The sequence below is a fragment of the Thermosynechococcus sp. PP555 genome (genome assembly GCF_031583225.1).
Lineage (GTDB): Bacteria > Cyanobacteriota > Cyanobacteriia > Thermosynechococcales > Thermosynechococcaceae > Thermosynechococcus.
Window position 1 is genome coordinate 2,301,728 of record NZ_CP134168.1, and the last position, 56,825, is coordinate 2,358,552.

The following is a 56,825-nucleotide window of genomic DNA, read 5'->3' on the forward strand; positions in this document are numbered from 1 at the left end:
CGCCCACCTGCAAGTCAGCTAGACCAATCAAATCCGTGCCGTTTGCCGTTGCTTGGGGAGACAAATAGCCTTGGAGCGCAAGGTGAAAGCGGCGATTAATGTAGTCCACGCCGCGAATTTCACAGCCGAGGGAGCGCAATTGTAAAGAGCCATCGCTATTAGCATGGACAGCCAGATCCACCGTGGGCTGCAAGCTGACCATGAGAAAGTTAAGGGGACGCATCTTGAGGCGAAAGCGATCGCTACCCAAAAATTCCACCCGTGTTGGGTCAGTCAGGGCATACACCAGCCGCTGGGGTTGGCGCAGGTAGTGCTGCAGAAGGGCCGTGGGCGTTGCAATACTGAGGCGCACAGATTGGCTGGCCTTAAATTCTAAGTACATAGCACACCTAGCGAACGTTGTTTCTAATGTAACGAATTATTAAGAAGATTGGTAAACGGTAAACCGAACTCCCTAATCTGCCCAGCGGGTTTGCCGTCCCAGCCAAATGACCGGAATGAGACCGACGACCACCAAGGCCAAAGCACTTAAGGCGGCTTCGGGAAGTCGCTCATCAGAGGCAAAGCGGTAAACCTGTATGGCTAGGGTATCAAAGTTAAAGGGGCGAATCACCAATGTGGCCGGCAATTCCTTCATCACATCGACAAAGACCATCAGGGCAGCGGTAAAAAGGCCGGGCACCATCAGCGGCAAGTGGACCGTGCGCAGAATATTCCAGGGCGATCGCCCCAATGTCCGCGCCACCTCATCCAAGGACGGACGAATCTTCACTAGGCTGGCCTCCACACTGCCCAAGGAAACCGCCAAAAAGCGTACCAAGTAGGCATAGATCAGTGCGGTGATGGTGCCACTGAGAATCAAGCCCACTTCCACCCCCCACAGGTGCTCAGTGACATCATTAATGACATTATCTAGCCACCCCAAGGGCATGAGAATCCCCACCGCAATCACCGTACCGGGAATGGCATAGCCCATCGCCGCAATCTGTGTTCCCCAACGCACCCAAACCGTTGGCAGCAAGCGATGCCCATAGGCCAAGAGCAGGGCAATGCCCACCGCCAAAACCGCAGAGAGGGTGGCCAAAATCAAGCTGTGGCTGGCGTGTTCTAAAAATTCACGGCTGAGGTGCAGTTGTTGGTAGCTGATGGCCAAGTAGAGGAGCAACCCGCCGGGGAGTAGAAGACCAAAGAACACCGGTAGGGCACAGGCCAGCCAAGCCAAAGCCGCTCGCCAGCCTTTGAGCACGTAGGGAATGGGGCGATCGCTCCCGCGATTGTAATAGCGTGCCTTGCCCCGAGACCATTTCTCCACGAGCAGCAGGGCAAAAACAATCACCACCAAAACAGCTGCCAACTGAGCTGAGGCCACGCGATTGCCCATGCCAAACCATGTGCGATAGATGCCTGTGGTAAAGGTATCCACGCCAAAGTACTGCACAGTACCAAAATCATTCAGGGTTTCCATGAGCGCTAGGCTGGTGCCGGCAGCAATGGCTGGCCGAGCAAGGGGCAACGCCACCGTCCAAAAACTGCGCCAAGGCCCACAGCCAAGGGAACGACTGGCCTCTAAGCTACAGGTGGCCTGCTCCAAAAAGGCTACCCGCGCCAAGAGAAAGACATAGGGATAGAGAACGAGGGTGAGCATGGCGATCGCCCCGCCAAGGGAGCGGATATTGGGAAACCAGTAGTCACCGTAGCCCCAGCCCGTTAGTTCCCGTAGCCATGCCTGAATCGAACCTTCAAAGGCAAAAAACTCCGTATAGGTATAGGCCAAAACATAGGCGGGTGCTGCCAAGGGGGTTAACAGTAGCCATTGCCACCAGCGCACCCCCCAAAACTGACAGTTGGTGACCAGCCAAGCAGTACTGACACCAATGACAATCACCCCTGCTCCCACCCCCAACATTAGCCAGAGGGAGTTGAGTAAATAGTCGGGTAAAACGGTTGTGGCCAAATGATGCCAAGTGTCACCCGTATTCACAAAGAGTTGACTGAGAATGACCAAAATCGGTATCGCAATGACCACTGCAATCAGTGACACCACTAACTCCCAAGGTTTGAGCTGCACCAACTGCGGCATTCTCATGGATTTCAACATCGGGCAACCTCCCAAAATAGGTACTAACGTTGTGGGCAAGAGGTAGAGAGGACTCAAAGAATGGTCAAACTAAAGTCTAGCCAAGGGGATCGCGTGATTATCGCACTCGTAGAAATGTAGTCCACCCCTGTCAAGGCCACTGCTCGCAAGGTTTCTAGGGTGATATTGCCAGAGGCCTCAATTTTAGTGTGGGGGGCTGCGGCGCGGATCATCGCCACGGCTTGGGTCATCTCTGGAATCGGCATATTGTCAAGCATGATCACCTCTACCCCCAAGGAGAGGGCTTCGCGCACCTGCTCTAGGCTCTCAGTTTCCACCTCAATGGCCAAGGGAAAGGGACTGGATTGGCGGACTTGTTCAACCGCAGCCGTGATGCCCCCCGCTGCCACAATGTGGTTATCCTTAATCATAATTGCATCGTCAAGGCCAAAGCGATGGTTGACACCGCCCCCCACCGCCACTGCATATTTTTCTAACAGGCGCAGTCCGGGCGTTGTTTTGCGGGTATCGACGAGTTGCGTTGGCAAGTCAGCAATTTGCTGGGCGTAGGTACGGGTGAGGGTGGCAATGCCACTGAGGCGCATCAGGCAATTGAGAGCCAGCCGTTCACCTAGGAGTAAGGTTTCTAGGGGAGCTTCAATGCGAGCAACAATTGTCGGCGCCTCACAAAGGGTGCCCTCGGCCTGCTCGTAGGTAAACACTACTGCTGCTGTCAGGCGTTGGAACACCCGCTCCACAATGGGCAGACCGGCAATCACTCCCTGACTTTTGAGACGAATGTGGGCTTTTCCTTGGCGATCTTGGAGATGCAGGGCTTGGGTGGTGCGATCGCCCCGCCCGATGTCCTCCTGTAACCATTGATCCAAGAGGGGATCTAGGACACACCACGGCGGCAAATAGGCAGACCCCCTAGGACTCATTGGAGAGCGTCACCAATGTCTGTAACTTGTCCCATGCGGCGCCACTGGCCAGAATCGCCTTTGCCCGATCCACCCCTTCCCACCAATCTTGAACGACTGCTGCCACGTAGAGAGCTAAGGCGGCATTGAGCGCCACCACATCCTGCTGAGCCGTTGTGCCTTTGCCCTGCAGAACTTGGGTAAGAATCTCGGCATTGGTCTGGACATCTCCTCCAGCCAGATCCCTCAGGGGGGCACTGGCGAGTCCCAAGGCTTGGGGATCAAGGACTTCTTGGCGCAGCGATTCCTCAGGGCTACTAAACATGACAAGATCGGTCATATTGCCGAGGGTGGCTTCATCCACTCCTTCGCGACCATAGAGGACAATCCCGCGTTGGCGTCCGAGACGTTGGAGGGCGCCGGCCATGGCTTCAAGATAGCGATCGCTAAAGACACCAATCACCTGCCCTGTGGGGTGGAGCGGATTCACCAAAGGACCGAGGAGATTAAAGACGGTGCGAATTTTCAGGGTACGGCGCAGGGGAGCCACGGCTTTCATGGCGGGATGCCAACCGGGGGCAAAGAGAAACGTAATCCCCACTTCCTTGAGCAAAAAGGCGGGATCGCTGTGAGCAAGATTGATCCCAAGGCACTCAAGGACATCCGCTGAACCGACGCGGCTAGAGACGGAACGATTGCCGTGCTTAGCCACTTTGACACCGGCTGCTGCGACAACAAAGGCAACCGCTGTGGAGATATTAAAGGTACCCGCGCGATCGCCCCCGGTGCCGCAGGTATCAATGAGGGGTTCGGCTAAATTCAGCGGTGCAGCGGCGGACTGCGCCAACAATACCTTGGCCATGCCCGTGAGTTCCTCAACCGTCAGCCCCTTGAACTGTAATGCCGTGAGAATGGCACCGGCGAGGGCATCGGGAATTTCTGCTGCCAGCCATCCTTGCATTAACTGGGTGGCCTGCTCTTGCGTCAGGGCTTGGCGATCGAGGAGTTGTTGGAGCAGGTCAGACCACATTGAACCTTAATTGAACCTTGGAGGAGACGAATCGAGGGTTAATTGAGTTGTTGCTGGCGCTGACGTGCCTGCCAATAGTGCATCGGTAAGCAAAGCAGCGAAGAGGTGGTGAGCAAAAAGGCCAAGAGTGCGGTGATTTTGCACATTTGACCTAAATCAGTGCCTTCTAATGGTACAGCGATTTGCAGACCCCGCGCACCACAATAGACGAGCCAATAGACAAAGATCATGCGCCAAAGGGTTTCACCATAGGCCTCTTGGGGGGAATACTCCCGCAGGGGACATTGTTTTTCCTCTTGATAAGCTGTGTACAAGAGCCAGCTTAAGCCACTCAGGGCGGCGATCGCTGAAACAATTAAGATTCCCACTGACCAAGAAGCAGCCACTGTCATTGTCCTTTTGCACTCCCTATCATCAGCACATCGTTCCTCAGTCTAGGGGAGTCATTTGCAAGGGATGACAATTGCTAACAATTTGAAATTTTTACATCAACATAATTTACAAATGCTCTCTAGGTTGAGGTGAGCCATCACGGCTGCTGTAAGTTGATCCAGGGCAACAGTCCGTTGCTCGGCATAGTGGGGAATGGCTGTGGGTAGGGGGGGCAGTTGACGGCGCGATCGCAACCCATTTAGCCAATGGCGACGCCAAGCACCATTTTCCAATAGCCCATGCAGGTAGGTGCCCCAAAGCGTGCCCGCCGTGTTAACAAGGCCGAGTTCTGAGGCAGAAAAAAGGGGCTGCCAACCGTTGAGATCGCCTGTGTATTCACTTTGGCCTTGGTGAATTTCATAGCCCACGATCGGCTCAGGACCGGGGAAATAAATGGATTGGGTTTGTTGTTGCTGGGTACATTTGCTTACCCCCAATTGCGTGTGCAGCGGCATGAGTCCCAGTCCTTTATAGGTGCCGGGGCAGCCCTCTAAGCCCAGAGGATCGCTGATGGTGGTACCCAAAATCTGCCACCCACCGCAAATACCGAGAATGGTTCCCCCTTGGGCAGCGTAGGCTTGTAGTTGCGCTGCCATCCCCGTTTGCTGTAGGACGTGGAGATCAGCAATCGTCGTTTTCGTCCCCGGCAGGATCACGGCATCGGGTTGCCCCAAGGGACGATGGGGGGGTAGAAACTCAAGGGAGACACTGGGTTCCGCCAGCAGGGGATCGACATCGGTGAAGTTGGCAATACGCGGTAGTCGAATGACTGTAATTTTCAAGTCTGCCCCTTGGCGTTGGGGACGCGGATCCCATAGATCAAGGGAATCTTCGGCAGCGTAGTGGCGCTCGAGCCAGGGAATCACCCCTAACACCGGTACTCCTGTGGTCTCCTCTAGCCATTGCACACCACTGTCAAGGAGCGATCGCTGGCCACGAAATTTATTAATGACAATCCCCTGAATGAGCGATCGCTCAGCAGGATCAAGAAGCATCAATGTCCCGACAATGTGGGCAAAGACGCCCCCCCGATCAATATCCGCCACAAGGATCGTCGGTGCCCCAAGATACGTCGCCACCCGCATATTGGTGAGATCGCGGTGCTTGAGATTAATTTCTGCGGGTGACCCTGCACCTTCACACACAATCCAGTCAAAGCGTTGTCGCAGATCCGCCAAGGCCTCGGTAATCGCCTGCCAACCCCGCTCAAAATAGTCCCGATAGTAGTCTGCTGCTTGGGTGACCCCCGCCACCTGCCCCTTGAGAATCACTTGGGAGGTCATGTTGCCTTGGGGCTTGAGGAGAATCGGGTTCATCGCCACTTCGGGTTCTATCCCTGCCGCCCAGGCCTGCATTGCTTGGGCATAGCCAATTTCACCTCCCTCACGGGTGACGTAAGCATTCAAGGCCATATTCTGTCCCTTAAAGGGAGTGACACGGTAGCCCTGCTGCGCCAGCCAACGACAAATCACCGCTGTGAGGAGAGATTTACCGGCATGGGAGCTGGTGCCCACCACCATCAGGGATTTAGCATTCATGGTCGAGTTGATCATTACTTCGCTGCCTGTGGGACCTTTTCCAACAGTTCCGGGGCTAGGGATTGAGTCAGGTTCAGGCCATGGGTGGGCGAACTCAAGGCCATTGCTGCGGCCGGTGTCAGCCATTGCCGTGCCTGTTCATCCCCTAGAAGGTGCAAGCGTAAAAAGGCTAAGCTTAATCCTCGCAGATAGGTGCGCGATCGCGGGGGCATGGCACCGACAAGGGACTGGGGCACAGGCAGCACCGGTTCATTTTGACCCGCCTCACCAATGGTTGAGAAATGGGTGGCATCGTCTATCAACACCAAGTAGCGATCGGGCGTCGTCAGCCATGTAAAGGGATAAATTTGCTCCTCGACCGCTGGGGCGATCGGATCGTCACTGGCAGCCACAAACATAACGGGAATTTTCAACTGCCTCAAGGATTCAGGACTAAAGACAGCACTGGTAATCGGGTTAACAGCAATCACCGCTTGCACACGGGGATCCTGTAGGGAATAGACCTTTGGTGGTAATGCTTGCGCTTGGCATTGGAGCAGCAGTGACACATTAAACGAGTCGAGAACACTTCTTGTGCAATGTCGCCGCAGTTGTTGAAAATCCAACGGTGCCCCCGCGAGGGCGAGAGCCGTGTAGCCGCCAAAGGACTGACCAATCATTGCCACCCGCTCCAAATCTAGCCGCCCTGCCCAAGGATAGAGTTGCTCAGGAAATGTCCCTAAACGATTGAGGACAAACGTGACATCGAGGGGGCGATCCAGAAATTCTTGAGCCGCCACCCTAGGAGTGACATGGCCTATGGCAAAGGACAGCAACTGACGGGTGGAGCTGCCCACATGCTCTAGGGCAATGACGGCAAACCCATGGGAGGCCAGATGTTGACACAAATAGCGATAACTGTAGCGATTGGCTCCCAATCCATGGGAAATGATGACCACTGAAACCCGCTGTCCCGCAGGAACGATGGGTAGATAGAGATCCGCTGCAATGGGGCGGGAATGTCCCGTCAACTGCAACCGCCGAGGCGATGCATCCACTGCTGTCCAAGGCATCTCGAGCCACCGCCAAGGCCCCGGTTGGGGCAGTGATTGCACACTGGCAGGAATAGATTCTGGCTGATTTGCGATCGCCTGTTGACGAACAACATCCAGAATTGTCTCTGTTTCGCGGATTGTATGCTGGAAGTTTTTGAGAATCGCGAGTCCTTCCTTGAGATCAAAGCGGATACTGGGGGAGGGGTAATGGCGCATCACACTCAACGCGGTCAGACCCTTGGGATCAGTGGCAGCGAGAATCAGGGCGGATCGCAGGGCACGGGCGTTTTCTTGGCGGCTTTGGGTTTCGAGAATTCGGCCCGCTTGCACCATCAATTCTTGACCAAGGGGGGAATACAGGAGTTGGGCAACAGCCACCGGCGAGAGGCGCAGCCGTTCTTGTAAGGCCAACCGCAATTGCTGCTGATGCACAGGCGGCAATAACCGTAAATAGCTGGCGAGTTCTGGGGAGGCTTGGCCAGTGGTAGCAAAGCGTTCTAAATCAGCAATGGGGAGCGATCGCTCGAAGGGGCCATAGCGAAAAATAATCCGTTCTGCTGCCGTTGCCGACAGCCCCCTTGATCCCACCAAAAAGATGCTGAGACCCGCCACAACGCTGAAGGGGGGCAAGAGAAACCACTTAAGGGAGAGAGTGTTCACAGCGAGGAGTCACGCAACACCACTAGATCAAGAAATTTAGAAAAGTAGTGGGAACAGCGCTCAGCGCAAAAATTCTATAGGTACTTTCCAGTATAGAGATAGCCCTTTGCTAATATGCCTGCTGCTGACATCATGCCCGCGCCACTTTGGAACTGCTAGGGTGCTGTCCTCGTCTTGAAAACTACTCAGGTTGTGAGCCAGCGCAATACCAGTACGTGATGGACATCATCACCATCTCGTTGGCGCTATCACCCCGCAGCCCACACCCAACTCCTATGGTAGTAGTGTGGCAGGTAGGGAAATGACCAAAGATTAACGATAAGCCCCCCTAACACTTCCCGCTACCGCTTTTCATTAAGGATCTTGACCTATGAAACGCCCTATTTTCACGTCACTGCGATATTTCGTTCCTTGGAGCTTGGCCGTACTCATCCTCAATGCGGGTCTGAGTTGGGCGGGATTTACGCCCCCCAAAAACCTATCCCGGCCGGGGAATCGGGAGGGGGCAGCCACCCGCGGCGTCTGTAGAGTGCAAACAGCGGCGAACGAACCGGATTTAATCGCCCTAGTACCAGCAAGTAATATTGGTTTAACGGCAGTTAATCGCCCCACGTTTTACTGGTATTTACCCGCCAATAATTACCAAGCTCTTGAGTTTGCCCTCTTTCAGAACCTTGCCGACGGGACGCAGGTGCAAATTTACAAGCAGCAGTTTCCGATGGCCAATCGCCCGCGCCTAGACAGTATTACGTTGGCGGGTGACGTACCGCCCCTACAGGAGGGGGTGGACTACCGCTGGACGGTGAGTCTCATTTGCAATCCCCGAGATCCTGATCCATCACAGATTCGCTTTGTGGAAGGCTGGGTACGGCGGGTAACACTACCAAGGATCCCGAACAAGCAACTGCCCCAGGTCAGTCCTGTAGAACGCTATAACCTGCTGGCTAGCCATGGCCTGTGGTACGATGCCCTCGAGACATTGGTCAAACTGCGGCAGCAACAGCCAACTGACCCCAAGGTGAATGCCCTGTGGACAGAGTTAATGACCGCTGAGGAGGTTGGCCTCGATCGCCTGAGCAATTTGGCGATCGCCCACCGCAGCCGGCGCAATTTACGGTAACTTAGACAGGGCGGTGGAGGGGGGCAACTGTACCTTGGAGGCAAGCCCCAGTCCTTGGAGTGTGCGAATCACCCACCAAGTGGGATCCACTTCCCACCAGTACCAGCCGGCCTTGGCCACGTGGGGATAGGCATGGTGGTTATTGTGCCAACCTTCGCCGTAGGTGAGGAGGGCTGCCCACCAAAGATTGCGAGAGTTATCATCGGTCTCAAAGCGACGATAGCCCCACTTGTGGGTGGCGGAGTTAATCAACCACGTGCTGTGCCAGAGGAAGACCGCCCGCATAAACATTCCCCACAGCAGCCATGACCAACCCCCAAGGCCATAGAGGAGCAAAGCAAGGGGCACTTGCAGCAGCAAAAAGTAGCGATCCAGCCAGCGGTAAAAGGGATGCCGCACCAAGTCTGGGGCAAAGCGGGCATACTCCTCAGCCTCAAAAAATTGGTGATGGGGATAGACCAGCCAGAGCATATGGCTCCACCAAAAGCCCCGCCGCGCTGAGTAAGGATCTTTGACTTCATCTTCGGTGTGGGCATGGTGCAAGCGGTGACCGGCCACCCAAAAAATGGGACCTCCCTGCATGGCCAAGGCACCCAAAACAGCAATGATGTATTCCAACCACTGGGGCACTTGAAAACTGCGGTGACTCAGGAGGCGATGGTATCCCAAGCAAATGCCGATGCTGCCAAAGAGCCAGTGGAGAAAGATGGTGACCACCAAGGCTGACCAAGAAAAAAAGAAGAGAGCAACCGCGGCCAAGACATGAACCGTCGTTAAAAAAAGCACAAAGGCCCAATTGAGGCGGGCAGTTTCAGGTTGGAGTTCTAGGGATGATGACATGGGCACTCCTCAACACCGTGTGCGGATTTAGACGCAAGTTGAAATCAAGTTGTAATCTAGAGAATCTGAGCCACCAAGACAATCCTCAGGGCAATCCTCGGCTGAGCCTAAATGGCCTTAGAAAATGTCTTACCAGATTTGTGTTGCAGGTAGGTATCAAAGACGGCAGCCACATTGCGGATGAGGAGTCGGCCTACGGGGGTGACCTCTAGGCGATCGCGCCCTAAATGAATCAGGCCATCGGCAGCCAAGTCTTGGAGTGCGGCCAACTCTGGAGCAAAGTAGGCATCAAAGTCCAGCTGGAACTGGCGAGCGATCGCCCCCTTGTCCAAGGTAAATTGGCACATCAGTGCCATGATGATGGTGCGGCGCAGCAGATCCTCAGGGCGCAGTTGAATCCCGCGTTCTGTAGCCAATTGCCCCGCCGCAATGTCACTAAAGTAGGTGGCTAGATGCTTCTGATTTTGGGCATAGGCCTCCTGCAACATGCTAATTGAGGTCAGACCAAAGCCAATCAAATCTGCAGGGGGCAGGATCGTATAGCCCTGAAAGTTGCGTTTGAGCGTTCCTGCTGCTTGGGCGATCGCCAGCTCATCCGTGGGCTTGGCAAAGTGATCCATGCCAATGTACTGATAACCTTGGCTAGTTAGCGTTTCAATGACCCGCTGCAAAATGGCCAGTTTGGTCGTGCCATCGGGTAGGGTAGCAGGGTCAATTCGCTTTTGGATGGGTTTCAAATTGGGAAGATAGGCAAAGTTAAAGACCGCAATGCGATCGGGGTCAAGGCGCACTGTTTTGGCAATTGTGGTTTCAAAAGATTGCACCGTTTGAAAAGGCAGGCCGTAGATCAGGTCAATGTTGACACTCTCAAACTCAGCAGCGCGGATCCACTCCATCACTTGAAAGAGCCACGCCTCCGGCTGCACCCGATTGACAGCCAGCTGAACTTGAGGATCAAAGTCTTGCACACCAAAGCTAATGCGGTTGAAGCCCAGATCGCGCAAGCGAAAGAGATACTCGCGGTCGATATAGCGGGGATTGACCTCAATGGAAATTTCGGCATCGTTGGCAAATTCAAAGTGGTGGGTGAGCGTCCGCCACAGGGATTCCACTTGGTCAATGGTGAGATAGTTGGGGGTACCGCCGCCCCAATGCATTTGAATCACTGGACGAGTGCGATCCAGCCGTGCCGCCACTTGGGCAATTTCCTCTGCTAAGGCATCCAAGTAGGTTTTGGCAATCGTTTGGCTTTGGGTGACGATGACATTGCAGCCGCAAAAATAGCAGGCGGTTTGGCAAAAGGGAATATGCACGTATAGGGACAGAGGCAGATGCCCTGCGTTACTCCGCAGCAGTTCCCGCTGGAAACAATGGCTATCAAAGTCAGCAGTAAACTCGGCAGCCGTGGGATAGCTGGTATAGCGGGGCAAGGGGCGATCGTATTTTTGCAGCAATGCCCCATCAAATTGAATTGGCTGAACCACACTCATGGATGTTTGCAAGCTCCTAACAAGATCAACAGTGGGCCTTAAACGGCAACAGCTTCAGGACGGGGTTGCTCCCGCCGACTCGGTTGGTTCTCAACAACGGACTGCCAGACCTGCTCGCCAACGGTGGCTTTTAGCTCCGACTCTAGGGCGTGCATGAGGTGGCAGTTGAGGGTAAAGGCAAAGTTGGCTTCCTTGACAATGCGGGCGATCGCGACCTCATCGAGGCTGAGGCTATCCAAGGTTTCCCGATACCGCTGCTTAAAGGCTTTCTTGTCTTCTGGGGTCGGCAGGGCTGGAAACTCGTAAAAGGCGGTGCCCTTGCCTGCGGGGAGCGCTAACTGGGAACGCACAATTTTACTCAGAGCTTGTCCCCCAGAGAGATCCCCCATATAGCGGGTGTAGGAATGGGCAATGAGCAACAGAGGATCAGTTTGGGCGAGGTCATGAATACGACTGAGGTAAACGCGAGTGGCTGTGAGGGGGGTAATCTGATCGCGCCAATTGTCGCCGTAGTAGAAGGCCAAGTCTTCGGCCAGTTGGCCACTGCGGTTGAGTTCGGGAAAATACATCGCCCGCAGGCGATCGCTCGTAGCACTGGCTAAGGCAGCTTCGAGGTCAGTGTACACAAAGTAGAGATTGGCCAAGAACTGGCGGAAGAGGCTCGGCGTAATCAACCCGCGGACAAAACATTTCATGAAGGCGGTGTGTTCGGCCAAGCTGTGAGCCTCAGCAGTTCCTTCCCGCAGCGCAAGGGAGAGCACGGTCATACCTGTAACTCCTGAAATCAGTTTTTAACAATCTTTTTTGAGATGAGTTCATCCTGCCAACGACGAATGGCCGTGGGCTGAACGGGGGCAGAAGGGCAAACTAAGGGTGAGTATTACTTTTTGACCATATGGCTGTCAAGCGAAACTTCAAAAAACATTACAAAACTGCCTACTTTTGCAAAATCGTCAAGACGGTTATTGACCGTCCTGAGGGATATAGTATAGTAAAACGGTATGACCTGCATAGGTTTAGTTCTATAGGAGTGAAAGGCTTATGGTGGCGATCGCCCCCAATCCCGATGCGAGTCAGAGCGTTAAAACTATTCGCGAAAACCTTTTAACCCCCCGCTTTTACACAACAGATTTTGAACAGGCAGCAAAACTTGACCTGAGTCGCCAGCAGGAACAACTCGAAGCAATGTTGGCGGAAATGCGGGCAGACTACAACCGCCATCACTTTGTCCGCGACGACGCCTTCAAAGGCACATGGGACACCTTGGATGCACAGACCCGCAAAGCCTTTATTGACTACCTCGAGCGCTCCTGTGTCTCTGAGTTTTCAGGGTTTTTGCTCTTTAAGGAACTCTCGCGCAAGCTGAAGAATCGCCACCCTCTCTTGGCGGAAATCTTTCACCTCATGGCACGGGATGAAGCGCGGCACGCAGGGTTTCTCAACAAGGCAATGATGGATTTTGGCCATGCCATGGACTTGGGCTATCTCTCCAAGGCGCGTACCTACACGTTTTTCCCCCTGCCATGGGTGCTCTACACCGTCTATCTATCGGAGAAAATTGGCTACTGGCGCTACATCATCATCTACCGTCACCTAGAAAAGCACCCCGAACATTCCTTCTATCCCCTGTTTAACTACTTTGAAAGTTGGTGCCAAGACGAAAACCGCCACGGCGATATTTTCAAGGCCTTGATCCACTCCCAACCCCAATTGATTCAAGGCTGGGGTGCCAAACTATGGATGCGCTTCTTCCTGCTGACGGTGTTTGCCACCCATACGCTGACGGTGCATGAGCGTGCCAAATTCTATGAAGCCCTTGGTCTTGATGCCACGGAATTCGATCGCGAGGTCATTGCCAAAACCAATGAAACGGCCGCTCGCACCTTCTCGGTGGTGCTCAATGTCGATCACCCTGACTTTTATCCGCGGCTGCAACGCTGTGTCGAAATCCATAAAAAACTCCAAGCCATTGAAGCCAGCAATCAACCCAAGTGGCTGAAGGCCTTGCGGAAGCTTCCTCACCAGTTGGCGATCGCCGGCCACCTGTTGCGCCTGTATCTCTTGCCCCCCGTCAATGCCCAACAGGAATGGGGCACCGTGCACTAGGGCTAAAGCTCCTCTTGGCGAAAACGGTTGAGCAGTTCTACCAGCAGCTCTTGGTTGGCCTTGGGAATCAGGCAATCGAGGGAAAGGGACTGCTGACCCCCGCCAAGGGGAACTGAAACCTCCTGCAAGACACTCGTGACCTGCGCCGAATTAACCTCCCCCTGCTCTAGGAGGGGCAAAAAGGCTTCGGCGAGGGGGGCTGCCAGCTTTGCATCAGCGAGATACAGATGCCATTTGGCCACATCCATATAGATATCACGGCCAATTTCAGCCGCAAGACGTTCAATTAAGGGGGTACGACTCATTTAGATCACCGCTTTTTCATTCACTCTATTTGTACCAGTCAAGGGGGGCGATCGCTAAAATAGACCGATCATGGGATAGTAATCGGGAAAACACCTGTGGACAAGGATCAGGCTCACCCATAGAAGGCTAATCATTAATTTTTGTTAAGAACTAAAACCCTAACGGTCTTTTCCCTAAGTCCTGAATGCGCTCAAAGCAGCCAAAATCAATGTTTACAGGGAGCGTGTCCTTTTTCTTTTAGGAAAGAGCTGTAGATTACAACAGTTTTTATTCTTTGTGCTACCATAGGCTTCAGTCCTCTTTTAATTGCTCTTAATTGCTGATTGTATGGCTACGGCTATCCCCCCCGGCATTCCCCAAGACATTCAGCCAAGTGAGACCCTACTAGAAAACTTGCGCCAGGATGTCATTCATTTGCTGAAACAGACCGTTGGCATTGTTGAATGCTACAACAGCCTCCATAAAACAGCAGAGAGGGATTCATCTCAAGAAAAAACAGAATTTTCAGGTACAGCAGCGATTCGGCAAGCCCTCACCAACGTTGAGGAAATGGCTCTACGCATGTCCGTGGTCGCCCCCATGAAAGCTGGCAAATCCACGATTATCAATGCAATTGTCGGTCAACCGCTTTTGCCTGCCCGCAATACTGCCATGACCGCTACTGCAACGGAAATCGTTTTAGATACAAACTACCCTGAACCTGTTCTCTTTGTCCCCGAAGAAACCCTCACTTTATTCAAAGAGGCAGCGGCGAAAATCCGCCAAGAATACAATAGGAATCGTGACAACGTTAAAGCTAAGTTACAGAAATATCCTCATCTTGACACCACATTTGAAAACATTATCAGGAATGACGGCACTTTGTTCAAAGAAGAAACAACAGGTGTCGAAAGTGTGCGTGAAGCCCTGCAACTAATGAATGATTTGGTACGTTTAGCCAGCCAAATAGTTCCTGCCTACAACCCTGTAAAGCGGATGCGGGAGCTACCCCAGATCAGAGTAGCACCTTTTACCTCTGAAGGCGAGGCTATCAACACCGCTTTGGGCAACCTTGTCATTATTGACACTCCAGGTCCTAACGAAGCAGGCGAGAACTTAGAAATCAAGAATATTTTTGCTGAACAACTTGAGCGTAGTAGTCTCATTTTGGTTGTCCTAGACTTTACCCAACTCAAGACTGAAGCGGCTAAAAGTGTTCAAGAAACCGTTCAGGCAATTGCTGAGATTCGTGGTGGAACTGAAAATATCTATGCCCTCGTAAACAAAGTTGATCAACGACGCAGAGGGGATATGACTCCTGCAGAAGTGCGGGAGTTTGTGCAGCAGGAATTTAGAATTCCTAGCTCTCATGTTTTTGAGCTATCTGCCCAACGAGCCTATTGTGCTGCTCGTTTCCTGAAGCAGCATGACTTAGGAGAAGACTGGCGGACTCGACCTGAAGCCAGAGATTTGGCAAGAGAAATTCTTGGGGATGACTGGGAAGAAGACTTAGAAGATATTGACAAAGATGCGTTTACTAAGAAAGCTAGAAAGCAGTGGTATGAACGCTCAGGATTTTATCAGTTTTTCACTAAAGTGATTAGTGAACTCATTAAAATTGCTGCACCGAAAGTAATCAGGGAATCTCTAAACATCACTCACGGCTTTATTCATAAGCTTCTTGAAGACATTAATTTGCGAAAAAGAAGCTATCAAGCAACCCTAGGTACACTTGAGGATGAAATTAAGCAACTAAATCAAGATATTAAGAAAATTGAAAATTCGGCTAATCTGTTGAATATTATCGAGGAGTATCAAAAAGAAATTAAGAATCAGATTGCCAGTGAAGTCTCTGAATTGAAGAACAAGGCAAGAGCAGACGTTAGTCATCTTTTTTCTCAAAAAGAGTATGAGCAGGCTGATGTTCTCAAAAAAGTAATGCTTTTTCTCACAGACTTTGCACACAAATTAACCAACGACAAGTCTCGTGAGGATCATTTAAGGATTCCTTTTAGCTCAAGGCATGACGCTGAAGATTTTCAGGGAAAAATATTTAACCTAGTTTCACAAGAAGTGGAAAAATCTTTTGCTGACACCCAGAAAAAGATTGAAAAATTTGTAGGAGAAAAAATCCTTGGATTAAAGAAAGAAATAGAGGAAGAAACTCAGCCTATCCTAGAAAAAGCAAGAGAACGACTCCAGATGACTTTTAATGTGCAATTAAGCCTTCCTAATTTTCAGGTTTCAAAGGCTAGTTTTGGCAATTCTGAACTTCGACCCGAAGCTTTAACTAGGACTGTCAATAAATTTCGAAAAGTGGAAAATGGATTTTGGTGGCACTGGTTTTGGCTAATTGCTAATCCTAAGGAAGTGTATGAAATTTATACAGAGACTATTCAAGAATATGTAGTCTATCTCAATAAAGTCGTTGAGGAAATCAATCGACAAATAGACACCCAAGCGAATCAAATAGAACAAGAGGTTAATAATTATTTAGAAAAAGGTTTTAAAGTAGAAGCAGAACAATACATCGAGTATCTCAGTAGCTATCTCAAGGATTATCGAACAACCCTGATTGAGAGCCAAGAATATCAGAGAAAGTCTGCTGTTGAAAAAGAAGAAGTGATGAAGCAACTAGAGCAGCTCGAGGAGGATGCTCAAAAAGCGAAGTGTGATATTCCAATTTATTCGCGTCGAGTAGAGGAAGTTCTGGAAAATTATGGTTCTTCCTGCGATTCACCAGAAAATTCCTCTAATCAGTGATTAATTCAGCTTTCCTTACCCTACAGTGTCAACACTTTTTATCTTTTGTGCTAACCTAGCCCCCAGTATTTCCTGACTGCTGATGATATGGCTACAGCTATCCCCCCCGGCATTCCCCAAGACATTCAGGCAAGTGAGACCCTACTAGAAAACTTGCGCCAAGATGTCATTCATTTGCTGAAACAAGCCGTTGACATTGTTGAACGCTACAACAACCTTCATAAAGCAACAGGCACAGAATTTTCAGGTACACTAGCGATTCGACAAGCCCTCGCCAACGTTGAGGAAATGGCTCTACGCATGGCCGTGGTCGCTCCGATGAAGGCAGGAAAGTCTACGATTATCAATGCAGTCGTCGGTCAACCCCTCCTACCGGCTCGCAACACGGCAATGACGGCTACTGCAACAGAAATCATTTTAGACCCTAATATTGCTGAACCTATTCTGATGGTTCCCGAAGGGCTGGTCAGTTTATTTCGCGAGACTGCTGATCATATTCACTGGAAATGTCAAACAGATCGCACAGGCGTTGAGAAACTATTGCGCGAGCGATATCCTCATTTGACCCGCACACTAATCAACATTATTAGCAACCCCTTCCTATTCGAGCGACAGATAAAAGGCGTTGAAAATATCCGCACAGTCTTGCATCCCATGAATGACATCGTGCGTTTAGCGAGTGAACTTGTTCCCAACTGTAATGTCATAAAACGAATGCAGGAGTTGCCTCAAATTAGGGTCGCGCCCTTTACCCTTGAGGATCAGCCCATCAATACGACAGTGGGCAACCTTGTCATTATTGACACTCCAGGTCCTAACGAAGCAGGCGAGAACTTAGAAATCAAGAATATTTTTGCTGAACAACTTGAGCGTAGTAGTCTCATTTTGGTTGTCCTAGACTTTACCCAACTCAAGACTGAAGCGGCTAAAAGTGTTCAAGAAACCGTTCAGGCAATTGCTGAGATTCGTGGTGGAACTGAAAATATCTATGCCCTCGTAAACAAAGTTGATCAACGACGCAGAGGGGATATGACTCCTGCAGAAGTGCGGGAGTTTGTGCAGCAGGAATTTAGAATTCCTAGCTCTCATGTTTTCGAGGTATCTGCCCAACGAGCCTATTGTGCTGCTCGTTTCCTGAAGCAGCATGGCTTAGGAGAAGACTGGCGGACTCGACCTGAAGCCAAAGACTTGGCAAGAGAAATTCTTAGGGATGACTGGGAACAAAACTTAAAAGAGATTGACAAAGACGCGTTTACTAAGAAAGCTAGAAAGCAGTGGTATGAACGCTCAGGATTTTATCAGTTTTTCACTAAAGTGATTAGTGAACTCATTAAAATTGCTGCACCGAAAGTAATCAGGGAATCTCTAAACATCACTCACGGCTTTATTCATAAGCTTCTTGAAGACATTAATTTGCGAAAAAGAAGCTATCAAGCAACCCTAGGTATACTTGAGGTTGAAAAAGAAGTGATGAAGCAACTAGAGCAGCTCGAGGAGGATGCTCAAAAAGTGAAGTGTGATATTTCAATTTATTCGAGCCGAGTAGAGCAAGTTCTGATCAGCAGTATTGAAGGTGAATACTGAGCCGACAAATTATTAAATTTTATTGCAGATTCGACTTTCCTTACCCTACAGTGTCAACACTTTTTATCTTTTGTGCTAACCTAGCCCCCAGTACTCCCTGACTGCTGATGATGCCGATTTATTTAAGTCGATTAAAGTAATTTTTTGCGTTGTAGATTTTATGAATTACTTAGCCATTGAAGAGCGAATCCCTCTTGCCAATGATCAGCTACTGATTGATTTAGCTAACAGCATTCACACAAATCAGTCTTTGATAGCGTATCGCGCCAATCGAGGTTTTTTGGGTAGGTTACTGGATAGTTTAACAGGTCGCACTTACCAGCAAGATACCCTTCTTGCCCAAAACTTGACCCGAGGACAGGAAGCATTACTGAGCATTACTAATGAACTGATTGAAAAGCTGCAATTTACTGAGTATGCTCTTGTCACTACCCAACACTCCCTCCGAGAAACTCGTGAATGTCTTGTAGCTACGCAGCACTCTCTTCGAGAAACTCGTGAGGGGCTTAATCACAACACGCAGGCATTGAATAGTTTATTGAATAGTTTAATTGAGACCTGCGATCGCAAGTTTCAAGAGCAAGAGAAACGTATTGCTACCCTTGAACGGCGAGTGACGGCACGGGAAGATTTCGATCGCATTTTCTCTCTCTGGCGAAGTGGCCAAAGCTATCACGATCTCCCTTGGGCTATCCAAATCCTATTTTTAGCCCGCGAAATCTACAACAGTTCCATTGCCTACCTAGAACTTGAACAACAAGTCACTTATTATCGCGACCTACTGGTGAATGAAATTTTGGCGCACCAGCGGCACTACTTACCCAAGCATTTCTTCAGTACCGCAACGCTGCTAAAAGTAACTCGGCAAGCAACAGCACAAGAGGATACAGAGATCGTTTACGACATTCTGGCGAGTTGCCGCTATTCAGACTCCTATCCCTTGCTGCGCAATATGTCAACACTATACTGCCAACAGCAGCCTTCCTTTGTCCTTCAGCACCCTCCTTATACCCTAGATGCCAAAGAAGTCATTCAGCGGATTGTTCATGAAACTGCCGCTGCAACGTTGCATTCCCTCCAGTCTCTGAAATCCAAGGAGTGATTATGCTAAACACTGGTTCAAAAGTTGGTTTAGTCCTCACGGGTGGTGGTGCCAAAGGTGCTTACCAAGTGGGGGCACTGCGCTACCTCGCTGAACAGGGATTTGAACCGCACATTATTGCAGGTACCAGTATCGGTGCCCTCAATGGCGCCATCATTGCCAGCTATCCCCAGCAATTGGCTCGGGGTGTGAGCAAGCTCGAGGAGATTTGGCGTGAGATTGGTGCCGCCAATATCATCTCCGCCAACCCCAACTGGCTCAGCATTCTCATCAGCTATGGCATCCAATCTGCCTTACCTGAATTTGGGGGATGGATCAATACTTTTTTGACAGTGACGGGGATTCTCCCCAAATGCTATTCCTTCTTTGACCCGCGCCCGATCGAAGAACTTGTGCACTCCTATGTAAACTACAACCAACTGAAACGGGGTACGGAGCTTTGGGTAACGGTTTTTCCCTCATTGCAAATTCCGGGTCTGGGCTATAACCTGTTGATGACATTGATTGACATGTGTCGCGTTTGGACAGGCACAAAAGCTGAGTGGCTGCGGGCACAGGATATGGATGACCCAGAGACGTTATTGAACTTGCTGCTGGCGAGTGCGGCCGTTCCTTTGGCCTTTCCGCAGCGACAGGTCAATGGTCAAACCTATGTGGATGGGGCACTTCAGGATAATGTGCCCTTGGGAGCGTTGGCGCAGCGGGGCTGTACCCATGCCATTGTCATTCACCTTGAGGATGGGGTGCCCTGGAATCGTTATGACTTCCCTAATTTGACAATCATTGAGATTCGACCACAGACAGTGCTGAATACTTCAAACACGGTTGTACTGGGGAGTCTAGAAAGCTTGCTCGATTTCCGGAGCGATCGCATTGCCGCCCTGCAAGCACAAGGGTATGCCGATGCCAAGGCAGCCATTGAGCCGATCCTCACCCTTGCGCAGAACCTGAGAACCCTGCGCCAAACCCATGGGGAGTTAAAGGCTTCTACGGCAGCACTCTTGAATCCCGATGAGTTAAAAACCTCTACAGCAGCACTGCTCAATCACAACGTTGCTTTAAAATCAATACCCCCCATGGTTGATCCATAGGGGGTCATCAGGAGATAGCTCAGCACCGACCTATGGATCGTAGGGCTTCTTGCCGGTGAACTTCAGTTGCGAAGGATTGGGATTTTGGCCAATGGAGCGGGGCACTGAGTTGACGGCTTCACGCCCTTGGTTCACCTTCTCAGGGAAAACACCATCCTTGGGATGGATCAACACCGTTTCACCATCGGGGAAAATGCGGTAGATTTTGTAGTCATTGATTTTGCGGGGACGCAGTTGCTGAGCGGCTAGGGCAAGGCACTGCTCCTTACGGGCAAGGTAAACAAGATTTTCCCCTTCACGCATAACCGCAGCCCCAGCCGTCGGCATTTCAAAAACCTGCTCTTTGGGGCTTGTCCAGGTGATGGCGTATTTCTCTTCGGTGTCCGCTGCGCTGAGGAGGCCGCCGGTGCTGCCACCATAGAGCGGGGGTTGCCCAGTGAGTGTTGTCATGCGTTCGATCCTCAATCTCTCACGTTTTCATTCTTAAGATCGGCCAGATACAACCCTTTTCTTGGATATGGGAACCATAAAGGGGATGCAATCCTCTCCCATAGGGGCTTTCGCAGTTTTGAGCGTTTGCCCTCCTTGCGAAAAGGGCTGTAGCCAGATTCAACGGCATCGTAGCATTGAAATCGCGGTGTTGATGCGAGTTGTGAGAAACTGTAACAGTTCCTTCAAAATAAGGAATTGTTGTTGAGCTGTTTGATCAGCATTCTGAATTATTTTCAATGATCACCCTTGAACAACCTATGGCTAAAGGGCTAATTTGTTAAGATTATTGACAAAGTGCGACAAAAATATGTCCGCTCCTCACAAGGGATTATTGAGCAATGCAATATCTCTACCTCCATGGATTTGCCTCGTCGCCGCGCTCAAGTAAAGCTCAGTATTTTCGCGATCGCTTTGCGGAACTCGGTCAACCGCTACTCATTCCTGATCTCAATCAGGGGGATTTTTTTCATTTGACCTTAAGTCGTCAAATTGACCAAGTAGAAGCGCTGCTCGCCCCAGAGGAACCCGTCACATTGATTGGCTCCAGTTTTGGTGGCCTGACGGCTGCTTGGCTAGCGCAAAAGCATTCCCAAGTGGTGCAACTGTTTCTGCTGGCACCTGCCTTTGAGTTTGCGATCCATTGGCTGCCGCGCTTGGGCGATCAATACCGCCGCTGGCAAGAAACGGGTGTGCTGGAGGTGTATCACTACACGCAAGAGCGCCTGCTCCCCCTTAGCTATGGTTTTGCCAAGGATTTACTAGAGTACGACGATCGCCAGCTGCAGCGGCCTGTGCCTACCCTCATTTTCCATGGTCTTCAGGATGAGGTGATTCCCATCGAAGCCAGTCGTCGCTACTGTGAAGGCCGCCCTTGGGTGAGTCGGGTGGAATTGGACAGTGATCACGCTCTCAAGGATGTACAGCCGGCCATTTGGGGCATGATGTACCCGATTATTTCTCGGCAGTTGAGTTTAGAGCAATAGCGGGAACTTCGGCTCGCACGGCGCGAAACATGCCAAAGCGGCACAGTCCCATGCCAAAGGCAAGCCGCATCAACAGAAAGGTGGGTACTTCCCGCAAAGATTTTACTAGCCCCGGTAGGCCAAAGCGAATCAGCCCCTCTGGTCGCACAATTCCCTGCCAAATTGAATCTAGCCACGAGGGGAGCGTTTCCTGTGTCCAGTCAGCAGTGATCACCTCTCCAGCCACTAAACCCGTTGCGGCAAGGGCTTCGGCAAAGCCTTCAATACTGGCAAAGGCGGGGTGTGCCCATTGATCCAAGAGCTGCCGCATAATGAGCCGCTCCCAGAGGTTCAAGGGGTGCTGGCGATCGTCCCTTTGGTTCCAATCGGCAACCACAAGAATCCCCCCCGGCTTTAGGACACGGAGTAATTCCTTAGCAAACTGCTGTTTATCGGGCATGTGGGGGCCGGCCTCAATTGACCAAACCACGTCAAAGCTGGCATCTGGAAATGACAAGGCTAGAGCGTCATCCACCTGAAACTGCACATTGAGATCCGCAGGAGTGAGTTCCCGCGCCCGCCGTACCTGTTCAGGGCTGATTGTAATTCCCGTCACGTGAAAGCCATAGTCACGCGCTAGCATACGACTGCTCCCGCCAATGCCACAGCCCACATCCAAAACCGTTGTCCCCGGCGGCAGGCGATCGAGACCCGCCCAGCGCACCATTTCATGGACAAAATCTGCCTTTGCTTGGCGAAAGTCCTTACGACGGGGGGGCGAACCATAGTGGCCAAGGTGAATATGCTCACCCCAGTAAAATTCAAGAATGCCGTCATTGGTCCAGTCGTCATAGGACTCGGCGACAGAGCGGGCAGACTCGTACTTGCGAGGAAACAGGAGATAAAGCGCTAACCCTAGGAGGACTAACGCGCCAACAATGATAACCAGTATGAGCAATAGATGAGACATGCAGCAGATTGGCTGGTGAAACCTTTCACTATGATGACGAGGTTTTTAGCATTTCCACAAGGGAAAGAGCCACAGATGGGTTTTCGTGGGAGATCGTACGCTGTTCAATACTATCTTGAAAAGTTGGTGCAATCCTACCTGCTAGTGCTGCGGGCACCCAATCCTCGTGAAAAAGGCTGTAACTTAATAATAAGGAGCCTTAAAAATTCTGGAAGGAACTGCCTTGGCGGATGTGCCTGTGTTTGACTCGATTGAATCTGCGTTGGATGCCCTGCGGCGGGGTGAAGTTATCGTCGTGGTGGATGATGAAAATCGTGAGAATGAGGGGGATCTCATTGGTGCCGCTGAGCGTGTGACCCCAGCCATGATTAACTTTATGGCGGTTCACGCCCGAGGATTGATTTGCCTCGCCATGGAGGGCGATCGCCTCGATGAATTGGATTTGCCCTTAATGGTAACAACAAATACCGATAGCAACCAAACTGCCTTTACGGTGAGTGTTGATGCCGGTGCCCGTTGGGGCGTGACCACAGGCATTTCCGCCGAAGACCGTGCCCGCACCATTCAAGCCCTCATTGACCCGACGACCCAGCCTCAAGATTTACGTCGCCCCGGCCATGTCTTTCCCCTGCGATCGCGCCCTGGGGGGGTTCTCAAGCGAGCCGGCCATACCGAAGCCGCCGTCGATCTGACACGGTTGGCAGGTCTCTACCCAGCGGGGGTCATCTGTGAGATTCAAAATCCCGACGGCACCATGTCGCGGCTGCCCCAACTCATTGAATATGCTCGCACCCACCAACTGAAGATTATTAGCATTGCCGACTTAATTAGCTATCGTCTCCAGCATGAGCGTTTTGTCCGCCGCGAAGCTGTGGCCAAGCTACCGACGGAGTTCGGTGAATTTCAAATCTATGGCTATCGCAATTCCCTCGATCAATCGGAGCACGTCGCCATTGTCAAAGGAGATCCTGCCACGTTTAGCGAGCAACCCGTGCTGGTGCGCGTTCATTCTGAATGTTTGACGGGCGATGCCCTCGGTTCACTGCGCTGCGATTGTCGGATGCAACTGCAAGCGGCTCTGAAAATGATTAACGCGGCAGGACGCGGTGTGGTGGTTTATCTGCGCCAAGAGGGTCGTGGCATTGGCCTAGTCAACAAGCTACGTGCCTATTCCCTGCAAGATTTGGGAATGGACACCGTGGAAGCTAATGAGCACCTCGGCTTCCCAGCGGATTTGCGTAACTATGGCGTTGGCGCCCAAATGCTCAATGACTTGGGAGTGAAGCAGATTCGCCTGATTACCAATAACCCCCGTAAAATTGCTGGCCTCAAGGGCTATGGCCTCGAAGTGGTGGATCGGGTGCCCCTGCTGATTGAAGCGACGCCCTACAACACCCCCTACTTGACGACTAAGGCGGAGAAACTGGGGCATCTACTGCTACAAACTTACCTGATCACAGTGGCCTTTCGCTGGCAGGAGTCGCAATTAGATGCGGGCGATCGCTATGAGCGGTTGGAAAAAATACGTCATCTGGCCGCAGGCGTCCATTTGCTAGTGCGCGAAGAAGCTCGGCCCGTTGCGCAGGCCATCTTTGGACATCCTGACCTGATTGTTCACTTTGGCTTTGACCAACCCCATGTGGCCGATCGCCAGTGGTATCAGCAGCCAGAACATCCCTATGTCTTGGCGGTGCAAACCCTGCTGCGGCAATTTTGCCAATGGCCAACCCTGAAGGGATTTGAGTTTCTCGTGGCCACCGGCAGCGATCCAATGCTCAACCTACCGATGGATCTCGATCGCCAAGCCTACACCCAACAGCCCCCCAGTGAGTGGCAACCTCATCTCATCTATTCATGGTCAGCAGTAGCAGGTTAAAGCGTCGATGAATATCTTGGAGCATCTACGTCGTTTTCAAGTGTGAACATTCATTTATCCCACTACTTCTGGCCAAAAAAAGACACACTGGAGCGGCGTTGGCGTTAGCACAACAACACTGGCAATGGCGCGATCGCCCACGGGGAAACTGACTGCCCAATGTTCTAAAGGCTGAGCCGCCGTCCGCTGCCATACCCCGATCCCCTGAGCCTTGAGCCACGCTTCATAGTATGTCCAAGCCTGTAGAAACGAGCGATCGCTCCCCTCTAATATCCTTTGTTGCAGAGCCGCCCCAAAAAACCGCCGACTAATGGCTGAACGCTGAGGACAGGGGCGCAATATTTCTACATCTACCCCTACAGCCGCCCGGCCACTCACGGCCAACACCGCTAAGTTACCACTATGGCTCCAGTTAAATTCCAAAGCATCCAAATAGGGCTTACCCCCAGCGGTACGCGGTAGAGGCTTCTCGCCAAGATTCGGCTGATAGCGTCGTAAATAGGCGCGCAGGGTAACCTCACGGGGCACATCAGGGGGAAGCGTTAACCACCAAAGATGCAGCGCATGGGAATACAAGGTGAGATTGTCGTGTGGCGCCTGCCATTGAGGGGCAACAATCGGGGGTAGGGGCAAATCCCACACATTAAAGACTGAGGCGTTTTTTTAGTGACAATAGGTGAGTGCGGGGATTAATGGGGCTACGGGGCAGCGGTAACTCAAAATTCGGCCAATTGGGCAGACTGGCACAGGGACAGTGTACAGGGGGTAACCCATGACAGGGTAGAGGCACAGGCATTTGGCAGCGGGCACAGGGGGTAATGTCCCAACAGTCGCTCAAGAGTTGCGTAATCGTCTCCGCCGTGTCCTCAAGAAAGCAGTCTCCTGCCTGACCAGAGATCACATAGACCCAGCAGGCCTCAAAGGCTTGACTGTAGCGATCGCCCTGAAGGACAGGTTGCGGCAGCACCGTATGCGCTCCGCCCCAAATACACAGCCGTTTGCCCAGCTGAAACCAGTAGGCGAGATAGGACTTCACCTTTGCTTGGGCTGCCAAAAAGGCACAACCTTCCAGATCCGTCATTGACACAACCCTCGCTGCTGTACTTACTACCCTAGCGCAAGGAAACGAGGGCGATGCGTGCTAACGAATCAGTGCCGCCAAGGAAGCATCCAACTGTCCCCAACTGTGGCCATCAAGGGCTAACTGCTCAATGAGACTGGCCAAGCGCAACGCTTTGAGTGCCTGCTCCCCACCCACCGAGGGAGGTTGACCACCACGAACACAGTTGACGAAGTGCTCCAATTCAGCATGGAGGGGTTCAATATTGCTTGTATAGACCTTCTCAATGAGACCGTCTTGGCGGTAGAGAACTTGGCCATGATCGGCACTGCACGATGCGGTGGTTTTGCGGTGAATGAGAATCTCGTTTTTCAGGAAATCGGCCTCCGTGAGGGAATTTTTGCAGTGGGCAGCAATGCGTCGTTGTTTGCGGTGGGTGACTTTACTGGCCGTGAGGGTGGCAATAATGCCGTTGGCAAAGCCCAATGTGGCGGTCACGTAGTCCAGATACCCAGAGTTGGCAGAGCGACTGCCGGCGGCCGTTAGGCGCACCACAGGGGAATTGGTGAGTTCCAATAGCAAGTCAATATCGTGGATCATTAAGTCGAGAACCACTGAGACATCATTAGCGCGATCGGAGTAGGGACTCATGCGATCGGCTTCAAGGGCAAGGATTTCCTCAGTGCGCAGAACTTTGCTCAGTTCTTGAAATGCAGGGTTAAAGCGCTCAATATGTCCGACTTGGAGGATGCACTGGCACTCCGCTGCTGCGTTGACGAGCGATTCTGCTTCGCTAATACTGGCGGCAATCGGTTTTTCCACCAAGACATGTACCCCGTGGCGCAAGCAGGTAATGCCCACTTCATGGTGGAGACGGGTGGGCACGGCAATACACACCGCCTCAACGTGGGGCAGTAAATCCACATAGTTTTCAAAAAATTTCACCCGATATTTGCTAGCGGTATCAATGCCCCGCTCCAGATTCACGTCAGAAATGCCCACAAGTTCGACATCTTTGAGTAAACTCAAAACACGGGTATGGTGCTGACCCATGTTGCCAACACCGATAACGCCAATGCGCAGTGGTTCGGGCTGGGGACGGACGGCAGAACTCATGTCTAGTTATTTCACTCCTCTACGCAACCGGGGAAAGGCTTGGTGTTGGCGATCGCCCGCCGTAAGTAGCAACTCACAGAATGAACATTTTCAGAAAGATGCTACCACAGCATTGCCAAATGTAAAGGTTTTGATAGACAGCTATGATGACGACACCAAAGGCCGTCGTGTTGCTCTCAGGGGGGTTAGACTCCAGCACGGTGTTATTTCGTGCCAAGGCACTGGGTTATGCTTGCTATGCCCTTTCCTTTGACTATGGGCAGCGCCATCGGCGGGAATTAGAAGCCGCGATCGCCATTGCCACCGCCGCCGGCGTGATTCAGCATCAAATGGTCTCCTTGAATTTGCAGTTGTGGGGCGGCTCTGCCTTGACTGATTTAACGATTGACTTGCCTCGCGATCGCGATCTGGCTACCATGAGCCAAGAGATTCCCATTACCTATGTCCCCGCCCGCAATACGATTTTCTTGAGTGTTGCCCTTGCCTATGCCGAAGCCCTAGGGGCGCAAACGGTTCATATTGGCGTCAATGCCCTCGATTACTCTGGCTATCCCGACTGTCGGCCTGATTATATTGCTGCAATGCAGGAGGTCTATCGCTTGGGTACCAAGCAGGGGCGTGAAGGCCAGCCCATTGAAATTGTCACCCCCCTCATTGAACTCCACAAAAAAGACATCATTCGTCTGGGGAATGAGTACGGCGTTCCTTGGGGAAAAACATGGTCCTGTTACAGCGATGGCCAACAGGCCTGTGGTCGCTGCGATGCCTGTCGATTGCGTTTAGCGGCCTTTGCCGAATTAGGGCTTGTGGATCCTTTGCCCTACGCGGCTGACCACCCTGTGTAGGTTCGGTAAATCCCCCTTTTGCAGAGAGCGGGAGCGATCGCACTATAGGAAGGAGAGAGGGTTAAGCCCAATATGGGTGCTGTGCCCCGCATCGAAGTTAGCCTGCAAAGGGAGTTTTCGTCGCTATGGCAAAAGTTGTCGGAATTGATCTGGGGACCACCAACTCCTGTGTGGCCGTCATGGAAGGGGGCAAGCCCACGGTTATTGCCAATGCTGAAGGGTTTCGGACAACGCCCTCCGTTGTTGCCTACACCAAAAATGGCGATCGCCTCGTGGGTCAAATTGCCAAACGGCAAGCAGTGATGAACCCCGAAAATACTTTCTATTCTGTGAAGCGCTTTATTGGCCGTCGCTTTGATGAGGTGACCCACGAAGCCACCGAGGTCTCCTACAAAGTTTTGAACGTCAATGGCAACGTCAAGCTGGATTGCCCCGCCCTTGGCAAACAGTTTGCCCCCGAAGAAATTTCTGCTCAAGTCCTGCGCAAACTAAAAGAGGATGCTAGCAAATACCTTGGCGAGGAAGTCACCCAAGCGGTGATTACTGTGCCCGCCTACTTCAACGACTCGCAGCGCCAAGCCACCAAAGATGCTGGCAAAATTGCCGGTCTTGAAGTGCTGCGGATCATCAACGAACCCACCGCCGCTTCCTTGGCCTATGGCCTAGATAAAAAAGCCAATGAAACCATCCTTGTCTTTGACCTTGGCGGTGGTACCTTTGACGTGTCCATCCTTGAAGTCGGTGATGGCGTTTTTGAAGTGCTCGCCACCTCCGGGGACACCCACCTTGGTGGTGACGACTTTGACAAGAAAATTGTGGACTACTTGGCTGAATCCTTCCGTGCCCAAGAAGGCATTGACCTGCGCAAAGACAAACAGGCGCTGCAACGGCTGACAGAAGCGGCAGAAAAAGCCAAGATTGAACTTTCCAGCGTCATGCAAACGGAAATTAACCTGCCCTTCATTACTGCAACGCAGGATGGGCCTAAGCACCTCGACATGACGCTCACCCGCGCCAAATTTGAGGAACTCTGCTCTGACCTCATTGACCGTTGTCGCGTACCCGTTGAGCAAGCCCTCAGGGATGCCAAACTCAGCAAAGATCAAATTGACGAAGTGGTACTGGTGGGTGGCTCTACCCGCATTCCTGCCATCCAAGAGCTGGTCAAACGGCTATTGGGCAAAGACCCCAACCAGACTGTGAACCCCGATGAAGTCGTGGCGGTGGGTGCCGCTATTCAAGCTGGGGTGCTGGCAGGGGAAGTGAAAGACATTCTTCTCCTTGATGTCACACCGCTGTCTTTGGGGGTGGAAACCCTTGGCGGCGTGATGACAAAAATTATTCCCCGCAACACCACGATCCCGACGAAAAAATCCGAGGTCTTCTCTACTGCGGTTGATGGTCAAACCAATGTGGAGATCCACGTCCTGCAAGGGGAGCGGGAAATGGCCGCCGATAACAAGAGCCTCGGCACCTTCCGTTTGGATGGCATTCCGCCGGCACCCCGCGGTGTGCCCCAAATCGAAGTCACGTTTGATATTGATGCCAACGGTATTCTCAACGTCACCGCTCGCGACAAAGGCACCGGCAAACAGCAGTCCATTAGCATCACCGGCGCCTCAACGCTGCCTAAGGATGAAGTAGAACGCATGGTGCGCGAAGCGGAAATGAATGCCGCTGCTGATAAAGCCAAACGCGAGAAAATCGAGACCAAAAACCAAGCGGAACAACTCTGCTACCAAGCGGAGAAACAACTATCCGAATTGGCTGACAAAGTCTCCACCAGCGATAAAGACCGCCTCACCGCCCTCATTGCTAACCTGCGCTCGGAAATCGGCACTGAAGCCGAGAAGAAACCCATTGAATCCATTAATTTTGAACGGGTGAAATCGCTGATGCAGGATCTGCAACAAACCCTCTACAGCGTCGGCTCCAGTGTTTATCAAAGTGCGCAGTCCAGTGATGGAACTGGCTCCAGCAGCAGCGGTAGCAGTGGTGGTGGTGACGAAGTGATTGACGCTGAGTTTTCGGAAACCAAGTAGTCCCTTAAATTCGCAACTTTCTGCCAGAACAAGACTCCTCCTCCCCCTAGGTGAAAGCTTAGGGGGTTTCTCATTTTTGTGAGGGGGTATAGTCACAGTTTTTTCGATCACAGGCTTCTTGTGCTAGGGGAAAAATTCCGATAGAATAAAGTTTCTGTCCTTAATTTTTGTTGAGTGCTGAGACCACCCCACCATTGAGGTAAGCATGGCCAAACGCCGCAATCCCAAGAAAGAAAAAGCTCTTCGTAACCAAGCCTATGCTCGCAAGTTTCGCAAGCGTTCTTCGGGTCGCTACAGCCGCCGCCTAAATACGGAGAATCGCCCAGAGACGAAAACCACCGAGACGGTTGAGGAAATGACGGACGCCTAGAGGGCAGTCGGTGATTAAGCGCGCGTTGCCATGGCGAGAGTTCGGGGTTGCGTTTTTAACCGTTTTTTTGGCTGAATTTGCCGATAAAACTCAAATTGCTGTATTTTTCATGGCTGCCCGCGCTGCCTCCCCTTGGTTGGTGTTTTTGGGAGCAGCTTTGGCCTTAGTAACCACTAGTTTGATTGGGGTATTGATTGGTCGCTGGCTATCACAGTACCTCTCGGAACAGCGATTACAAACGCTGACGGGTGGTAGTCTCTTGGCGATCGCCCTTTGGCTATTGTGGGATATGCTGCACCCAAGCCTTTGATGACCAAAATATCGCCACTTAATGGCGCGAGAAAGTTCCTTCAGTTGACGATCGCCCCCTGCTAAAGTGAGGGGGTTAGCTTAGGCACTGTCTAAGTTGGTGAACCCCTGAGGAGACTGTGGAGAATGCCATCCCAAGTCATTGAACTGTGGTCATCGTTCGTTAGTATTGCCGATGCACCGTTGTTTCGCCTTGGGCGGGAAACGATTTCCCTGCGTTGGCTGTTTCAAGTGGTGCTGTTGCTCATCCTCGTTGCCATTTTGGCGCGCTTTTTCAAGGGGGTGCTGAAAAATCAACTCCTACCCCGCCTTGGTTTGGATTTAGGCAACCGTGAGGCCATTTCCACTGTGATGAGTGGTGCCGGGGGAGCACTGGGCTACATTATTGTTTTGCAAGCAGTGGGGATTAATCTCGATTCCCTAGCGGTGATTATTGGTGGCTTGGGGGTGGGGATTGGTTTTGGTTTGCAGGATGTCACCCGCAATCTCATCAGTGGCCTGACGCTCCTGATTGAGCGCAAAGTGCGTGTCGGCGACTTTGTGGAAATTGAAAACATCAGCGGCTACGTTCAGGAAGTCTCGATGCGAGCCACGGTGATTCAAACCTTTAACGGTTCAAATGTGGTGGTGCCCAATACCTACCTTGCCGATAGTCCGGTGCTGAATTGGTACTACGAAACCCATCGCGGTCGTATTGATATTGCCATTGGGGTGGCCTATGGGACAGATCCAGTTTTGGTGACGGAAGTCTTGCTCAATATTGCGCATTCTGAACCAGATGTCCTCAGGGAGCCAGCCCCTCGGGTGATTTTCCGTGAATTTGGCGATTCTGCCCTTAAGTTTGAACTCTGGGTATGGACGGATGCCATTGAGCGGCGAGTGTTCATCAAGAGCAGTCTCAATTTCAAGATTGATTATTACTTTCGGCAGCATAATATCTCGATTCCTTTCCCGCAACGGGACATCTGGATCCGCAATGCGCCAGCGCTCTCTCCCCTCAATGAGCCAGCCGAAACGGTAGGCATGCCCTTGGCACCGGCAACGCCCTCCTTAAAGTCGCTGCTTCAGCAGGTGAGCTATTTTCAGTGCATGAATGACTTGCAATTACGCTTTCTCATCGAATCGGGCTACCGCAAGCACTTGGCAGCGAAGGAAATTTTGTTCCGTGCTCAGGAGGCAATCAGTAACTTCTACATCGTATTGCAGGGGCAGATGGCGGCGGTCTATGAGGAGAATGGTGAACTCAAGCCAATGATGACGTTTAATCCGGGGGAGCACTTTGGCGAGCTACCACTAATGCTGGGGGTGGCCTGCCCAACAACGATGATGGCAATGACGGATACGGTCTTGTTTGTCCTACCACGGGAGGGATTTGAACAGTTGCTAAAAGAACATCCTTCCCTTGCTGATGATATTGCCGTGGCGATCGCCCGCCGTCAGGATGTGCTGGCGCAACATCAACAGGACCTTCAGCAACTGAGTCGCCAAGAGTCGGATCAAAGTCGTCCGATTAACTGGATTCGCGATCGCCTGCAAAAACTGCTGAGTTGGTAAAGTGCTCAATCGGTGGCGTCCAGCGTAAATGCGTGCTCCAAGTATTGATGCAGCCGATAGGTACCTGCTTGGTATCGCACCAAGGCCACATCGAAACGACAGGGATGATCCTGCCACTGGGGCTGACGTTCTAGGAAGGCTTGGGCGGCCAAAATGAGTTTGCGTTGCTTGCTAGGGGAAATCGCACCGAGGCCATCACAATCCCAGTTGCGGGAACGGCGGGTTTTCACTTCGACAAAGCGCACCACCCCCCGCGGATCACAGGCAACAATATCCAGCTCACCCCAAGGGCAAGACCAGTTCTGAGCCAAAATTTGACACTGCTGAGCCTGTAGCCATGCGGCGACCACTGCCTCACCGCGATCGCCCACGTGGCGCATAGGCCCTAGGCTTCAATGGGTTCGAGATTAAACAAGTCTTGGAGGGTCTGCATAGCGCGTTGACGACTTTCTAAATCCCGCTGTGATTGCAGTTGCACCGTTGGATCATGGAGAATCTTGTTAATAATTGTGCGCGTCATTGCTTCAATGACCCCTTGATGTTTCTCACCAAACTCACTGCCTAAGCGGGAGAGGGCTTTTTCCAGCTCTTGGGTACGGATCGCTTCCATTTTTTGGCGCAGACTGCGGATGGTGGGAATCGTTTCTAGGGCGTGCCACCAAGCCAAAAAGGTCTCTAATTCTTCCTCAAGGATACCCTCGGCCTCTTGAGCCAATTGGCGTCGCGCCTCTTGGTTTTGGGCGACGACTGCTTCGAGATCATCCACATTAAACAGTTGTACGGAGGCCAATTCCGTCACGTTGGCATGGACATTGCGGGGCACGGAAATATCAATGATTGATAGGGGGCGATCGCCCGTGAGCACCGACCCTAAATTCTCGCGATCCAAGAGGGGTTGTGTCGCTGCTGTACCCGTAAAGACCAAATCCATTGCTGCCACAATCGGCAGTAGATCTGTCATCGTAAAGAGTTCAAAGCGTACTTCGGGAAACTGCTGCGCCAGTTCCTGTGCCCGTTCCAAGGAGCGGTTGATAATGCTCATTTCTTTCACCCCTCGGGCAATCAGGTGTTGCACCACCAAGCGGGACATTTTGCCCGCACCGACAATGGCAATGCGGCAGTTCTGGAGATTTTGCAACCGCAGGTCGGCGAGTTCCACCGCCGCTGAGCTAATGGAGACCGCCCCCGTCCCAATGCTGGTTTCTGTGCGTACCCGTTTACCGGCCGCGATCGCCCCCGTAAAGAGGCGATTGAGAATAGACCCAATGGACTTGTACTGCTGCCCTAACTGATGACAGCGCTTCACTTGGGAGAGAATTTGCCCCTCGCCAATCACCAAGCTATCCAGACCCGAAGCCACCCGCATGAGGTGCATCACCGCATCCTGATGCAGCAGGATAAAGAGGTAGGGACGCAGTTGGGGCAGGGGAATATGACTCCACTCACTGAGAAACTGATGCACTTCCCGCACGCCCACCTCAGTGTCACTAGTAACAATGTAAATTTCTAAGCGGTTACAGGTGCTAAGGATGGTCGCTTCCTGAATATGGGCGTAGCCGCATAGATGTTGCAGTGCCCGCTCCCGCACATCCTCTGGCACACTCAATTTTTCGCGCACATCCACAGGGGCGGTTTTGTGACTCAAGCCAATGACAGCAATATTCATAGGAATCGGTTGACGTTCGGCTGCAACTCCATCAATTGTTGTATCAGGATTCTTGAGCCTCCTTCACGCTTGTTTGCAAGTCTTTACTAAAGGAGGATTCTCCCTAACCGAGATTCCTGAGCCAGTCCCTCAGGTCTTCCAGGGTCGCAAAGTCAAGGAGTGCCTCTGCCAAAGTCTCAATCTGGGTGGATGGGAGTTGGCGAATTGCTGCTTCAAGGTCAGCCGGTAAATCCCCAAACCGTCGCCTGAGGAAGCGCAAAACAACCAGTGCTTCTCCCTGCTGTAATCCCTGTTGCAATCCCTGTTGCAATCCCTGTTGCAATCCCTGTTGCAATCCCTGTTGCAGTCCTTGCTGTAATCCTTGCTCCAATCCCTGCCGTAAGCCCCGTTGTAACCCTTCCTCTTGTGCCTCGGCATAGACCTCTTGGTAAAACCGTGTCCGCTTCAGCTCCTCCGTCGTAAACCCCAGCATGCGCAGCACCTCCTCCCGACTCAGCTTGGTGAACTTGTACAGCACAATGGTAGTGATTAACTCTATTATGGCTTCCAAGTTTGGCGCTCTTTCGGTCTGGCTGCGCTGGGCAAGTAATCGAGCGACTCTGGGCATCTCTGCCTCTGGTACCACCATCAACTGCATCAGGGCAAGGCTCAAGGGCAATTCCGCTGGTGACCCCAGTTCATTCAAATACACCCGCCGCAGGCGATCGCTCTTGACCAACACGTCATAGGGTTCAAAGGAAACTTGTTCGGCTTGGCGATGGGGATAAATGACCACCGCTTGCCAATCAGAGAAAGTTTGGCGGTACAGGCGCAGATAGAGAAAAATCTCAGCAAAGAGACGTTCGTAGAGGGTGTTATCGCGCTGAAACTGAACTTCACAGAAATAGACGGTTCCTGAGGGGTCAGGAGGCAGAAAGACACCATCAATGCGAAAGGCCGTTTGCTTCAGCTCCACAGAGTCAAAGCGGTAGCCCTGCGGGGGATTGATTCCCAAAAGGTCAAACAGTGTCTGGGGCAGCTGGGCAAACAGTTGGTAAAAGAGGGAGTCACGGCGCATGGGCTAGGGGGAGCGCTCTAGCCACGCAGAGACGTGTTCAAGGTCAGTGAAGTCAAGGAGAGCTTCTGCCAACGCTTCAATCTGATGGGGAGGGAGCTGGCGAATGCGCTCTTCAAGACTAGTTGGTAAATCGCCAAACCGCCGTCTTAACTGCCGCAAGACAACAAGTACCTCTCCCTGTTGTAATCCCTGCTGTAATCCCTGTTGCAATCCTTGTTGCAGTCCTTGCTGTAATCCTTGCTCCAATCCCTGCCGTAAGCCCCGTTGTAACCCTTCCTCTTGTGCCTCGGCATAGACCTCTTGGTAAAATCGTGTCCGCTTCAGCTCCTCTGTCGTAAACCCCAGCATGCGCAGCACCTCCTCCCGACTCAGCTTGGTGAACTTGTACAGCACAATGGTAGTGATTAACTCTATTATGGCTTCCAAGTTTGGCGCTCTTTCGGTCTGGCTGCGCTGGGCAAGTAATCGGGCGACTCTGGGCATCTCTGCCTCTGGTACCACCATCAACTGCATCAGGGCAAGGCTCAAGGGCAATTCCGCTGGTGACCCCAGTTCATTCAAATACACCCGCCGCAGGCGATCGCTCTTGACCAACACGTCATAGGGTTCAAAGGAAACTTGTTCGGCTTGGCGATGGGGATAAATGACCACCGCTTGCCAATCAGAGAAAGTTTGGCGGTACAGGCGCAGATAGAGAAAAATCTCAGCAAAGAGACGTTCGTAGAGGGTGTTATCGCGCTGAAACTGAACTTCACAGAAATAGACGGTTCCTGAGGGGTCAGGAGGCAGAAAGACACCATCAATGCGAAAGGCCGTTTGCTTCAGCTCCACAGAGTCAAAGCGGTAGCCCTGCGGGGGATTGATTCCCAAAAGGTCAAACAGTGTCTGGGGTAGCTGGGCAAACAGTTGGTAAAAGAGGGAGTCACGGCGCATGGGCTAGGGGGAGCGCTCTAGCCACGCAGAGACGTGTTCAAGGTCAGTGAAGTCAAGGAGAGCTTCTGCCAACGCTTCAATCTGATGGGGAGGGAGCTGGCGAATGCGCTCTTCAAGACTAGTTGGTAAATCGCCAAACCGCCGTCTTAACTGCCGCAAGACAACAAGTACCTCTCCCTGCTGTAATCCCTGCTGTAATCCCTGTTGTAATCCCTGCCGTAAGCCCCGTTGTAACCCTTCCTCTTGTGCCTCGGCATAGACCTCTTGGTAAAACCGTGTTCGCTTCAGCTCCTCCGTCGTAAACCTCAGCATGCGCAGCACCTCCTCCCGACTCAGCTTGGTGAACTTGTACAGCACAATGGTAGTGATTAACTCTATTATGGCTTCCAAGTTTGGCGCTCTTTCGGTCTGGCTGCGCTGGGCAAGTAATCGGGCGACTCTGGGCATCTCTGCCTCTGGTACCACCATCAACTGCATCAGGGCAAGGCTCAAGGGCAATTCCGCTGGTGACCCCAGTTCATTCAAATACACCCGCCGCAGGCGATCGCTCTTGACCAACACGTCATAGGGTTCAAAGGAAACTTGTTCGGCTTGGCGATGGGGATAAATGACCACCGCTTGCCAATCAGAGAAAGTTTGGCGGTACAGGCGCAGATAGAGAAAAATCTCAGCAAAGAGACGTTCGTAGAGGGTGTTATCGCGCTGAAACTGAACTTCACAGAAATAGACGGTTCCTGAGGGGTCAGGAGGCAGAAAGACGCCATCAATGCGAAAGGCCGTTTGCTTCAGCTCCACAGAGTCAAAGCGGTAGCCCTGCGGGGGATTGATTCCCAAAAGGTCAAACAGTGTCTGGGGCAGCTGGGCAAACAGTTGGTAAAAGAGGGAGTCACGGCGCATTGAGAAATGAGGAAGTACTCACCCATGAAGGAGGGCTTAAGCGAGGACATCAGAGTAGGAGCGGCTAGGGAACTCTTGATACACCTGTGTAATGGTGGCGGCTAGTCGTTGCATGCCAAGGGCAATTTCCTCATCACTGGCAGTGAGACTAATACGCAGGCACTCCTGTTTGTGGCGCCACGGCTCGGTCAAGCCGGGGAAAAAGGAGCTGCCGGGAACCACAATCACCCCTGCTCGCTTCAGGTGTTGATATAATTCCCAATCTGTCATGGGTAAATCCCGTAGCCATAGCCACGCGAAAATCGCCCCCTCACCGCGATGCAAAAACCAAGGAAGGTCGTTGGGCAAAGCAGTTCGTAGGGTTTCTTCGAGAACTGTCAACTTGCGCTGATAAAAGGGACGAATGACATTGACGGATACTTCGGCTAGGGCACCATTGGCAATGGCTAAGGCCGCGATCGCCTGACCGTAGCGCGAGGCATGAATACAGGCATTGGTTTGAAAGGCTTCGAGAACACTCAAAATCTCGCGATCGCCAATGGCAATCCCCACCCGCTCCCCCGGCAGTCCTGCTTTTGAGAGGCTGAGGCAGTGGACAATATTGCCGCCAAAAACGGGTGCTAGTTCCGTAAAGTTCAAGCTGGGATAGGGGGGGCCATAGGCAGCATCAATCAACACTGGAACGCCATAGGGGACAGCGAGATCAGCAATTTGCCGCACCTCGACATCCGTGAGCACATTTCCCGTCGGATTGCAAGGACGAGAGAAGATGACGCATCCAGTCGTCTCATCAATGTGGAGTTGTTGAAAGTCGGGACGATACTTAAAGGTGTGATCCGCTTCAAAAATCTCAAGGCGCGGACGATAGGCAACAACAGTATCAGGGGTAAAGCTGACGCCACCATAACCCGTATATTCTGGACTCAAGGGGAGAACGACTTTCTTTAATTCACCGTTGGCGCTAAAGCCCCCAAAAGCATTGGCAGCAAAGAAGTAGATGGCCTGACTGCCGGGGGTGACAAGGACATTGCGCTCCGTCAGGTTCAAACCATAGCGGCGATTAAAATCATCGACAACGGCAGCAATTAGCGGTTCATACCCTTGGCTTGTGCCGTAGCGGCAGACCACTTGGCCAAATTCTGGGCTGGCCATTAGCTCGTGGGTACAGTCGCGCCATAGTTGCTCCACCTCAGGGACAATGAGGGGATTACCTGCACTCAGGTTAATCAGGTCTTGACCGCGATTCAGGCGCAACGTCTCAATAATATCCTTCATGATTGCCCGAACTCCCGTCAGTTGGGACATTTGCTGGCCAATCTGGGAGAGTGCAGGATTCATAGGCAAAGGACATAGACAGTATTGGTTAGGATAGCATCTGCGCTTCTATTAAGGGACAGATGGAACCAATAGATACGGTCAATGCTGCTATTCGGTGGGTCACTGTAACATAACGTTAGAATAGGCCAAGAACTGTAAGGCATTCATGGCAGCGTTTATCCCCTTTGTTGGTAAACCTTCTTCCCCTTGGCGATCGCTCGTGATTGGGGTGATTGCTGCTGGTTTGATTGGCAGTGGTGGCCTACTGCTGTGGCGATCGCGCCAAACGCCCCTTGATTTAGATCGCTACACCGTACCCGTTCAAGACAGTCGCGATTTAGTCGCTCGCATTGCTGCCACGGGCAAAGTGGTGCCTGTGCAAACCGTCAATATCAGTCCAAAACGGGCAGGTCTTCTCGCCGAACTCTACGTCGAGCAGGGCGATCGGGTCAAGGCGGGTCAAATCATTGCCCGTATGGATAACCGCGATGAACAGGCGCAACTGGCTCAAGCCCAAGCCAACCTCGCCGATGCCATTGCCCGTCGCGATCGCGTGGTTGCCGGTAACCGTGCCGAGGAAATTGCCCAAGCCGAAGCCCAAGTGCGAGCAGCCGCCACCCGTGCTCAATTGGCAGAAGAACGCCTGAAACGCAATGAATTGCTCGCGGCTGAGGGTGCGATTCCCCGCGATACCCTTGATGAACTAAAGGCAAACCGGGATAGCGCGATCGCCAACCTGAATGAAGCTCAAAAGCGCCTGCAACTATTACAGCGGGGTTCCCGCACTGAAGAGATCCGTCAAGCGGAAGCGGCCGTGGCTGCTGCCCAAGCCCAAGTCCAAGCCGCCCGTGCTGCCCTCGAAGATACAGTGATTCGCGCTCCTTTTACGGGGATTATTACCCAGAAGTACGCCAATCCGGGGGCATTTGTGACACCCACCACCACCGCCTCTGCCACGACCTCTGCCACTTCCACCTCAATTGTGGCCATTGCCCAAGGCCTAGAAATTCTTGCCGAAGTCCCAGAAGTGGACATTGGCCAAGTGCTCGTGGGGCAACCCGTTGAAATCCGTGCCGATGCCTATCCGGGGGAAACCTTTGAAGGACGAGTACGCTTAGTGGCACCCGAAGCGGTGGTGGAGCAAAATGTCACCTTCTTTCAAGTGCGGGTCTCCCTTGTTACTGGGTTGCAGAAGCTGCGTTCTGGGATGAATGTGGACTTAGATTTTCTGGGACAAAAAATTAACAATGCCCTGCTGGTGCCGACGGTGGCCATTGCCGTTGAGCGCGGTCAAACGGGTGTTTATGTTGTGGGTGAAGACAATCAGCCAAAATTCCGCCCCGTCACCATTGGCAGTAGCTGGCAAGATCAAACACAAATTATCAGCGGCCTGAGGGCGGGTGAGCGGGTCTTTATTGATTTTCCGGAACGGCTGCGGCCAAAACAGGAGTAGTCTATGGGCTTGCACCACGTTTCCATCCGCACCGCCAATATTCAGCGGGCGATCGCCTTCTATGAATGCCTAGGCTTCACGATGGATGTCCGCTTTACCACGGGCTATACCCTTGCCTGTTGGCTCAAGGGCTGGCACACCCGCCTTGAACTTCTGCAAGTCCCTGAACCCCACCCTGCTGCTGACCCTTTTCACGATGAGCACTATGTTGGCTACTACCATCTTTCCTTTGATCTCAGTGACCATCCTGACCCCCTTGAAACATGGCTCAATCAGGTGGCGCAAACGTTGAAGGCACAGAATTTACCCTTTGAGCTACTGCTGAAGCCCACTCAGCAAGTGATTGGGTCGCACCTCTATCACGTCGCCTTTATGCGTGACTGCGATGGCTTGCCCCTTGAATTTTTGCAGTGTCTGGGTTCCTGCTGAGGCCTAAACCCCGATAAAATAAGGGGGTTGAGAGATTTTTGGGTCGTAGATAGGCATGCAACTGCAAACAATTACTACAGTCATTCCCGACTGGTCGGGGGACTTACTGGCGATCGCCGTCTTTCAAACGGAAGGCACCCTCACCCTCACCGACCCCTACACGACCCTTGATCAACGCCTCAACGGTCTATTGCAGGAACTGATCAACGAAGGGGAATTTCAAGGCAAGTCCGGTACCTCCCTTCTGATGCGCCTATTGCCCAACTTCCCCATTAAAAAGCTTCTCCTTGTGGGCTTGGGGAATCGCGATGACTTTAACCTAGAGACCCTGCGCCGCACTGCTGCGACCATTGCCCGTACGGCTCGCCGTGAACGTGCAAAAACATTAGGCATGGCACTGCCCCATGAGACTTTAGAGGCGGCGGATGCTGCCCAAGCCATTGCCGAAGGAGTTCTCCTTGCCCTCCACAGTGATGTGCGTTTTAAGTCGGATCCCGAAGCTCGTAAACTCCTGCCCTATCCAGAATCCGTCAGCCTGTTGGGTTTAGGGGAGCAAGCAGCGGCCTTGACCCGTGCCCAGCAGATTTGTGATGGGGTGATTTTGGCGCGCGAACTCGTGAATGCCCCGGCCAACGAAGTGACGCCTGTCACCCTTGCGGAAACGGCTCAGCAATTGGCGGCTACCTACGGCCTCACGGCAAAAATTTTGGAGCGCGATGAGTGTGCCGCCTTGGGTATGGGTGCCTTTTTGGGAGTGGCCCAGGCATCTGATCTACCGCCGAAATTTATTCACCTCACCTACACTCCCGCCGGAAATGTCCAGAAGAAAATTGCCCTCATTGGCAAGGGGTTAACCTTTGATTCCGGTGGCCTCAACCTCAAGACCCAAGGGGGCATTGAAACCATGAAAATGGACATGGGGGGAGCCGCAGCCGTTTTGGGAACCGCCAAGGTCATCGGTCAACTCAAACCCGCTGGCATTGAAGTTCACTTTATTATTGCTGCCACTGAAAACATGATTAGTGGCCGTGCCCTGCATCCGGGGGATATTCTCACCGCCTCCAACGGTAAGACCATCGAGGTCAACAACACCGATGCTGAAGGCCGCCTCACCCTTGCCGATGCCTTGGTCTATGCCGAAAAACTAGGCGTAGATGCCATTGTTGATTTGGCAACGCTGACCGGTGCCTGTATTGTTGCCTTAGGGGATAATATTGCCGGTCTTTGGAGCAACAATTCAGAATTGGCGCAAGCTCTGCAAAAGGCCAGCGATCGCTCCGGTGAAAAGTTCTGGCAAATGCCCCTTGAAAATAAATACTTTGAGGGTATGAAGTCCCAAGTGGCCGATATGAAAAACACCGGTCCGCGATCGGCCGGATCAATTACCGCCGCCCTATTCCTTCAGCAATTTGTTGATCACACCCCTTGGGCACACCTTGACATTGCCGGTCCTGTCTGGACAGAAAAAGAGGATGGCTACAATAATCCCTGTGGGACAGGCTACCCTGTGCGCACATTGGTGGAGTGGCTATGCAGTCTCAGTTAGATAGAAATTGAATGCGATCGCCCCAGCGGTTAGTCGTCTCACCCTCACAAATCCAAGACCGACAGGTGTGGCTCACTCCTGAGCAAGTCCACTATCTCCGCCATGTCCTGCGCTTAAAAGATAACGATGTCATCTCGATTTTGGATGGCCAAGGACAGCGATGGCGGGGCACGCTTGGTGTGAATGGGCAGACTGTCGAATTATTGGAAGCTGAAAAGCAAGAGACGGAGCTCAGTGTAGAAATTATTCTCTGTCTAGCTCTACTGAAGGTGGCAAACTTTGAGCAAGTGCTGCAACAGGCAACGGAATTGGGGGTCAAGCGTATTATTCCGATTCAAACAGCGCGATCGCTCCTGCAACCCAGTGCCAATAAATACCAGCGTTGGCAGCGCATTCTCCAAGAGGCCGCCGAGCAAAGTGAGCGTCTTTATGTCCCCACCCTCAGTGATCCCCTCTCCGTTGCCGAAATGGTCAGCCTCACCCCCAAGGGCTACATTGCCAGTTTGAATGCCTCACAGCTCCTGTGGGACTGCTTGCCCCAAATGAATCTATCTCAGCCAATTTATCTGGCGATCGGACCCGAGGGGGGATGGACAGCCTCAGAAGTGGAGCAAGTTTTGGCCGCTGGTTGGCAAGCATTTTCCTTGGGGCGGCGTACCCTGAGAGCCGTCACCGCCGCGATCGCCAGCCTGACCTTAGTGAGCCATTACACTGAGAGGCACTGCGCAACGGCACAACAGCATTGACAACGCCACGGCTACCTCGATACACTAGAAGTTCGGTGAAATTAACGTAAGCAGCAATGCCCACCATCCAGCAACTGATCCGCCAAGAGCGGGAACTGTTGAAAAAGAAAACAAAATCTCCTGCCCTCAAAAGCTGCCCCCAACGGCGTGGGGTATGCACACGGGTTTATACCACAACCCCCAAAAAGCCCAATTCTGCCCTGCGCAAAGTGGCACGGGTACGTCTCACCTCTGGCTTTGAGGTCACCGCCTATATTCCGGGAATTGGCCACAACTTGCAGGAGCACTCTGTAGTCATGATTCGCGGCGGTCGGGTTAAAGATTTGCCCGGTGTGCGCTACCACATTATCCGTGGCACGTTGGATACCGCTGGCGTCAAAGACCGTAAACAAGGTCGCTCCAAGTATGGTGCCAAGCGTCCCAAACCCGGTGAGGCTGCTGCTACCGGCAAGAAGAAATAATTTCCGTTCTCCTATCTCCTTGAGTCCACCCTTGAAATCTTGAACTTCACTAGAGCAAACAGTAAACACCTATGTCTCGTCGCACTCGCGCTCAAAAACGGCCTACTGCCCCTGATCCCGTCTATAACAACGTGCTGGTGAATATGTTAATCCAGCGGATTATGCTCAATGGCAAAAAATCCCTTGCCAGCCGCATTGTCTATGACGCGATGAAAACCGTACAGGAGCGCACCGGCGAGGATGCTCTGCAAATTTTTGAGCGTGCAGTAAAAAATGCAACGCCCCTAGTGGAAGTGAAAGCCCGCCGTGTGGGGGGTGCCACCTACCAAGTGCCGATGGAAGTTCGTCCCGATCGCGGCGTCGCCTTGGCTTTGCGCTGGTTAGTGCAATTTTCCCGCAAACGAGCCGGTCGTTCGATGTCCGCCAAGCTGGCCAATGAATTGATGGATGCCGCCAACGAAACCGGCAGCACCATTCGTAAACGGGAAGAAACCCACAAAATGGCAGAAGCCAACAAGGCCTTTGCCCACTATCGCTACTAAACCGTCACACGGTTCAAGAGTTGGATACAATTATTTAAGAATTCTAACGTAATGCAACAAACAAGGAGGTAGCTGTGGCACGGACGACCCCGCTAGAGCGAGTGCGAAACATCGGGATTGCCGCTCACATTGATGCGGGTAAAACAACCACAACTGAACGTATTCTTTTCTATTCCGGTGTGGTGCACAAAATTGGCGAAGTGCACGAGGGTACCACGGTTACCGACTGGATGGAACAGGAGCGGGAGCGGGGCATCACCATTACAGCCGCCGCCATCAGCACCTCTTGGAAAGACCACCAGATCAATATTATTGACACTCCCGGCCACGTGGACTTCACGATTGAGGTGGAGCGCTCCATGCGGGTTCTCGATGGGGTGATTGCGGTATTCTGCTCCGTCGGTGGTGTGCAACCCCAGTCAGAAACCGTGTGGCGGCAAGCCGATCGCTACAGCGTCCCGCGCATCGTCTTTGTCAACAAGATGGATCGCACTGGGGCAAACTTCTACAAAGTCTATGACCAGATTCGCGATCGCCTGCGGGCAAATGCTGTGCCGATTCAGTTGCCCATTGGTGCTGAAGATCAGTTCAAAGGCATCGTTGATCTGGTGCGGATGCGCGCCAAAATCTACAAAGACGACCTTGGCAAGGAAATCGAAGACACTGAAATTCCTGCCGAGATGACTGAACTGGCGGAAGCGTATCGCACCAAGCTCATCGAGGCAGTTGCCGAAACCGATGATGCCCTCATGGAAAAATACTTTGAGGGGGAAGAACTCACAGAAGAGGAAATCCGCGCCGCCCTACGCAAAGGGACGATCGCTGGCACCATTGTGCCGATGCTCTGTGGCTCCGCCTTCAAAAATAAAGGCGTGCAATTGCTCCTTGATGCCGTGGTGGACTATCTGCCAGCGCCCATTGACATTCCAGCGATTAAAGGTCATCTGCCCGATGGCACAGAGGTAGAGCGTGCTGCCGACGATGATCAACCCCTAGCGGCATTAGCCTTCAAAATCATGTCGGATCCCTATGGCCGCCTCACCTTCGTGCGCGTTTATTCTGGTGTTCTCAAAAAAGGCAGCTATGTCCTCAATGCCACTAAGGGCAAGAAAGAGCGCATTTCTCGTTTGATTGTGCTCAAAGCCGATGAGCGGATTGAAGTAGATGAACTGCGAGCCGGCGATTTAGGAGCTGCCTTGGGTCTGAAGGAAACCTTCACGGGGGATACCCTCTGCGATGAAAGCTCGCCCGTGATTCTTGAATCGCTGTACATTCCAGAGCCAGTGATTTCCGTGGCTGTGGAACCCAAAACCAAGCAGGACATGGAAAAACTCTCCAAAGCCCTGCAAGCCCTCTCTGAGGAAGACCCCACCTTCCGCGTCAGCGTTGATCCTGAAACCAACCAAACCGTGATTGCGGGGATGGGGGAACTGCACCTCGAGATCCTTGTGGATCGGATGCAGCGGGAGTTCAAAGTGGAAGCCAATATTGGCCAACCCCAAGTGGCCTACCGCGAAACGATTCGCAAACCCGTCCGTGCCGAAGGCAAGTTTATCCGTCAAAGTGGCGGTAAAGGCCAGTATGGTCACGTTGTGATTGAAGTAGAGCCTGCCGAACCCGGTACTGGGTTTGAATTTGTCTCCAAAATTGTTGGTGGTGTCGTTCCCAAAGAGTACATTCCACCTGCTGAGCAGGGGATGAAGGAAGCCTGTGAATCGGGGATTTTGGCAGGGTACCCAGTGATTGACCTCAAGGTCACATTAGTGGATGGCTCCTACCACGAGGTTGACTCCTCAGAGATGGCCTTCAAAATTGCTGGCTCCATGGCCATTAAAGAGGCAGTAATGAAAGCCAATCCGGTGCTGCTGGAGCCAATGATGAAGGTCGAGGTCGAGGTTCCAGAAGAATTCCTTGGGACAGTGATGGGAGACCTCATTTCCCGTCGCGGTCAAATTGAGGGACAAACCGTGGAAAATGGCATTGCCAAAGTGACGGCAAAAGTCCCTCTCGAACGGATGTTTGGTTATGCCACTGACATTCGCTCGAATACCCAAGGTCGGGGAATTTTCTCGATGGAATTTAGCCATTACGAGGAAGTCCCCCGTAATGTGGCTGAGGCGATCATTGCCAAAAATAAAGGGAACGCATAGTCTATACGAGGAACAACATGGCACGCGCTAAATTTGAACGAACCAAACCCCACGTTAACATCGGTACGATTGGTCACGTTGACCACGGTAAAACCACACTGACCGCAGCCATCACCATGACATTGGCTGCCCAAGGGAAAGCCCAAGCTCGCAAATACGATGAAATTGATGCTGCCCCTGAGGAAAAAGCCCGTGGGATTACCATCAACACGGCTCACGTGGAGTATGAGACTGAAAAACGTCACTATGCCCACGTGGATTGCCCCGGCCACGCTGACTATGTGAAAAACATGATCACGGGTGCCGCCCAAATGGACGGTGCTATTCTCGTGGTGGCCGCTACTGATGGTGCGATGCCCCAAACCAAAGAGCACATTCTCTTGGCTCGTCAGGTGGGGGTGCCCAGCATTGTTGTCTTCCTGAACAAAGTGGACATGGTGGACGACGAAGAACTGCTGGAGCTGGTGGAACTGGAACTGCGGGAACTCCTCAGCGAATATGAATTCCCCGGTGACGAAGTGCCCATCATCCGTGGTTCGGGTCTAAAAGCCCTTGAAGCCATGACCGCCAACCCGAAAACCCAACGCGGTGAAAATGAGTGGGTCGATAAAATCTACGAGCTAATGGATGCCGTGGATAACTACATTCCTACCCCTGAGCGGGATGTGGATAAGCCCTTCTTGATGGCTGTAGAAGACGTGTTCTCCATCACCGGTCGGGGTACCGTGGCCACGGGTCGGATTGAGCGGGGTCGCATTAAGCTCAACGAAACGGTTGAACTCGTGGGTCTGCGGGAAACTCGCACAACGACGGTCACCGGTATTGAAATGTTCAAGAAGAGCCTCGAAGAGGGGATTGCCGGTGACAACGCTGGTTTGCTCCTGCGCGGTCTGAAAAAAGAGGATGTGGAACGGGGAATGGTGATTGCCAAACCCGGCTCCATTACGCCCCACACCCAATTTGAGGGTGAAGTGTACGTGCTTACTGAAAAAGAGGGTGGCCGTAAAACCCCCTTCTTTGCTGGTTACCGTCCGCAGTTCTATGTGCGTACCACCGATGTGACCGGTACGATTACCTCCTTCACCGCTGATGATGGTAGCGCCGCTGAAATGGTGATGCCTGGTGACCGCATCAAAATGACCGTGGAACTGATCCAGCCCATTGCCATTGAGCAGGGGATGCGCTTTGCCATCCGTGAAGGTGGCCGGACGATTGGTGCGGGTGTTGTCTCCAAAATCCTGAAGTAGTTGATCTTATGGCCGCTAGCCTTTCTGTGGTGTTGGCGGCCTTTTTTGTCTGAATTTTGTCGGATTGTCTCTGAACCTTGACAAGTAAGGAAGATTCCTATGGCTGCTCTACAACAGAAAATTCGTATTCGCCTTAAGGCCTTTGATCATCGCTTGCTCGATACTTCCTGCGATCGCATTGTCGATACTGCAAAAAGAACCGGCGCTTCCCCCGTTGGCCCAATTCCCCTACCCACTCGCCGTCGAATTTACTGCGTTCTGCGATCGCCCCACGTGGACAAGGACTCACGGGAGCATTTTGAAACCCGTACCCACCGTCGCATACTCGACATTTACCAACCTTCACCGAAAACGATTGATGCCCTGATGAAGTTGGACTTGCCGGCGGGCGTAGATATTGAAGTGAAATTGTAAGCGTCGCCAAAGTTCACTACACTGAGGGGTATGACGCATACGATCATTCATCCTTCCCCCTCTGAGTCTTCTCTTCAGCCCCCTGCCATGGCCTACAGAATCAACTGCCAGCAGGGGCATACGCATCTTTTATGGGTAACGCTGCGGCTAACGGCACCGCAAACCGATGTTCTTGATCTGCACTTACCGGTGTGGACGCCGGGTTCCTACCTTGTGCGCGAATATGCGCGGCATCTTCAGGACTTTACGGTAACGGCCGCTGACGGCACTCCTCTTGAGTGGTGGAAGTGTTGTAAAAATCAGTGGCAGGTGGCTTGCACCCCCGGTCAAGAACTGGAAGTGCGCTATGCCATCTATGCCCATGAACTCTCGGTACGCACAAACCACTTTGATAGCAGCCATGCCTACTTCAATCCGGCAGCGGTCTGCCTCTATGTGCCAGAATATCGCGATCAGCCCCTAACAGTAACGATTGTGGCACCGCCGGACTGGCGGGTGACGACTCCGCTTGAACCCTTTGGCGAGGATGGCTTCACATTTTGGGCAGCAAATTACGATCTGCTGGTGGATAGCCCCTTTGAGGTGGGTACCCACCCTGTTTATGCCTTTGAGGTGGACGGTAAACCCCATGAATTGGCGGTGTGGGGCAAGGGCAATTTTGAGCCGCAGCGGGCGATCGCCGATATGCAGCGGATCATTGCCACCGAGGCAAGTCTCTTTGGCGGCCTGCCCTACGATCGCTATGTCTTTATTTTGCACCTTACCCACAAGGGCTACGGCGGTCTGGAGCATCTCAATAGCTGCTCGTTGATCTTCCATCGCTTTGGCTTTCAGCAAGCGGAGCAGTATCGCCGCTTCCTCTGTTTAGTGGCCCATGAGTTTTTCCACCTCTGGAATGTCAAGCGGATTCGACCCCAAGCCTTCGAGGTCTTTGACTACGACAGTGAGAATTACACCACCAGCCTTTGGTTTGCAGAGGGAGTGACCAGTTATTTCGATCAACTGATTCCCCTATGGGCAGAATGCTTTGATGCAGAGGCCTATCTTAAACTACTGAGCGAAAGCCTCAATCGCTACCTACATACCCCCGGTCGTTGGGTGCAATCCCTGAGTGCTGCTAGTTTTGATGCTTGGATTAAGCTCTATCGCCCTGACGAAAATAGCATCAATTCGCAGATGTCCTACTACCTCAAAGGGGAGTTGGTGGCACTGTTGCTGGATTTGCGGATTCGCCTTAATTTTAATCACCAGCGATCGCTCCTCGATGTCCTGCGGCGGTTGTGGCAGCAGTATTGCGAGACAGGTCAGGGCTATACCCCCGATGAGCTGTGGGAAACGATTGAAACCGTTGCCGATGAAAACTTGGCGGCATGGCGCGAGCAGTTCATTGAGGGAACCGTAGAACTCCCCCTTCAGGAGTGGTTGGGCAAAGTCGGGCTGGAACTAGTTCCCCAAGACGCGCTTCCCTATACGGGACTTCAGTTCAAGCAGGAACACGGCGCTCTGCAAATCAAGGCAGTGCTGCGGAACTCCCCGGCTGAACAGGCAGGCTTGGTGGCTGGGGATGAAATCATTGCCCTCAATGGGTGGCGCGTCAAGGCGGAGGACTGGTCAGAGCGATTGCGGGAATACCCAGTGGGAGAGACGATTCACTTGACATGGTTCCATGATCAGCAATTGTACTCAGGAACATTGATGTTGGGAGACCCTCAGCCCCGCTATCAGGTGCAGTGCCGTGCCGATGCCACGCCGAGTCAGCGGGCACATTTGGAGGCTTGGTTAGGAGCCACAGCGGCAAAGCTCTAGGGGAGGTGGCAGCATGCTTCAGCCCTTGATTCAGGATCGCGATCGCTTGGAACAGATCTTGCGGCAACTGCCCTTGACTCCCGGCGTTTATTTTTTCAAGGACAAGACGGATCAAATTCTCTACATTGGCAAGTCCAAACGCCTGCGATCGCGGGTGCGCTCCTATTTTCGTGAGCCAGCCCAACTGGGGCCGCGCCTTGAATTAATGGTCTATCAGGTGGCGGACATTGAATTCATCGTCACCGATACGGAAGCCGAGGCCCTTGCCCTCGAAGCCAATTTAATCAAGCAGCATCAGCCCCACTTCAACGTTCTCCTCAAGGATGACAAGAAATATCCCTACGTCTGTATTACGTGGTCAGAACCCTACCCCCGCATTTTCATTACCTGCAAACGCCAATTGGGTAATGTCGGCGATACTCGCAGTGATTCCCCCAAGGATCGCTACTATGGCCCCTATGTCGATAGCTTTCGCCTGCGCCAAACCCTTGCCCTTGTGAAGCGGCTTTTTCCGCTGCGGCAACGTCCCCGCCCCCTTTTCAAGGATCGCCCTTGTCTGAACTATGACATTGGCCGCTGTCCGGGGGTCTGCCAAGGGCTGATTTCACCGCAGGAGTATCGGCAAACCCTGCAAAAGGTGGCCATGATCTTTCAGGGACGCACCGCGGAACTCGTGGCACAGCTCCAAGCACAAATGGCGCAAGCGGCGGCGGATCTGAATTTTGAACTGGCAGCCCGACTACGGGATCAAATTCGTGGCCTTGAGCATTTAGGCGTGGATCAAAAGGTGTCCTTGCCGGACGATACGGTGTCACGGGATGCCATTGCCCTTGCCCTCGGCGATCGCCATGCTGCCATTCAACTCTTTCAAATTCGTGCGGGTCGCTTGGTGGGACGCTTGGCCTTCGTTGCCGATGCTCAAAGTGGCAGTGTGGGCACGATTTTGCAGCGGGTGCTTGAAGAACACTATGCCCAAGTGGATGATGTAGAAATTCCCAGTGAAATTTTGCTGCAACATCCCCTACCTGAGGCGGATCTGCTGCGTACCTACTTGAGCGAAAAGAAAGGCCGCGCCGTCACCCTCACCGTCCCCCAGCGGCAGGCAAAAGCAGAACTCATTGCCATGGTGCAACGCAATGCAGAATTAGAATTGGCACGCATTCAACAGGCCAGCGATCGCACCCAAATGGCTCTTGAAGATTTAGCCCAACTCCTTGGCCTTGACACCCTGCCCCACCGCATTGAGGGCTACGACATTTCCCACATTCAAGGGTCTGACGCCGTGGCCTCACGGGTCGTTTTTATTGATGGCTTGCCTGCCAAGCAGCACTATCGCCACTACAACATCCGCAACCCTGAGGTAAAACTTGGCCACTCCGACGACTTTGCCAGTCTTGCTGAGATTCTCCGCCGCCGCTTTGCCCCCTACCTTGAGGGCAAGGGTGACCCTCCAGAGGCTGATGACTGGCCAGATATTGTCCTCATTGATGGCGGCAAGGGGCAACTCTCCGCCGTAGTTCAGGTGTTGGAGCCGCTCCTAGGGGATCTCACCCTCCTCAGCTTGGCCAAACAGCGGGAGGAGATTTTCCTACCCCACCACCGCCAGCCTCTGCCGACCGATCCAGAGCAACCGGGGGTGCAATTGCTACGCCGCGTCCGCGATGAGGCTCACCGCTTTGCCCTGAACTTCCACCGTCAAAAACGCGCCCAACGCCAACGGCGATTGCACCTCGACCAAATTCCCGGCTTGGGCTATCAACGCCAAAAGGAACTCTTCGCCACCTTTCGTTCCATTGACTACATCCGCATGGCCACGCCCGAACAGTTGGCGCAGGTACATGGGGTCGGCCCCCGTCTAGCGGAAAAAATTTACCGCTATTTTCATGCTGATACCGATTAGCAAAGAGCTAAGTGCTTTTCAAAAGAAGAGGGCGATCGTTTGCTATTTCAAAAGCGGGTAACGCGATTCGAACGCGCGACATCAACCTTGGCAAGGTTGCGCTCTACCACTGAGCTATACCCGCAACAGATTCTTAGCTTAAAAAATTAGGGGGCGTCTTGTCAAGCCCCAGAAATTTCAGCAACCCTCAGGACCACAAAAGCTGTGGGCGTACAACACTTCGGCATCGTAGATGTAAGCAATGCCTGCATAGTCGTTGAAAAACTCGACTGCCACCCGATCCACAATTTTTTCGGCCATTTCCCGTGTCTGGGTGAGTACCTCGAACTTGATATTGGCTTGGGTATCGGAAACGCTGGGTTGATCAGAGGAGCGCACATTGCGACTCCCTTTGCCGCCGGTTTCCATCACGGTGTAGCCAGTCGCCCCGGCCTCATCAATGATTTGGGCAATTTTTTTCAAGAGAATCTTCTCGGTCACAATCACGAGCTGCTTTGCTGGCTTGGCCATTCTGAGTACCTCCTTGAGTGAAATTGGCGCGTTTGGGTCACTAGCTGCCGCCCATGATTGCTTGGGCAAGGCCAAGGTAAAGCGGAATTCCTAGGCCAATGGCAATGGGAGTCCCGATCGCGGTGGAAGCACCAATATAGGCGGAAGGGTTAGCGGAGGGAATCCCTGCCCGTAATGTTGACGGCCCAGAAATATCGGAACTAGAGCAGGCAATCACGGCTAGAATCACCACACTCCCAAGGCTAAAGCCAGTGACATAGTGGGCAATCATTCCCAAACCAAAGGCAATCAGGCCATGAACGAGGGGCGCCACCACGGCATAGACCACATACCATTGAGCAACTTTACGCAACTCACCCAAGCGTGACCAAGCCTCCATCCCCATAACGAGCATCAACACCGAGAGTAAACCGCGAAACAGAGGGTTGTAAAAACTCTCATAGACACTGTCGGGACGGGTAAAGATGCCCAAGGCAACGCCCAGCAGCAGTGCCGAAAGGGCTGCCCCTTGCAGACTTTCTTTGACAATCGGCCAGATTCTGGCTCGTTTGCTTTGTTGACTGCGGTACTCACTGGCAGTGGTGGGATACTCACTGGTGCTCCCGGCATAACCTGTGGCGCTCCTTGCACCCGCATCGGCACCAACGGCACTGAGGGAAGCCGGCGCCTTTTTCTCCTGTTTTTTCTTGAGGTAAATGCTGGCAACGACAATGGCTGTCACCAGAGCCGGAATATCCATGAACGGATACAGTGCGGCTGCCCAAGGTTCATAGCTAATTTTCTGCGCCTCCAGAGCCGTTAGTGCTGCTGCCATGGTCGAACCACTCACATCGAACCACTTACAGCCCCAAATAAACCTGCGGTAGCGATCGCGTCCACGGTTTTGACCTTCGGAAGCTTTGCTAAGGTATAACGGCCAATAAATACAATGAGAATCCCCATCGCCACAGCAAAGAGTGCTGGCAAGAGCATCTCCTGTAGGTTGGAACTGCGAATCGCAATCCCACCGCTGAGGCCGACTTTCATTAGCAACATAAAAATAATGAACTTATAGATGGCATCGGGAATCTGAAGTTGACTGCCCAGCGCTGCAATGACCATGCCCCCCAGCAAGAAGCCAAGGGTAGGCGACTGTAATTGCTTGACAAAATCTTGCAAAAACTGACCGAGAAAATCCACAGTACTATTCCTCCTTAATTATCAGGGGCTATCCATGGGGCTGTAGATGTTGAAGTTGATAGAAGACTATTTGGGCGATCGCCCTCCCTGCATCCGTTGGTCAACGGCGCAAACATAGTCTTTTATCTATTCAAGCTTTTTGATTTGCTTGCCTTACTCTATAGTAAATTCTTCAGCAACACACACATTTAATAAACATTACTTTCAAATAGATTAAATAAGCCCAGCTTATAGAGTGACCTTGGGGCGATCGCGACGCTGTCAATGGCTTCTTGGCGCGTACATGATAATCAGCGTTCCTAGGAGGGCAACCCCAGCACCGAGCAAATCAAACTTATCGGGGCGCACCTTATCAATTCCCCAACCCCAAAACAGAACCACCAGCAGGAAAATGCCACTATAGGCAGCCTGAACACGACCGAAATGCGCAGGTTGCAGCGTCGGTACCATGCCATACATAAAAAGGACGATCGCCCCCGCTAAGGCATACCCAATGCTTTTATGCTCCCGTAGCCACAGCCAGACAAGATAGGCTCCCCCCAGCTCTAGGAGGCCTGTGATCAGAAAGTAAAGTAGGGATTTTGCAACTTTCATCATCGCCGCAGTGCTTGCTATACACTGGAAACTACACTGGGCCGACGCCAGCATATGACAATTCAGTTGACGATTCGCCGCCAAGCACCCAACAAGAGCGCCTATTGGCAAACCTTTGAACTAGAGATTGATCCTTCCCTCACCATTCTTGATGCCCTCATTCAAATCAAGGGATACCACGACGGTAGCCTCAGCTTTCGCAAGAATTGTCGAAACACCATCTGCGGCAGTTGCGCGATGACCATTAATGGTCGTTCTGCCCTTGCCTGTCAACAAAGTATTCACGCCGAGTTGGCCAATAGTCCTGTGCCCAACCAAATTGCGATCGCTCCCTTGGGGAATTTGCCTGTCCTCAAAGACCTTGTCGTGGACATGAGCGATTTTTGGCAAAAACTTTCAGCCGTTAATCCTTACGTGAGTACAGCGGCACGGCAAGTGCCTGAGCGGGAGTTTCTGCAATCCCCCAGCGATCGCGCCAAACTCAATGCCTCTGGCAACTGTATTCTCTGTGGTGCCTGCTACGGTGCCTGTAATGCGGTGGAAGTGAATCCCGACTTTGTTGGCCCCCATGCCCTTGCCAAAGCAGCTCGCCTTGTGGCTGATACCCGCGATAGCGAAACTGACCAACGCCTAGACCAATACAACACTGCCACCAGTGGCGTGTGGGGCTGTACCCGTTGTTTTAATTGCAACACCGTGTGTCCCGTGGGCGTACAACCCCTCGATCGCATTAGTGAGATCAAGCAGGCCATTTTAGCCCGCTCAACAGGGGCAAGCCGCAATGAAGAGCGACCCCTCCGCCATCGGCAAGTGCTCTTGGAACTGGTGAAAGAAGGCGGCTGGGTGGATGAGCGACAATTTGGCCTCCAAGTAGTGGGCAATCGTTTTCGAGATCTCAAGGGTGTGGCAAGCCTTGCCCCCTTGGGCTGGCGGTTATTGCGACGGGGTAAGTTTCCGCTGCGATTTGCAAAGTCTGCTGGTCAAGCCCAAATTAAGGCAGTGATCACCGCCCTACAGCAGAAACAGCCGTCTTCTAAAATGTGAGTACAAAGTGAAGGCTCTATGCCAAGCTAAAGAAGTTGTTTTGCATACCTAAACACCATGAGTGAACCAACACCTGATGATTTGACCCCGCAATTTGGTTGGTCGCGCTATGCGGAGCTGATCAATGGCCGCTTTGCCATGGTTGGCTTTATTGCCCTGCTGGTGCTGGAGTGGGTCACTGGCCAAGATTTCTTTACGTGGGTGGGCTGGCGATAGGTTGTGGCGGCAACACTGCGCTTAGAGGGAGTCACGCGGCGATTTGCTCCAGGAGTGGGAATTGGTCCACTCTCTCTAACTGTGCCCGCAGGGGCGCTTTGGGTGATTGTCGGGCCTTCGGGTTGTGGTAAATCTACCCTGTTGCGGCTTATTGCTGGTCTAGAGCAGCCCACCAGTGGGGAGATCTCCATTGGCGATACCTGTGTCAATGGCCTGAGTGGGCGCGATCGCGATGTGGCAATGGTCTTTCAGAACTATGCCCTCTATCCCCACATGACCGTGGCCGAAAACCTTGGCTTTGGTCTGAAAATGCGCGGTGTTGATCCGGCCACACGGCAGCAACGGATTCTTCAAGTGGCTAAGCTACTGGGGATTGAGTCCCTGCTGCAGCGCAAACCGCGTCAACTCTCCGGTGGTCAGCAACAGCGGGTGGCCTTGGGAAGGGCCTTGGCGCGATCGCCCCAAGTGTTTCTCCTCGATGAACCCCTCTCCAACCTTGATGCCCAATTGCGGGAACAAACCCGTGCTGAACTGAAACAATTACATCAACAACTGGGCATTACCACCCTCTATGTCACCCATGATCAAGTGGAGGCCATGACCCTTGGCGATCGCATTGTGGTGCTGGATCGCGGTCAAATCCAGCAAATTGGCACCCCTGCTGATCTCTACGACAAACCCGCCAATACCATGGTGGCGCGATTTTTGGGCACCCCGCCGATGAATTTACTGCCCGCTCGCTGGGATGGCAGCCGCCTGTGGCTAGCGCAGCAGCCCTTGCCCTGTCCAGACACCCCCCATTGGCCGCTAAAAAGTGAACAACCCCTCACCGTGGGCATTCGCCCAGAGCATTTGTCTATCAGTGAGAAGGGCTTGGGGGCGATCGCCACCCTCGTTGAACCCCTAGGCCGCGAAGCCATTGTCCGCTGTCGCCTCATGGATAGTTCCCAAGAACTGCTGTGGTTAGCCCCTAATCACCAAATCCCTCAAATGGGTGACCCTCTCCAGTTGCAGGCTCGCCATCTTTATCTGTTTGACCCTACGAGCGGGGTGGCTCTCAATTTTGAGCCTAGCTGAAAATTCATCGGAACCCTTACCCAAGATTGGAGGGTTCGCTTAGAATACAACTAGGATTCTGTAAAATTTCGTAACTTCTGCGGCCAGCCCGTCCATGACTTCGGTAACCTCTCTTTTTTCACCTGTCGAAGCGGATCTCTGTGTACTAACGGAGAACCTGAAGGCACTGATTGGAGCACAACACGCCGTACTCTCTGCTGCCGCCGAACATCTTTTTGCTGCCAGTGGAAAGCGCATTCGACCCGCCATTGTCTTTTTGGTGTCGCGAGCCACGCTGCCCGATCAGGGGATTACCCCGCGGCACTGCCGCTTAGCAGAAATTACAGAAATGATTCATACCGCCAGTCTCTTTCATGATGATGTGGTGGATCAAGCGCAACTACGGCGCGGTGTGCCCACGGTTAACAGTGTTTTTGGCAATCGGGTGGCCATTCAAGCAGGAGACTTTCTCTTTGCCCAAGCCTCTTGGTACTTAGCGGATTTGGATAACCTGCAAGTGGTGAAGCTCCTCTCCCAAGTGATCAAAGACTTTGCTGAAGGGGAAATTCGCCAAGGCTTTAACCGCTTTGACACCAGCATTACCCTAGACGACTATCTACTGAAAACCTACTACAAGACGGCTTCCCTCATTGCCAACAGTGCCAAGGCGGCAGCGGTTCTCAGTGAAGCGCCGCCAGAAACCATCGAGGCCATGTACACCTACGGCAAAAATTTGGGTCTAGCCTTTCAAATCGTCGATGACATCCTTGACTTCACCCGCTCCACCGCAGAACTAGGGAAACCCGCTGGCTCAGATCTGCGGGATGGCAACCTAACTGCACCGGTTCTCTTTGCCCTACCCAAAGCGCCCTACTTGCATACCCTCATTGAGCGAGAGTTTAGTGAAGAAGGGGATTTGGAAACCGCCCTCAACCTAGTGCGCCAAAGTGGTGCCATTGAAGACGCCCGCAATTTAGCCAAGGAATATGCCCAAGCGGCTCTACCGGCGCTTGAAGTGCTGCCTTCGTCGGAACCGCGTCAGGCCCTCAGCCAGTTGACCGATTATGTCCTTGAGCGGCTCTATTAAGCTGCCAGCGGCAAAATTTCCAATGCCCAGCGCATAAATTTCAGGAACTGGGCGAAAAACAGAAACAAGACTTCCATGAGGGAGTCCAATAGGTATAAGTGCGGGATCAGTAATCAATCCCCTACACTAAAGACAGGGATTGCGTCCACCCGACTAGCCCACGATTGGTTTTTATTTCGGGAGTGAGTTTGTGGCAAGAGGCGTTCAACAGCGTAAATCGGTGAGTTCTACTGTGGGTGGTCGGGGAAGGCAAAAAGTATCTCAAAAAAGCAGGGGTCAGCGATCGCGCCCTTCGCCATGGCGTACCCTAGGCTGGATTGCTGCCTTTAGTGGTGTGTCCTTGGTTTCTGCCTTTGCGGGCATGACATTTGTTTTGATGTCACCCTTTCAGGGCACGAACCATCGTGGCCAACGGGATCCCTCTTGGCTGGAAATGATGACACGGGGGTTCCAGTATGGCATGAGTCGGCCAGTGAACCTCTTGGTACTGGGGGTGGATAATGTCTTGGATGCCCCTGAAGGTTCTCCGAAACGGTTCCGTGGTCGCACGGATACGATGCTGCTGGCGCGGTTTAACCCTGAAAATGGCACGATTACGGTCTTGAGTATTCCCCGTGATACCCGTGTGGAAATTCCCGGACATGGCATCGACAAAATTAATGCGGCCAATGTTTATGGAGAGGTCGATCTAACGGTGCGGGTGGTCAGCGAAATCCTCAACTATACCCCCATTGATCGCTACATTCGCATTGATACAGATGCATTTCGAGAATTGGTGGATCTGGTGGGCGGTGTCGAGGTCAACGTGCCCAAGCGGATGGTTTATACCGATCACACCCAAAAACTTTACATTGATCTTCAACCGGGGCTGCAAACCCTGAACGGGGAGCAAGCAGAGGGCTTTGTT

The 56,825-nt window shown here is 52.5% G+C and carries 55 protein-coding genes and 1 tRNA gene (2 of these 56 running past the window's edge); 29 read left to right on the forward strand and 27 right to left on the reverse strand.

From position 1 onward, the window contains the following. From RHH27_RS11330 to RHH27_RS11360, 7 genes are all read right to left on the reverse strand, one after another. Positions 1-382, reverse strand: the 5' portion of a protein-coding gene (locus RHH27_RS11330; RefSeq protein WP_206200212.1) for a DUF1997 domain-containing protein. It extends 200 nt beyond the left edge of the window; 382 of the gene's 582 nt are visible here — the first part of the coding sequence; the start codon lies at positions 380-382; its stop codon lies off the left edge, out of view. 72 nt (positions 383-454) lie between these two features. After that, positions 455-2,098, reverse strand: coding sequence for an iron ABC transporter permease (locus RHH27_RS11335; RefSeq protein WP_302678319.1), 1,644 nt, complete (start codon positions 2,096-2,098; stop codon positions 455-457). A gap of 53 nt (positions 2,099-2,151) precedes the next feature. Then, a complete protein-coding gene (gene nadC / locus RHH27_RS11340; RefSeq protein WP_206200214.1) occupies positions 2,152-3,018 on the reverse strand; it encodes a carboxylating nicotinate-nucleotide diphosphorylase in 867 nt (288 codons plus the stop codon). Next, positions 3,008-4,027, reverse strand: a complete 1,020-nt coding sequence (gene trpD / locus RHH27_RS11345; protein WP_302678320.1) for an anthranilate phosphoribosyltransferase — start codon at positions 4,025-4,027, stop codon at positions 3,008-3,010. Before trpD ends, nadC begins: the two co-directional genes overlap by 11 nt. Before the next feature lie 38 nt (positions 4,028-4,065). Then, positions 4,066-4,419: a hypothetical protein gene (locus RHH27_RS11350; protein ID WP_149819466.1), complete on the reverse strand. Its 354-nt coding sequence runs from the start codon at positions 4,417-4,419 to the stop codon at positions 4,066-4,068. Between the two features lie 96 nt (positions 4,420-4,515). Beyond that, a complete protein-coding gene (locus RHH27_RS11355; RefSeq protein WP_302679168.1) occupies positions 4,516-5,997 on the reverse strand; it encodes a cobyric acid synthase in 1,482 nt (493 codons plus the stop codon). Between the two features lie 14 nt (positions 5,998-6,011). Further along, a complete protein-coding gene (locus tag RHH27_RS11360) occupies positions 6,012-7,691 on the reverse strand; it encodes an alpha/beta hydrolase (protein WP_206200218.1) in 1,680 nt (559 codons plus the stop codon). Between the two features lie 370 nt (positions 7,692-8,061). Between RHH27_RS11360 and RHH27_RS11365 the strand changes: the two genes are divergently transcribed. After that, complete coding sequence (locus RHH27_RS11365) at positions 8,062-8,811, forward strand: DUF928 domain-containing protein (protein WP_206200219.1); 750 nt, start codon at positions 8,062-8,064, stop codon at positions 8,809-8,811. On the opposite strand, the gene RHH27_RS11370 is transcribed toward RHH27_RS11365, so the two are convergent. From RHH27_RS11370 to RHH27_RS11380, 3 genes are all read right to left on the reverse strand, one after another. Continuing rightward, positions 8,803-9,651 (reverse strand): fatty acid desaturase, encoded by an 849-nt coding sequence (locus RHH27_RS11370; protein ID WP_206200220.1) that lies wholly within the window; start codon positions 9,649-9,651, stop codon positions 8,803-8,805. The genes RHH27_RS11365 and RHH27_RS11370 overlap by 9 nt on opposite strands. A 107-nt stretch (positions 9,652-9,758) precedes the next feature. Next, positions 9,759-11,141: an oxygen-independent coproporphyrinogen III oxidase gene (hemN, locus tag RHH27_RS11375; RefSeq protein WP_302678321.1), complete on the reverse strand. Its 1,383-nt coding sequence runs from the start codon at positions 11,139-11,141 to the stop codon at positions 9,759-9,761. Between the two features lie 38 nt (positions 11,142-11,179). Beyond that, positions 11,180-11,908, reverse strand: a complete 729-nt coding sequence (locus RHH27_RS11380; RefSeq protein ID WP_302678322.1) for a heme oxygenase (biliverdin-producing) — start codon at positions 11,906-11,908, stop codon at positions 11,180-11,182. Positions 11,909-12,182: 274 nt separating this feature from the next. On the opposite strand from RHH27_RS11380, the gene acsF reads away from it, so the two are divergent. Beyond that, the gene (gene acsF, locus RHH27_RS11385; RefSeq protein WP_302678323.1) at positions 12,183-13,247 is read left to right on the forward strand and encodes a magnesium-protoporphyrin IX monomethyl ester (oxidative) cyclase; all 1,065 of its coding nucleotides are present in this window, start codon (positions 12,183-12,185) and stop codon (positions 13,245-13,247) included. Between the two features lie 2 nt (positions 13,248-13,249). Here the strand turns inward: acsF and RHH27_RS11390 are convergent, their stop codons facing one another. Continuing rightward, complete coding sequence (locus RHH27_RS11390) at positions 13,250-13,552, reverse strand: DUF3181 family protein (RefSeq protein ID WP_302678324.1); 303 nt, start codon at positions 13,550-13,552, stop codon at positions 13,250-13,252. 328 nt (positions 13,553-13,880) lie between these two features. Between RHH27_RS11390 and RHH27_RS11395 the strand changes: the two genes are divergently transcribed. From RHH27_RS11395 to RHH27_RS11410, 4 genes are all read left to right on the forward strand, one after another. Further along, on the forward strand, positions 13,881-16,295 hold the full coding sequence (locus tag RHH27_RS11395) for a dynamin family protein (RefSeq protein ID WP_302678325.1): 2,415 nt from the start codon (positions 13,881-13,883) through the stop codon (positions 16,293-16,295). An 87-nt stretch (positions 16,296-16,382) separates the two neighbouring features. After that, complete coding sequence (locus RHH27_RS11400) at positions 16,383-17,879, forward strand: dynamin family protein (RefSeq protein WP_302678326.1); 1,497 nt, start codon at positions 16,383-16,385, stop codon at positions 17,877-17,879. A gap of 160 nt (positions 17,880-18,039) precedes the next feature. Next, the gene (locus tag RHH27_RS11405; protein WP_302678327.1) at positions 18,040-18,981 is read left to right on the forward strand and encodes a diguanylate cyclase regulator RdcB family protein; all 942 of its coding nucleotides are present in this window, start codon (positions 18,040-18,042) and stop codon (positions 18,979-18,981) included. A 2-nt stretch (positions 18,982-18,983) separates the two neighbouring features. Beyond that, positions 18,984-20,072 carry a patatin-like phospholipase family protein gene (locus RHH27_RS11410; protein ID WP_302678328.1) on the forward strand — a complete coding sequence of 363 codons (1,089 nt, stop codon included), beginning with the start codon at positions 18,984-18,986 and terminating at the stop codon, positions 20,070-20,072. Between the two features lie 30 nt (positions 20,073-20,102). Here RHH27_RS11410 and RHH27_RS11415 read toward each other — a convergent pair whose 3' ends face one another. Then, positions 20,103-20,522 (reverse strand): photosystem I reaction center subunit II PsaD, encoded by a 420-nt coding sequence (locus tag RHH27_RS11415; protein ID WP_149819488.1) that lies wholly within the window; start codon positions 20,520-20,522, stop codon positions 20,103-20,105. A 380-nt stretch (positions 20,523-20,902) separates the two neighbouring features. Here RHH27_RS11415 and RHH27_RS11420 point away from each other — a divergent pair, with 380 nt between their 5' ends. Next, positions 20,903-21,547, forward strand: coding sequence for a YqiA/YcfP family alpha/beta fold hydrolase (locus tag RHH27_RS11420; RefSeq protein ID WP_302678329.1), 645 nt, complete (start codon positions 20,903-20,905; stop codon positions 21,545-21,547). Here RHH27_RS11420 and RHH27_RS11425 read toward each other — a convergent pair. Further along, positions 21,516-22,496: a methyltransferase domain-containing protein gene (locus RHH27_RS11425; protein WP_302678330.1), complete on the reverse strand. Its 981-nt coding sequence runs from the start codon at positions 22,494-22,496 to the stop codon at positions 21,516-21,518. The genes RHH27_RS11420 and RHH27_RS11425 overlap by 32 nt on opposite strands. Positions 22,497-22,728: 232 nt before the next feature. On the opposite strand from RHH27_RS11425, the gene ribBA reads away from it, so the two are divergent. Beyond that, complete coding sequence (gene ribBA / locus RHH27_RS11430) at positions 22,729-24,372, forward strand: bifunctional 3,4-dihydroxy-2-butanone-4-phosphate synthase/GTP cyclohydrolase II (RefSeq protein ID WP_225901720.1); 1,644 nt, start codon at positions 22,729-22,731, stop codon at positions 24,370-24,372. A 54-nt stretch (positions 24,373-24,426) separates the two neighbouring features. On the opposite strand, the gene RHH27_RS11435 is transcribed toward ribBA, so the two are convergent. The 3 genes from RHH27_RS11435 to RHH27_RS11445 are packed head-to-tail and all read right to left on the reverse strand — an operon-like array spanning position 24,427 to position 26,548. Continuing rightward, positions 24,427-25,005, reverse strand: a complete 579-nt coding sequence (locus RHH27_RS11435; RefSeq protein WP_302678331.1) for a 4'-phosphopantetheinyl transferase superfamily protein — start codon at positions 25,003-25,005, stop codon at positions 24,427-24,429. A 10-nt stretch (positions 25,006-25,015) separates the two neighbouring features. Next, complete coding sequence (locus tag RHH27_RS11440) at positions 25,016-25,453, reverse strand: hypothetical protein (protein WP_225901575.1); 438 nt, start codon at positions 25,451-25,453, stop codon at positions 25,016-25,018. Positions 25,454-25,513: 60 nt separating this feature from the next. Continuing rightward, entirely contained in the window at positions 25,514-26,548 is a 1,035-nt protein-coding gene (locus tag RHH27_RS11445) for a Gfo/Idh/MocA family protein (protein ID WP_149819497.1), read from the reverse strand. Positions 26,549-26,691: 143 nt separating this feature from the next. Between RHH27_RS11445 and queC the strand changes: the two genes are divergently transcribed. From queC to RHH27_RS11470, 5 genes are all read left to right on the forward strand, one after another. Next, positions 26,692-27,393: a 7-cyano-7-deazaguanine synthase QueC gene (gene queC, locus RHH27_RS11450; RefSeq protein WP_302678332.1), complete on the forward strand. Its 702-nt coding sequence runs from the start codon at positions 26,692-26,694 to the stop codon at positions 27,391-27,393. A 125-nt stretch (positions 27,394-27,518) separates the two neighbouring features. Next, a complete protein-coding gene (gene dnaK, locus RHH27_RS11455; RefSeq protein ID WP_206200234.1) occupies positions 27,519-29,435 on the forward strand; it encodes a molecular chaperone DnaK in 1,917 nt (638 codons plus the stop codon). 205 nt (positions 29,436-29,640) lie between these two features. Then, positions 29,641-29,805: a hypothetical protein gene (locus RHH27_RS11460; protein WP_011057571.1), complete on the forward strand. Its 165-nt coding sequence runs from the start codon at positions 29,641-29,643 to the stop codon at positions 29,803-29,805. A 67-nt stretch (positions 29,806-29,872) separates the two neighbouring features. Next, the gene (locus tag RHH27_RS11465; protein WP_302677533.1) at positions 29,873-30,115 is read left to right on the forward strand and encodes a TMEM165/GDT1 family protein; all 243 of its coding nucleotides are present in this window, start codon (positions 29,873-29,875) and stop codon (positions 30,113-30,115) included. Positions 30,116-30,240: 125 nt separating this feature from the next. Next, a complete protein-coding gene (locus RHH27_RS11470; RefSeq protein ID WP_302678333.1) occupies positions 30,241-31,668 on the forward strand; it encodes a mechanosensitive ion channel domain-containing protein in 1,428 nt (475 codons plus the stop codon). A gap of 5 nt (positions 31,669-31,673) precedes the next feature. Here the strand turns inward: RHH27_RS11470 and RHH27_RS11475 are convergent, their stop codons facing one another. The 6 genes from RHH27_RS11475 to RHH27_RS11500 form a co-directional block, all read right to left on the reverse strand. Beyond that, positions 31,674-32,048, reverse strand: a complete 375-nt coding sequence (locus RHH27_RS11475; protein WP_302678334.1) for a YraN family protein — start codon at positions 32,046-32,048, stop codon at positions 31,674-31,676. A 5-nt stretch (positions 32,049-32,053) separates the two neighbouring features. Further along, the gene (locus RHH27_RS11480) at positions 32,054-33,334 is read right to left on the reverse strand and encodes a glutamyl-tRNA reductase (protein WP_206200238.1); all 1,281 of its coding nucleotides are present in this window, start codon (positions 33,332-33,334) and stop codon (positions 32,054-32,056) included. A gap of 103 nt (positions 33,335-33,437) precedes the next feature. Continuing rightward, the gene (locus tag RHH27_RS11485; RefSeq protein ID WP_206200239.1) at positions 33,438-34,391 is read right to left on the reverse strand and encodes an Rpn family recombination-promoting nuclease/putative transposase; all 954 of its coding nucleotides are present in this window, start codon (positions 34,389-34,391) and stop codon (positions 33,438-33,440) included. Between the two features lie 3 nt (positions 34,392-34,394). Then, a complete protein-coding gene (locus tag RHH27_RS11490; protein WP_302678335.1) occupies positions 34,395-35,324 on the reverse strand; it encodes an Rpn family recombination-promoting nuclease/putative transposase in 930 nt (309 codons plus the stop codon). A 3-nt stretch (positions 35,325-35,327) separates the two neighbouring features. Next, the gene (locus tag RHH27_RS11495; RefSeq protein ID WP_302678336.1) at positions 35,328-36,221 is read right to left on the reverse strand and encodes an Rpn family recombination-promoting nuclease/putative transposase; all 894 of its coding nucleotides are present in this window, start codon (positions 36,219-36,221) and stop codon (positions 35,328-35,330) included. Positions 36,222-36,257: 36 nt separating this feature from the next. Next, complete coding sequence (locus RHH27_RS11500) at positions 36,258-37,559, reverse strand: valine--pyruvate transaminase (RefSeq protein WP_206200242.1); 1,302 nt, start codon at positions 37,557-37,559, stop codon at positions 36,258-36,260. A 145-nt stretch (positions 37,560-37,704) separates the two neighbouring features. On the opposite strand from RHH27_RS11500, the gene RHH27_RS11505 reads away from it, so the two are divergent. The 11 genes from RHH27_RS11505 to uvrC all read left to right on the forward strand — a co-directional run bounded on the left by RHH27_RS11505 (position 37,705) and on the right by uvrC (position 50,232). Next, positions 37,705-38,991 carry an efflux RND transporter periplasmic adaptor subunit gene (locus RHH27_RS11505; protein WP_206200243.1) on the forward strand — a complete coding sequence of 429 codons (1,287 nt, stop codon included), beginning with the start codon at positions 37,705-37,707 and terminating at the stop codon, positions 38,989-38,991. Positions 38,992-39,000: 9 nt separating this feature from the next. Continuing rightward, positions 39,001-39,420: a VOC family protein gene (locus RHH27_RS11510; protein ID WP_206201696.1), complete on the forward strand. Its 420-nt coding sequence runs from the start codon at positions 39,001-39,003 to the stop codon at positions 39,418-39,420. A gap of 55 nt (positions 39,421-39,475) precedes the next feature. Next, positions 39,476-40,966, forward strand: coding sequence for a leucyl aminopeptidase (locus tag RHH27_RS11515; RefSeq protein ID WP_302678337.1), 1,491 nt, complete (start codon positions 39,476-39,478; stop codon positions 40,964-40,966). Positions 40,967-40,977: 11 nt separating this feature from the next. Beyond that, entirely contained in the window at positions 40,978-41,712 is a 735-nt protein-coding gene (locus RHH27_RS11520; protein ID WP_206200246.1) for a 16S rRNA (uracil(1498)-N(3))-methyltransferase, read from the forward strand. A 56-nt stretch (positions 41,713-41,768) separates the two neighbouring features. Continuing rightward, the gene (gene rpsL / locus RHH27_RS11525; RefSeq protein WP_149819523.1) at positions 41,769-42,173 is read left to right on the forward strand and encodes a 30S ribosomal protein S12; all 405 of its coding nucleotides are present in this window, start codon (positions 41,769-41,771) and stop codon (positions 42,171-42,173) included. A 71-nt stretch (positions 42,174-42,244) separates the two neighbouring features. Continuing rightward, positions 42,245-42,715 (forward strand): 30S ribosomal protein S7, encoded by a 471-nt coding sequence (rpsG, locus tag RHH27_RS11530; RefSeq protein ID WP_149819525.1) that lies wholly within the window; start codon positions 42,245-42,247, stop codon positions 42,713-42,715. A gap of 74 nt (positions 42,716-42,789) precedes the next feature. Further along, positions 42,790-44,865, forward strand: a complete 2,076-nt coding sequence (gene fusA, locus RHH27_RS11535) for an elongation factor G (protein WP_206200247.1) — start codon at positions 42,790-42,792, stop codon at positions 44,863-44,865. Positions 44,866-44,882: 17 nt separating this feature from the next. Next, a complete protein-coding gene (tuf, locus tag RHH27_RS11540) occupies positions 44,883-46,112 on the forward strand; it encodes an elongation factor Tu (protein WP_149819529.1) in 1,230 nt (409 codons plus the stop codon). A gap of 99 nt (positions 46,113-46,211) precedes the next feature. Then, the gene (rpsJ, locus tag RHH27_RS11545; protein WP_149819531.1) at positions 46,212-46,526 is read left to right on the forward strand and encodes a 30S ribosomal protein S10; all 315 of its coding nucleotides are present in this window, start codon (positions 46,212-46,214) and stop codon (positions 46,524-46,526) included. A 30-nt stretch (positions 46,527-46,556) separates the two neighbouring features. After that, positions 46,557-48,332, forward strand: a complete 1,776-nt coding sequence (locus RHH27_RS11550) for a M61 family metallopeptidase (RefSeq protein ID WP_302678338.1) — start codon at positions 46,557-46,559, stop codon at positions 48,330-48,332. A 13-nt stretch (positions 48,333-48,345) separates the two neighbouring features. After that, positions 48,346-50,232 carry an excinuclease ABC subunit UvrC gene (uvrC, locus tag RHH27_RS11555; RefSeq protein WP_302678339.1) on the forward strand — a complete coding sequence of 629 codons (1,887 nt, stop codon included), beginning with the start codon at positions 48,346-48,348 and terminating at the stop codon, positions 50,230-50,232. A 52-nt stretch (positions 50,233-50,284) separates the two neighbouring features. Here the strand turns inward: uvrC and RHH27_RS11560 are convergent. The 5 genes from RHH27_RS11560 to RHH27_RS11575 all read right to left on the reverse strand — a co-directional run bounded on the left by RHH27_RS11560 (position 50,285) and on the right by RHH27_RS11575 (position 52,515). Beyond that, positions 50,285-50,356 (reverse strand) — tRNA-Gly (locus tag RHH27_RS11560). Positions 50,357-50,409: 53 nt separating this feature from the next. Next, positions 50,410-50,742: a P-II family nitrogen regulator gene (locus tag RHH27_RS11565; protein ID WP_206200250.1), complete on the reverse strand. Its 333-nt coding sequence runs from the start codon at positions 50,740-50,742 to the stop codon at positions 50,410-50,412. Between the two features lie 40 nt (positions 50,743-50,782). Then, positions 50,783-51,556, reverse strand: coding sequence for a sodium-dependent bicarbonate transport family permease (locus tag RHH27_RS11570; RefSeq protein WP_399373397.1), 774 nt, complete (start codon positions 51,554-51,556; stop codon positions 50,783-50,785). 11 nt (positions 51,557-51,567) lie between these two features. Further along, the gene (locus RHH27_RS13410) at positions 51,568-51,921 is read right to left on the reverse strand and encodes a sodium-dependent bicarbonate transport family permease (protein ID WP_399372920.1); all 354 of its coding nucleotides are present in this window, start codon (positions 51,919-51,921) and stop codon (positions 51,568-51,570) included. Between the two features lie 261 nt (positions 51,922-52,182). Beyond that, entirely contained in the window at positions 52,183-52,515 is a 333-nt protein-coding gene (locus RHH27_RS11575) for a YnfA family protein (RefSeq protein ID WP_206201697.1), read from the reverse strand. Between the two features lie 54 nt (positions 52,516-52,569). Here RHH27_RS11575 and RHH27_RS11580 point away from each other — a divergent pair, with 54 nt between their 5' ends. The 5 genes from RHH27_RS11580 to RHH27_RS11600 all read left to right on the forward strand — a co-directional run. Next, positions 52,570-53,559 (forward strand): succinate dehydrogenase/fumarate reductase iron-sulfur subunit, encoded by a 990-nt coding sequence (locus RHH27_RS11580; protein WP_302678340.1) that lies wholly within the window; start codon positions 52,570-52,572, stop codon positions 53,557-53,559. 57 nt (positions 53,560-53,616) lie between these two features. After that, entirely contained in the window at positions 53,617-53,775 is a 159-nt protein-coding gene (locus tag RHH27_RS11585) for a chlorophyll a/b-binding protein (RefSeq protein WP_206200252.1), read from the forward strand. Positions 53,776-53,778: 3 nt separating this feature from the next. Next, the gene (locus RHH27_RS11590; protein WP_206200253.1) at positions 53,779-54,852 is read left to right on the forward strand and encodes an ABC transporter ATP-binding protein; all 1,074 of its coding nucleotides are present in this window, start codon (positions 53,779-53,781) and stop codon (positions 54,850-54,852) included. A 94-nt stretch (positions 54,853-54,946) separates the two neighbouring features. Beyond that, positions 54,947-55,918 (forward strand): solanesyl diphosphate synthase, encoded by a 972-nt coding sequence (gene sds / locus RHH27_RS11595; RefSeq protein ID WP_206200254.1) that lies wholly within the window; start codon positions 54,947-54,949, stop codon positions 55,916-55,918. A 190-nt stretch (positions 55,919-56,108) separates the two neighbouring features. Next, positions 56,109-56,825, forward strand: partial view of an LCP family protein gene (locus RHH27_RS11600; protein WP_302678341.1) — the 5' portion only. The gene runs 645 nt beyond the window's last position; 717 of the gene's 1,362 nt are visible here — the first part of the coding sequence; it begins with the start codon at positions 56,109-56,111; its stop codon lies off the right edge, out of view.

Excerpts from the sequence above, each read along its gene's own strand:
- rpsL (WP_149819523.1), top strand. The coding sequence starts at position 41,769 with ATGCCCACCATCCAGCAACTGATCCGCCAAGAGCGGGAACTGTTGAAA.
- trpD (WP_302678320.1), bottom strand. The coding sequence starts at position 4,027 with ATGTGGTCTGACCTGCTCCAACAACTCCTCGATCGCCAAGCCCTGACG.
- RHH27_RS11390 (WP_302678324.1), bottom strand. The coding sequence starts at position 13,552 with ATGAGTCGTACCCCCTTAATTGAACGTCTTGCGGCTGAAATTGGCCGT.
- uvrC (WP_302678339.1), top strand. The coding sequence starts at position 48,346 with ATGCTTCAGCCCTTGATTCAGGATCGCGATCGCTTGGAACAGATCTTG.
- RHH27_RS11575 (WP_206201697.1), bottom strand. The coding sequence starts at position 52,515 with ATGAAAGTTGCAAAATCCCTACTTTACTTTCTGATCACAGGCCTCCTA.
- rpsG (WP_149819525.1), top strand. The coding sequence starts at position 42,245 with ATGTCTCGTCGCACTCGCGCTCAAAAACGGCCTACTGCCCCTGATCCC.
- RHH27_RS11400 (WP_302678326.1), top strand. The coding sequence starts at position 16,383 with ATGGCTACAGCTATCCCCCCCGGCATTCCCCAAGACATTCAGGCAAGT.
- RHH27_RS11440 (WP_225901575.1), bottom strand. The coding sequence starts at position 25,453 with ATGACGGATCTGGAAGGTTGTGCCTTTTTGGCAGCCCAAGCAAAGGTG.
- RHH27_RS11350 (WP_149819466.1), bottom strand. The coding sequence starts at position 4,419 with ATGACAGTGGCTGCTTCTTGGTCAGTGGGAATCTTAATTGTTTCAGCG.
- RHH27_RS11365 (WP_206200219.1), top strand. The coding sequence starts at position 8,062 with ATGAAACGCCCTATTTTCACGTCACTGCGATATTTCGTTCCTTGGAGC.
- RHH27_RS11495 (WP_302678336.1), bottom strand. The coding sequence starts at position 36,221 with ATGCGCCGTGACTCCCTCTTTTACCAACTGTTTGCCCAGCTGCCCCAG.
- rpsJ (WP_149819531.1), top strand. The coding sequence starts at position 46,212 with ATGGCTGCTCTACAACAGAAAATTCGTATTCGCCTTAAGGCCTTTGAT.
- RHH27_RS11425 (WP_302678330.1), bottom strand. The coding sequence starts at position 22,496 with ATGTCTCATCTATTGCTCATACTGGTTATCATTGTTGGCGCGTTAGTC.
- RHH27_RS11370 (WP_206200220.1), bottom strand. The coding sequence starts at position 9,651 with ATGTCATCATCCCTAGAACTCCAACCTGAAACTGCCCGCCTCAATTGG.
- RHH27_RS11415 (WP_149819488.1), bottom strand. The coding sequence starts at position 20,522 with ATGACAACACTCACTGGGCAACCCCCGCTCTATGGTGGCAGCACCGGC.
- RHH27_RS11480 (WP_206200238.1), bottom strand. The coding sequence starts at position 33,334 with ATGAATATTGCTGTCATTGGCTTGAGTCACAAAACCGCCCCTGTGGAT.
- nadC (WP_206200214.1), bottom strand. The coding sequence starts at position 3,018 with ATGAGTCCTAGGGGGTCTGCCTATTTGCCGCCGTGGTGTGTCCTAGAT.
- RHH27_RS11335 (WP_302678319.1), bottom strand. The coding sequence starts at position 2,098 with ATGTTGAAATCCATGAGAATGCCGCAGTTGGTGCAGCTCAAACCTTGG.
- RHH27_RS11485 (WP_206200239.1), bottom strand. The coding sequence starts at position 34,391 with ATGCGCCGTGACTCCCTCTTTTACCAACTGTTTGCCCAGCTGCCCCAG.
- RHH27_RS11420 (WP_302678329.1), top strand. The coding sequence starts at position 20,903 with ATGCAATATCTCTACCTCCATGGATTTGCCTCGTCGCCGCGCTCAAGT.
- dnaK (WP_206200234.1), top strand. The coding sequence starts at position 27,519 with ATGGCAAAAGTTGTCGGAATTGATCTGGGGACCACCAACTCCTGTGTG.
- RHH27_RS11355 (WP_302679168.1), bottom strand. The coding sequence starts at position 5,997 with ATGAATGCTAAATCCCTGATGGTGGTGGGCACCAGCTCCCATGCCGGT.
- RHH27_RS11570 (WP_399373397.1), bottom strand. The coding sequence starts at position 51,556 with ATGGCAGCAGCACTAACGGCTCTGGAGGCGCAGAAAATTAGCTATGAA.
- RHH27_RS11405 (WP_302678327.1), top strand. The coding sequence starts at position 18,040 with ATGAATTACTTAGCCATTGAAGAGCGAATCCCTCTTGCCAATGATCAG.
- tuf (WP_149819529.1), top strand. The coding sequence starts at position 44,883 with ATGGCACGCGCTAAATTTGAACGAACCAAACCCCACGTTAACATCGGT.
- RHH27_RS11515 (WP_302678337.1), top strand. The coding sequence starts at position 39,476 with ATGCAACTGCAAACAATTACTACAGTCATTCCCGACTGGTCGGGGGAC.
- RHH27_RS11445 (WP_149819497.1), bottom strand. The coding sequence starts at position 26,548 with ATGAGTTCTGCCGTCCGTCCCCAGCCCGAACCACTGCGCATTGGCGTT.
- RHH27_RS11380 (WP_302678322.1), bottom strand. The coding sequence starts at position 11,908 with ATGACCGTGCTCTCCCTTGCGCTGCGGGAAGGAACTGCTGAGGCTCAC.
- RHH27_RS11410 (WP_302678328.1), top strand. The coding sequence starts at position 18,984 with ATGCTAAACACTGGTTCAAAAGTTGGTTTAGTCCTCACGGGTGGTGGT.
- sds (WP_206200254.1), top strand. The coding sequence starts at position 54,947 with ATGACTTCGGTAACCTCTCTTTTTTCACCTGTCGAAGCGGATCTCTGT.
- RHH27_RS11395 (WP_302678325.1), top strand. The coding sequence starts at position 13,881 with ATGGCTACGGCTATCCCCCCCGGCATTCCCCAAGACATTCAGCCAAGT.
- RHH27_RS11470 (WP_302678333.1), top strand. The coding sequence starts at position 30,241 with ATGCCATCCCAAGTCATTGAACTGTGGTCATCGTTCGTTAGTATTGCC.
- RHH27_RS11505 (WP_206200243.1), top strand. The coding sequence starts at position 37,705 with ATGGCAGCGTTTATCCCCTTTGTTGGTAAACCTTCTTCCCCTTGGCGA.
- RHH27_RS11460 (WP_011057571.1), top strand. The coding sequence starts at position 29,641 with ATGGCCAAACGCCGCAATCCCAAGAAAGAAAAAGCTCTTCGTAACCAA.
- acsF (WP_302678323.1), top strand. The coding sequence starts at position 12,183 with ATGGTGGCGATCGCCCCCAATCCCGATGCGAGTCAGAGCGTTAAAACT.
- RHH27_RS11475 (WP_302678334.1), bottom strand. The coding sequence starts at position 32,048 with ATGCGCCACGTGGGCGATCGCGGTGAGGCAGTGGTCGCCGCATGGCTA.
- RHH27_RS11550 (WP_302678338.1), top strand. The coding sequence starts at position 46,557 with ATGACGCATACGATCATTCATCCTTCCCCCTCTGAGTCTTCTCTTCAG.
- queC (WP_302678332.1), top strand. The coding sequence starts at position 26,692 with ATGATGACGACACCAAAGGCCGTCGTGTTGCTCTCAGGGGGGTTAGAC.
- RHH27_RS11580 (WP_302678340.1), top strand. The coding sequence starts at position 52,570 with ATGACAATTCAGTTGACGATTCGCCGCCAAGCACCCAACAAGAGCGCC.
- RHH27_RS11565 (WP_206200250.1), bottom strand. The coding sequence starts at position 50,742 with ATGGCCAAGCCAGCAAAGCAGCTCGTGATTGTGACCGAGAAGATTCTC.
- RHH27_RS11520 (WP_206200246.1), top strand. The coding sequence starts at position 40,978 with ATGCGATCGCCCCAGCGGTTAGTCGTCTCACCCTCACAAATCCAAGAC.
- hemN (WP_302678321.1), bottom strand. The coding sequence starts at position 11,141 with ATGAGTGTGGTTCAGCCAATTCAATTTGATGGGGCATTGCTGCAAAAA.
- RHH27_RS11500 (WP_206200242.1), bottom strand. The coding sequence starts at position 37,559 with ATGAATCCTGCACTCTCCCAGATTGGCCAGCAAATGTCCCAACTGACG.
- RHH27_RS11585 (WP_206200252.1), top strand. The coding sequence starts at position 53,617 with ATGAGTGAACCAACACCTGATGATTTGACCCCGCAATTTGGTTGGTCG.
- RHH27_RS11490 (WP_302678335.1), bottom strand. The coding sequence starts at position 35,324 with ATGCGCCGTGACTCCCTCTTTTACCAACTGTTTGCCCAGCTACCCCAG.